The following is a 57,671-nucleotide window of genomic DNA, read 5'->3' on the forward strand; positions in this document are numbered from 1 at the left end:
TGAACCGCGCCGGGTTTGCCGGAGGCTGGTTTGTCTTAGTTACGCGGCCATGTCTGATCTTTCCAGAGCGGCGTAGAAGTTTGCCTCGGCCTCTGCTGGTGGGATATTCCCGATGGGCTCCAGCAGGCGGCGGTCGTTGAACCAATCGACCCATTCGAGTGTGGCGTATTCCACGGCGTCGAAACTGCGCCATGGCCCTCGGCGATGAATGACCTCTGCTTTGAAAAGACCGTTGATTGTCTCGGCCAAAGCATTGTCGTAGCTGTCACCGACACTGCCGACCGACGGTTCGATTTCGGCCTCCGCCAGGCGCTCGGTGTATTTTATCGACAGGTATTGCGATCCGCGATCCGAGTGATGCACCAGTCCAGAGCCTGGTCGCCGCTGATGAACGGCCTGTTCCAGCGCATCGAGCACGAACCCGGCATTCGCTGTGCGGCTGACCCGCCAACCGACGATGCGGCGGGCAAAGGCATCGATGACAAATGCCACGTAGACGAAGCCCTGCCATGTGGCCACGTAGGTGAAGTCGCTGACCCAGAGCATGTCTGGCGCAGGCGTCTTGAACTGGCGGTTCACCTTGTCAAGCGGACAGGGTTGAGACCTGTCCGGGATCGTCGTCCTGTGTTTCTTGCCACGGATGGCGCCTTCGAACCCCAGATCCTTCATCAGCCGCGCCACCGTGCAGCGGGCCACATCGAAGCCTTCCCGGCGCATCTGATGCCAGACCTTGCGAACGCCATAGACCTTGTAGTTCTGCTCCCAAACGCGTTCGATCTCGGGCTTCAAGGCAATATCCCGCTTCGCCCGATCCGACAGCAGGTCGGGGTTCGCCCGCTTGGCCATGTGATCGTAGAACGTGGATGGGGCAATCGGCAGGTGCTTGCAGATCGGCTCGACCCCGATGGCGTCACGATGTTCCTCGATGAAGGCGATCATGTCCTGGACCGGCGGTCGAGCTCCGCCTGGGCAAAATATGCCGATGCCTTCCGCAGGATCTCGTTGGCCTGCTTCAGTTCGCGGTTCTCGCGTTCCAGCGCTTTCATCTTCTCGGCCATCTCGGTCGAGACACCGGCGCGATCACCGCGATCGACCTCCGCCTTCTTGACCCACTCGTTCAGCGTCTGAGGCGCACACCCGATCTTCGACGAAATCGACAGGATCGCAGACCAGCGGCTCTCATGCTGCCCTGCGTTGTCCAGAACCATGCGAACGGCTCGTTCGCGCACTTCGGGGGAATACTTGTTCGTCGTCTTGCTCATAATGCTCCATCCTACTCAAGAGTTGGAGCCTCCGGCAAACCCGGCGCGGTTCATGATCCCATGTGATGAGTGTGGGCGTCTTTCGTTGTAGTAGCTGATCCAATCACCAATCCCGTCCCGAGCTTCGGAACCGGTTTCGAAGGCGTTCAGGTAGACGCATTCGTATTTGAGGGATCGCCAGAGCCGCTCGATCATCCGATTGTCGATCCAGCGGCCACGACCGTCCATCGAGATTCTGATCTTCGCATCGCGCAGCACGTCGGTGAAATCGGTGCTGGTGAATTGCGAACCTTGATCCGTGTTGAAAATCTCGGGGGTGCCGTATCCGGCCAACGCTTCTTTCAAAGCCTCGACGCAGAATCCCGCGTCCATGCTGTTCGACAGCCGCCAACTCAGCACTTTCCGGCTGTGCCAGTCCATGATGGCAACGAGGTAGAGAAAGCCCCGGCGCATAGGGATGTAGCTGATGTCCGCGCACCAGACCTGGTTGGGCCGGGTGATGGGCAAGTCCTTCAGAAGATATGGGTATATCTTGTGCTCCGGGTGCTTCTTGCTGGTCTTCGGCTCCTGGTAAATCGGCACCAAACGCATGAGTTTCATCAGCCGCCGCACACGATGTCGCCCACATCTGTGGCCCTCCCGCTGCATGTGGCGGGCCATTTGTCGGGCCCCATACCACGGCGTCTCCAGGAACTGCCGGTCGATGATTTCCATGAACTTCAGGTTCTCGGCGCTTTCCCCGCGCGGCTGGTAGTAGAGGGTCGAACGTGCCAGTGACAGCAGGCTGCATTGCCGCCGGAGGCTAAGATCAGGATGGTTTTTCTTCACCGCTTTTTGCCTCCAGTGCCGAGGACGAGACTGGAGGCTTCCGACAAAAAATCCCGTTCCACGACCAGCTGCCCGATTTTGGCGTGCAGCTTTTCGACCTCTGCCGTCGATATCGCCGGCTCGGCGGTCGACTGGCCACTGAAGGCCTGTGCCATGTTCTCAATCGCTGTCCGTTTCCAACCGCTGATCATGGTAGGGTGGATGTCATACTTCTTGGCCAGCTCGGCCGTCGTCAGTTCCTCGCGGATGGCCTCCAAAGCCACCTTCGCCTTGAACTCTGCCGAATAGCGTTTCCGTTTGGTCATTTCTGTGCGTTCTTCCTCAGGCGCTACAGCTTAACACCCGGTCCGAAATCCCGCGACCACCTCTATGCAGGCTGACCGGCCGGTTCGCAAAGCTGGCAGGCACGGAGTAGCGATTGCGATCAAACGTGATGAGGCAAGTCGGTGACACACGCTTGCTTTGCTCGACATAGCCGTCGAATGCGGTGGCCAACGGCATCAGCGAGGCCTTCTCGGCTTCCCAGACGTCCACTGCCCGGCAGTGTTTTGCGCAGCATAACCACGAGAGGGGGCGATGCTGCCGGGCAAGCCGCCATGTGCGGTCTCGACCCACAGCGCCTTGCACCGTTCTTCCAGCCAGCGGTTCAGCGCATCGAGATCAGGGAAGGTGGGCATCACCTGCCACATTCGCCGTGCCGGAGGCGCGCTTCCAGCACGACGCGCATCGCGGACGTTCTTTTCGACCTGCCCGCTCGCCATTGGGCTTGAACCAATGGCGCCACAATGGCTCGCCCCATCCGGCGGCCGGGTTGCACAAGTCCGGCTCGAACACGTAGTGGCTTGTCATCGCCATGAAGCGCGCATTTACGTCGCGCTTCTTGCCAACGCCCACACGGTCCACCGCCGTGCGCGCGCTCATTGTGCTTGAACCAATGGCGCACAAATCGCGCTGTCGTAGATCCCGCGGCCCGGTACGCCTTCGAAGATCCTGAACGCGTGCCAATGCGCGTCGAACAGCATCTCATGCGTCTGCAACAAATAGGCCCTGACCAGGAACGCGCGGCTGTGCGACAGCTTGATGTGTGCGACCTGCAGCTTGGTCCGTTCACACCCGATGATCGCGTAATCTTCGCTCCAATCGAATTGGAAGGCCTCGCCCGGCTTGAACACCAGAGGCACGAATGTCCCGCGGTCCGTCGTGTTCTGCGCGCGCACTCGGTCCGATTTCCAGGCTCGGACAAAAGCTGAGACCCGCTCGTAGGACCCGTCGAACCCCAGCTGAACCAGATCCGCGTGCATCTGCTTCGCCGCCCGCCGCTCCTTGCGCGATTTTGCGCTGTTCGGCCAGCAGCCAGCCCGACAGCTTCTCCGCATACGGGTCGAGCTTGCTCGGCCTCGATGGTGCCTTGAACTTGGGCTCGATGATCCCGGCCCGCAGGTAACGCCTGATAGTATTGCGCGACAGACCAGTCCGCCGCGAAATCTCACGGATGGGCAACTTATCCCGAAGTGCCCAACGTCGAATGACGCTCAAAATATCCATGTCGATCACTCCAATGACCCCCGACAAATCCCGTCAGGCGAAGGGTTCCACATGGGTCAGTTCTCAGTGACATCCAACAGGGTATCCACCCTATCAGTTCTCAGCTCTAAGTTCTCATTAACATCCAACAATTTCTTGATGGTGTTCCGCGACAGGCCGGTTCGGCGTGCGATCTCTCGGATCGGTAGCTTTTCCCGCAAGGCCATGCGGCGGATGACGTTCAAAAGTCCCATGTGGATCACTCCGAAATCCCCCGCTGCAAGCTGCGTCGCGGGAGGGTCACATGGATCAATTCTCAATGGAAATTACCCGCTCTACCGGGTCAGTTCTGGGTGGAAATCAACAGCTGTAGGTCCTTGGCGGCCGAGCCTGCCTGTCGGCGCGGCGTCCCAAGTCATGGTTGGATCGAACCAGATGGATAGCGAGCCCCGGCGCTTGAGCGCTTCAATATCGGCTGACTAGTTTTTGGTCCGATAGGTCGGGGGTGTGGGTCTGCTCATGCATCCCAGCTACCACCTTGGATTCACGAGATGAATCGCTCAAAGGATTTGTGTAACAGAATCCTTCGGAAGGCGGTCGGAGCGAAAAGCGCTTGCCCAGCAGGCAGAATTCGGCAGTGTGCGCGTCAGCCGGCTCGCCACTTTGGGAATGTCGGAATATATCCGTATTTCGGTTAACAGGATACGTAGCATGAATCAGTTTTCAGCCCAAATGGATCAAGGCTTCGATATTGAACGCGAACGCTATTTCGTGGACATTTCCGGGACCTTGGAACATTCCAAGCAAAACGATTTTCTGACTGGAATCCAGCGTGTCGTGGTGACGGTTGTTGCGCAGCTTGCTGCCAGGCTCGCCCCGGATCAGCTGTACCTGTCCTGGTGCGACAAGAGTACACGAAGCTACAAGTGCGTCCCTTATGCTTCGGTGGCCCAAGGCGCGGGTATCTTGACCGCACCGGCGCTGCGCAGCTACTTTTTCCAGGAGCTGTCTGCCAAAGGGCCCGAAGCCCTGCTGCGGAAATACAAGGACCGCCCTCTCAAGAAAAAGTGGCACACCATGCGCCTAGACCTAGCCGCGCATATGGGGCGCAAGCGGCCCTTCAGGCGGAAAGGGACAACGCTCGAGTCCTGGCAGGAAATGCGCGACGCGGAAAAACTGGTCAGGGAAACGCCCAGAGCGGGCCGGCCGTTCGAACAGGTCTGCGCGCCTGGCGATCACCTGCTGCAACTGGATTTGGCCGTGCAGCAATGGCAGATGCAGATCCTGGCAGAAATCGGAAAAATGGATGTGGTGAAGCATCTTCTGATCTACGACCTGATCCCGCTGCATGCGCCCCAGCTGGTCAGCCACGATACGGCCTGGAGCTTCCTGGCCTGGCTGGACGAAGCGGTGAACCACGTCGATGCATTCCTCGCCATTTCCGAGTTTTCCCACGAGAAGTTCCGGACGTACCTGGACAAGACCGAACGGAGCGGACGCATCACGACCTTGCCGCTTGCTCAGGACCGCCTGCCCTTGCCAGACAAGCCGCAAGACAGGGTCGAGGATCGTGTCGGGCGTCAGATGACGGAACTCTATCCCCTAGCCAAGCGTCTGCGTAAAATCGGACGCGAAGAGACAGAGATATTCTGTCGGCCCTTCGTGATCTGCGTTGGCACCATCGAGGCGCGCAAGAACATCTGGCGTGTCGCCATGGCCTGGAAGAAGCTGGTCGAAGAAAGCGAGCGCGAGGGACGCGGCGAGTTGCCCACGCTGGTTTTTGTCGGGTCCGCTTCGCATATGCCGCAGGATTTCCAGCAGTTCATGCAGGGCACCGGCGGGTGCAACGGATACATCCGCATCGTGTCCGGCCCTTCTGACGCGTTTCTGGAACTGCTGTACGAGCACTGTCTCTTCAGCATCCAGGTTAGCCTGGCCGAAGGCTGGGGCCTGCCCGTCGGGGAATCCCTAGCCTACAGGCGAACGGCGCTGGTGGGGCGTGGGTCCTCGCTGCCCGAAGTTGGCGGAGACCTCGTGGAATATTGCGACCCCGAAGAAATCGACAGCATCGCGGATGCGGCCAGGCGACTGCTTGATGCCGATCATCGCGCGGCGCTCGAAGCGCGGATTTCGCAAGCAAAGCTGCGCAGTTGGGGCGATGTAGCCGATGATCTTCTGCGAATTGTCCAGATCGACAAGACCTGGATCGCGCAGCGTCGCCCGGAACAACAACTCGAAAACCAGGATACCTGAACATGTTCGGATCAGATAAGAAAAAGAAAGCTGTCGTCCAAAAAACGATCGACGCAAGCCTGAAGTCCGATCGGCTCGGCGCTGGGATACAGAAAGCGGTTGACGAACGCCTGCAACCCGACAGGCTCAGCGCTGCGCTCCATGACCTTGTGGCCATGCTGAAGCCAGACGGCCAACCCAACATCAATTCCCTGTGGCTCGAGCTCAAGGAGCTCAACGCCATCAAGTGGTCGGTCAAACAGCAGGGTTACGCGATCGGGCGCCAGGTTTTCGAACACACGAAAACCCTGCCCGTGCCGGACAAGCCCGAGGCCTTCCTTCTGGATTGCAAACCTTCCACCCAAGCGGACGTGCAGGCACCTTGGTTCGTGTACTGGATGGACCAGTTGCGGTCCGCGCCGCTGCCGCATCGCAAGCTGTGGGAATACGCCTGGATTCTCCAGAACCTGCATGGCCATGGCAAGTTGGCCGCTGGACAACGCGGACTGGGGTTCGGCTGCGGCACGGAGCCGCTGCCCTCCTACTTTGCCAATCTGGGGATCGACGTCGTTGCGACCGATCTCGCACCCGAAAAGGTCCATGGCCGTGGCTGGGCCGAGACCGGACAGCACAGCGCAAGCCTTGACGCCATCTTCGAGGAGAAGCTGGCATCGCGCGAAGCCTTCGATAGACATGTCTCGCTGCATTACGTGGACATGAACGACATCCCGGCAGAATACGATGGGCAATTCGATTTCTGCTGGTCCATCTGCGCTCTGGAGCACCTTGGCTCGATCAAGAACGGCCTGGACTTCATCGAGGCGTCCCTCAAGACACTGAAGCCCGGCGGGGTCGCCCTGCACACGACGGAATTCAACTATACCGAAACCGATCGTACCACGGACAACTGGCAGACCGTTCTGTTCCTGAGGCGGCATTTCGAAGACCTCGCCAAGCGCCTGACGGAGGCTGGGCACCAGGTGGCCCCGCTTGATTTCGATGTCGGTCACGAGCCGTTGGATTGTTTCGTGGACCTGCCGCCTTTCGAGTTCGACAAGTTCCTGACCCACGTGCCGGATGATCTCAGCTATCGCGAAGGGCACCTGAAAATGAGCGTGGACGGTTTTCCGTCGACCTGTTTTGGCATCGCGGTCCAGAAGAAGGCGTAAGGCGGCGTCCGCCCGGCGATCAGGCATCGTGTCGTGACGGTTCCCGGACAGGTATGCGGCCTCGCCGCGCCTGTCCTCCGATCCTGCCCGGTCCAAAGGTCTTGGCCCCAAAGGGCCTCGACCTGTATCCTGCGCCACCCGGCACCGAACACGGGCAGGGGCCATCAATGTCCCGGGCTTGTCGACAGGATAGGCCGTGGCATGACGGTCCTCTGCGACTGGCCTCCTCGGCCCGTTGATGCGCAGGCGGCCCGTCGTCACCGCAGTCCTCATTGGAGGCAAAATTTAATTTTGGGCTTCATTTCGCATCGGTATTCGCAGAAAGAGCCTTCAGGATTCGACTTGCCCTTATAGGATGATACGTGGATAAGCGCAGGCCTAAGCTGATTTCGGAACATGCAAATGGCTCTTTCCCAACCCTCTGTCACGCCTGTGTCAAGAAGTTGGCGGGCCAGACTTTATCTTGCCGACCGCGTGCTGTTCTTCCCCGGTCTCCTTTCGTTCATTGCCAAGCAACCACGCGCCGTCCTCGAGACTTGGGACGATCCTTCCGTGCCCGTGTCGCAAGCCATTGCAATGTTAAGGAAAACTCCCGGCCGCTGGCCGCGTGCGCTGAGCGCCGGAACCAAGGGGGATTTCGCCCGGCATCTTGAAACACTTGGCTGGACACCGGACGACGTGGCGACCGCTCTGGCCGGTGGATATGAACAACATGTCGCGCTGGCGATCCAGACGGTGGGACTGGACAAGATCGACGCCGGGCAGATTTTCCGACCCGGCCACCGGGGCTACCTCGTGCGCCATCTGTTTGCCATGGTGGCCCGGGGCCAGCTGTCTCTGGACGCGGCGTGGTGGACGCTTCTGGCACTTCGAGAGACACCGGCACGCGGCTGGATCTGGGGGTGGTTGCTGTCCGATCAACTGCAGACGGCGTTCCCGCTCGGCGTGACGTGTTTCGGGCGGAAGGCCTATCTTGCCGCGACCGGTGCGCCGAAGGCGGATGTGGCATTGCTGCCCGACGTTCTGCCTCCCGAAGATCACATCCGCCTGCTTTGGCTGCACGATGCCGAGATCCGGACCGCCCATCCTCAGGCGCTTTCCGACCCGGACGCAGCCCGGACCCTGATCGCCGACCTAGACCGACGGTTTCCCGATCCGGAGGTGCGCGGCTGGCTTGCCTCCATCGACCACGAACAGACCGCGCAGGGCCTTGCGCGGCCCGGTGTGAACGTGCTCGGGCACTTTTCCTATCCCTCCGGTCTGCGCGTTTCGACGCTGGCCCTGGCACAAGCAGCACAGGACGCTGGTCTCGCGGTTGCCTGCCGCAACGTGCCAGGCAACCGAAAGCTGGACCGGCCGGAGGGCGCAAGTCCGCTGCTGTCGCCGGAGATACATCCGATCACCATCATGCACGTCCAGCCCGGACACCAGTTCGAGACACTGCACAGGCAGACTGGATTGGCAGAGCGTAGTCCGCGCAGTTACCGTATCGGCTTCTGGTACTGGGAATTCGCAACCATCCCCGACAGCTTCGTAGATGCAGCGCGCCAGTGTGACGAGGTCTGGACCGCCACGGATTTCGTGGCGCAAGCCCTCAGGGCGCGGCTTGATGTGCCTGTGCGTGCCATCCTGCCCAGCCTCGAACTGCCCGACCTGCCAAAGCGTACGAAGGAAGACTTCGGCCTCTCGTCCGAGCGGTTCGTGTTTCTCTTCACCTTCAGCATGATGAGCGTATCCGAACGCAAGAATCCGTTGGGATTGATCCAGGCGTTTCGCAGCGCCTTTCCCCCCGACGCCGCGGTGGAAATGGTCATCAAGACGAGCTTCGGGTCGAAGTTCCCGGAACAGATCGCCGCGCTGCACGAGGCTGCAAAGGGCCACCGGATCAGGATCGTGGATGAGCTGTGGTCCTACGACAAGGTTCTGGAACTGACACAGGTTGCGGATGCCTATGTGTCGCTCCATCGCAGCGAAGGTCTGGGGCTGACCATGGCCGAGGCCATGCTGTCGGGAATCCCGGTCATCGCGACAGCCTATTCAGGGAACATGTCCTTCATGGATGCGCAGACCGCGCTTCTCGTGCCGGCAAGCCAGGTCGAAGTTGGCGAATGGCGCGGCCCCTACGCACCCGATTCCCTTTGGGGCGAGCCGGATCTCGAGGCCGCCGCGGCGGCCATGCGCGACCTCGTGGAGCAAGAGGGCCTGGCGCGCGATCTGGGTGCCCGCGGGCAGGCCGCAGCCCGCAACATCTTTGCCCCTGCGCGCATGATGCAGGATGTCGACCGGCGGATCAGGGAAATCACTGCGCGGTAAATCCGTGGCACTTGCGCCGCAAACCGTGCTTCAATGGTTGTGACGACTTGCTAAATCGCGATGCACAATCCAATCAAAACCAACTTCGTGCCACGGCACACAGACGACATTACAGATAGTGGGTTCCATGAAAAAGACAGCCATCATCACGGGTATCACGGGCCAGGACGGCGCATATCTGGCGGAGCTTCTCCTGGAAAAGGGCTACTCCATCATCGGGACCTTCAGACGTGTTGCCTCGACCAACTTCTGGCGTATCGACAGCCTGGGTATTCGCAATCACCCTAACCTTGAGCTGGTCGAGTATGATCTGACCGACATGGGGTCGATGATCCGCCTGATCCAGTCCTGCGAGCCGGACGAGATCTACAACCTTGCGGCACAAAGCTTTGTTGGTGTCTCCTTCGACCAGCCGCAGACGACCGCCCAGATCACCGGCGTGGGGCCGCTGAACATCCTCGAAGCGATCCGGATCGTGAACCCGAAAATCCGCTTCTACCAGGCCTCCACCTCCGAGATGTTCGGCAAGGTACAGGAAATCCCGCAGCGCGAGACGACCCCTTTCTGGCCGCGCTCGCCCTATGGTGTGGCCAAGCTGTATGCCCATTGGGCGACGGTGAACTACCGCGAAAGCTATGACATCTTCGGGGCCTCGGGCATCCTGTTCAACCACGAGAGCCCGCTCCGGGGGCTGGAGTTCGTGACCCGCAAGGTCACCAACGGCGTGGCCAAGATCAGGCTGGGAAAACTCGACTGCCTGGAACTTGGCAATCTCGATGCCAAGCGCGACTGGGGCTTTGCCAAGGAATACGTCGAGGGCATGTGGCGGATGCTGCAGGCTGACACGCCCGACACCTATGTGCTGAGCACGGGCCGCACGGAAACGGTTCGGGACTTCGTCGCGATGGCCTTCAAGGGGGCCGACATCGCGCTGCGCTTCGAAGGAGAGGGCGAGAACGAAGTGGGGATCGATGCGGAAACGGGCCGGACGCTGGTGCGCATCAGTCCGAAGTTCTACCGCCCGGCCGAGGTCGAGTTGCTGATCGGTGATGCCTCGAAGGCGCGGGCGGAACTGGGTTGGGTCCCGCAGACTACCCTCGAGGAACTCTGCGCGATGATGGTCCAGGCCGATCTGGTGCGCAACGAAACGGGCATGTCCTTCTGATGGCCGCCCGGCGCGTCCTGATTACCGGTTACTCCGGGTTTACCGGGCGCTACGTGGCCACCGAGCTGCGTCAGGCGGGCTGGGAGGTCTGGGGAATCGGGTCAGGTGCATCGGACCAGGGGGACCTGGCATACCGGCAGGTGGACCTGGGTGATCTGCCCGGGCTCACGTCCGTTCTGGATGACATCCGGCCCGACGCGGTGGTTCACCTTGCTGCCGTGGCCTTCGTGGCCCATGGCGAGGCGACGGATTTCTACCGCGTCAACGTGATCGGCACGCACAACCTGCTGACGGTCCTCGACAAGGGTGGGTACGGCGCGCAGGGCGTGGTCTTGGCCAGCAGTGCCAATATCTACGGCAACACCACGGTCAGCCCGATCCCTGAGACCGCCGACCCGGCGCCGGAAAACGACTACGCTGTCTCGAAACTGGCGATGGAACACATGGCGCGGCTGTTTGCGGGAAAGCTCCCCGTGACCATCGCACGTCCGTTCAACTATACCGGCCGCGGTCAGGAACTCAGGTATCTGGTTCCCAAGATCGTCGATCATTTCCGCCGCCGGGCGCCGCTCATCGAGTTGGGCAATCTCGACGTGGCCCGCGACTTTTCCGATGTCCGCGATGTGGCGCTTGCCTATCGCGCCCTGCTCGAGGCCGGCCCGCAACCGGGTGCGGTGAACATCTGCTCCGGGCGGGCGACTTCGCTGTTCGATCTGATCGAGATGTGCCGGAACATCACCGGACACGACATCGAGGTCGTCGTGAACCCGGCGTTCCAGCGCGCCAATGAAATCAAGATGTTGTGCGGCAGCCGCGACAGGCTGAATGCATTGACCGGGGCACAGCCCCGGAACGACCTTCGAGACACGCTGCACTGGATGTTGCAGGACTGACCGCCCGGCGCGGTCGGACCAGTGAGACAAGAGTTTTTTGACGAGGAGCCCCCGATGATATTTCCAGTTCTGCTGTGTGGTGGTTCCGGCACCCGCCTTTGGCCGCTGTCGCGCAAATCCTACCCCAAACAGTTCACCGATGTCGTGGGGGACGAGAGCCTCTTCCAGGCCTCCGCACGGCGTTTTACAGGGCCGGATTTTGCCGCGCCGCTGGTGGTGACGGGCGATCCCTTCCGTTTCATCGTGACCGAGCAGCTCGAAGAGATCGGTATGACACCCTCGGTCATCCTGATCGAGCCCGAAGGGCGCAACACCGCGCCCGCCGCCGCCGCTGCCGCTCTCTTTGCCCTGTCGCAGAACCCGGAGGCGGTGATCCTGCTGGTCCCCTCCGACCACGCTGTCTCTCAGCCGGATCAGTTTCGCGACGCTGTGCGGACCGGGGCCGAGGCCGCCCGGACCGGACAGATCGTCACCTTCGGCATCGCGCCCACCCGGGCGGAAACCGGATATGGCTGGTTGGAAACCGGGGCCGAACAGACCCCCGGCGTGATGACGTTGAAGCGTTTCGTGGAAAAGCCCGACGCGGCCACGGCGCAGACACTGTTTGCCGACAAGAGCTACCTGTGGAATGCCGGGGTCTTCCTAGCCCGGGCGGATGTGCTGATCCAGGCCTTTCGCGATCATGCGCCGGGGATCCTCGACGGCGTGAGCGCGGCCATGGCAGCGGCACAGGGCGATCTGGGCTTCACCCGCATCGACCCCGCCCTTTGGGCAGGCGTCGAAGACCAGTCCATTGATTACGCAGTGATGGAGAAGGCCGGCAACCTGTCCGCAGTCCGTTTCGACGGACACTGGACCGACCTGGGCGGCTGGGAATCCGTCTGGCTCGAGTCGGAGCGCGACGAACAGGGCAATGCCGTGTCCGATCATGCTGTCGCCCTCGACTGCGAGGACACGCTGCTGCGCGCCGAGAGCCCGGATCAGGAACTTGTCGGCATCGGCCTGAAGAACGTGGTCGCCGTGGCGATGCGCGACGCCGTCATGGTGGCAGACCTGTCGGATGCGCAGAACGTCAAGAAGGCCGTCACGGTGCTCAAGGAGCGCGGTGCCAAGCAGGCCACGGCCTTCCCGGTGGATCACCGTCCTTGGGGCTGGTTCGAGACGCTGGTGCTGGGCACGCGCTTTCAGGTCAAGCGCATCCATGTCCACCCGGGCGCGGCCCTCAGCCTGCAAAGCCACCACCACCGCTCGGAGCACTGGATCGTCGTGCAGGGCACGGCCAAGGTCACGGTGGACGACGAGGTGAAGCTGGTGACAGAGAACCAGTCGGTCTACATTCCCCTGGGGGCCGTGCACCGCATGGAGAACCCCGGCAAGGTGCCGATGGTCCTGATCGAGGTGCAGACCGGCTCCTATCTGGGAGAGGACGACATCATTCGCTACGAGGACATCTACGCGCGGACCTGACCGTCCTCCCTGTGACCACGAGGAGACCTGCAAGGCGGGGAATGGCCCCGCCAGCCGGACCACCGCTCCCCCGGCGAACACATGCCTCTTACGGAGAATAGCCCTGCCCAGAGTAGCCGTCAGTTCAGCCCCGTCGCTTGGGACCCCCTTGGTGTCCCTTGTGGTCATGGCATACAATCAGGCCGAGTTCATCGCGGACACGATCCGGGGGGTCCTGGCGCAGGACTTCCCCCGGTTGGAAATCATCCTCTCCGACGATGGCTCCACCGACGGCACCTACGAGGTAATGGCGCGGATGACGGCCGACTATAAAGGCCCGCACGAGATACGCCTGTTTCGCAACAGCCCCAACATGGGGTTCGTCGGCCACCTCAACCATGTTTTCACGCTCTGCCGCGGGGCGTTGATCGTCTACAACCCCGGCGACGACATCTCGCTGCCCGAACGCACGTCAAAGCTGGTTGCTGCTGCCGAGGCCAGCGACGCGCTGCTCGTGCATTCCGAGGCTTACGAAATCGACGCTAGGGGGCAGCGCACGGGCACGATCAACTCCCGGCAGGCCATCCTAGATGGCATGACGCTGGAAAGAGCCGCCACGTCGATGAGCCTGTGCACCGGGGCGACCTGCGCCTGGCGACCCGAACTCATGACGCGCTTTGGCCCGATCGTCGAAGAACCGACCTATGACGATCTGATCTTGTGTTTCCGTGCCATGCTGCTGGACCGGGTCGCCTTTGTGGCCGAACCGCTGATGGAATATCGCGTGGGCGTCGGGATTTCGCATTTACCCGACATCGATCAGACCGCGAATGATCCCTTCGCTGCCCAAAAAGCGAAATTTCACAAGAAACTCGCTGTCCGCATTGCCACGCTGAGCCAGAGGATTCGCGACTGCCAAGCGGTCGGCGAGGATAACTTGGCCGAGGTGATGCAGGCAGAGCTGCACGGGGCCCGCTACATGAGCAACCTGATACGCGATCCCGGCTTTGACCGCTGGTCGCGGCTGCGCTCGTGGAAGGCATTGAAATATTCCATGAAGATCCGCAATCGCCTGAAGATGAAGATGAAGGAACCGACCGCTTAGGGCAATAAAAGTCCTGCGCCGTATCGGCCCAAGCGTGCATGCCAGTCTGAGGTCGAGGTGGTTTCCGGAGGGCCGGAATGAGTGATCGTCGCGATCATGTGTCAGGCACGCCGTGCTGAGCTGTCAAAGGACCGCCTGCCAATTCTCCGATGGCGGCCCTGTAAAACGCAAGGCGAGCGACCTTTCCGGGGTCATGGGTTTCTTTGAGGCCACACATGATTGGTTCAACAGCTTGGCATACGGTGGCTGTCGTCTCCCATGTATGGATCGGATTGTGCAGAACACTCTGCATTCCATCTGTTTAGTTGCACATATCGGAGAGTGGGATTCGGCTCGGAAAACCGCAGGGTAGGTAATCCGCCCCGATCTTCCGCGAGAACAAATCGATGGCGACAGCGAAGTGCAGCCAGCCTCGGGCGGTCCAGATGTACGAGACATCCACTGCCCGGCAGGGCATCACGAAGTGATGTCCAGAGGGGCGCCCCATTTCTGGTCCGGGCTCTCGGCCGCAAAGTCTTGGTCGAACAGTTTGGGCGCTATGGGCCACGCCAGCGGCTTGGCAATCGAACCGGCGCTCGCTGGCAAACGTCCGGCGGCGGCGATCAGCACCGCCGCCGGAGGAGATATCAGATGCCGTCGTCGGTCCAGGAGACGGTAAAGACCATGTCCTGAAAGTCCTGGTCGCCGCCGCCGGTGAGGTCCTCGATCCCGACGCGCAGGCTGCCGCCGCCGTCGACAGCGCCAGAGAGGAAGTGCTCTGTCCCGTCGCGGTTGAGGCTTGCTTCGGAGAAGTAGCTGGTCAGGCCGGTATTCAACCCGTCCTCCGCCAATAGTCCATCCGCAGAGATGGACAGGTTCGCGCCCAGACCCCCGGCTGCCGAGGCGCCGTTCTGGATGAAGAAGAACTCCAGCACGGCATCGTCGGCGATGTTGGTCAGCGTGGCACTGGCGCCCGGACCTGCCGCATTTGTATTGGCAAAGAGGACCTGAACGTCGCTGATGCTGCCGTCGGGGTTGCGGACGTAGGTCCCGACCGCGTTGTTGTAGCCAGACCGCGCGGCATCCAGCGTGACGGTGAAATCGCGGGTGCCGTTGCCGGTAAAGAAGCTTTCCGGGCCGACGCCGTTCACCTCGCTGGCGGCGACGCGGCTGCCTTCGGACAGGTCGGCACCGTCACCCAGAAGTTCGTCGAGCAGGACCAGATCGTAGCCACCACCCGCTGCCTCGGCGACAACGAAGCTGCGCGATTGCAGGTCGCCTGCGACATGGAACTGAACGCCTCCGAAGGTGACGGTGCCGGTCGCGGGATCAACTTCGAGATCGGCAGCGCTGAGATTTCTGGCGTCGGTGATCGTGATGCGGCCTCCGTTGGCGAGGCTCTGGAAGGAGGCCCCGGCCAGGTCGGCCAGGGTGGTGACCGTGGATGCTGGCGGTTCCGCAGCGTCCACGGTGACGGACACCGTCCCGGTGTCGCTGTCGGTGCCGTCGCTCACGCGGAAGACAAAGCTGTCGCTGCCAGAGAAACCGGCGTCGGCGATATAGGTGGCGGTGCCATCCTCGGCGATGGTGACCTCGCCATGGGCCGCGCCGCTTTCGAGGGCGAAGACCAGCGTATCGCCATCCGCGTCGAAGGCTTCGAGCGCGGCGGTGAGCGTGTTGACGGAGATGACCGTCTCGGTGGCGTCCTGCGCCACGGGGGCGTCCTGCACACCCGCGACGTTGACCGTGACCATGGCTGTCACCGGCGCGTTGGTGCCGTCGCTGACGGTGATCTCGAAACTGTCGCTGCCGAAGAAATCCGCGTCAGGGACGTAGCTGATCGCGCCGCTGTCGCTGATCGACGCTGTCCCATGGGCTGCCGCTGCGCCGCCAAGCGCATAGGTCAACGCATCGTGGTCCGCGTCGGAGGCATTGGCCTGCCCCGTGATGGTCCTGTCCTCGGTGCCGCCGAGGGTGATCGCGGCGAGCGTGGGCGGCGTGTTCGTGGGGGCAGGGGCCTCGGTCACGGTGAAGATGGCGGTGCCAGTGATGCCAGAGTTGATCCCGTCCGACACCGTGTATTGAAACCGCGCCGTGCCGAGCGGGCTGATGCCGGGAAAGCCCGGGGTGAAGGTGAAGGAGCCGTCCGCACGGATGACCGCGCTACCGACGATGGCGCCATTGTCGTTGACCGCGGGGGCCAGTGTCTCGACAAAGGTCAGGGGATCGCCATCGGCGTCCGTTGCGATGAGCTGGCCGCTGAAGGGCGTGCCCTGCACGGCGGTTCCGGTATAGCCCTCGGTGACGGGCGGTGTGTTGCCCGCGACGATTCCGTCACCGATCTGGATGACGGTCGAGCCGCCCATGATGTCGATGACCAGCCCGCTGCCGTCCGGCAGGATGATGGACTGCTGTTGCCCGCGCGCCTCGGGGCCGGAGAGGGTGTAGGCTTCGGGATGGTAGGAGGGACCAACCGGGGTCCCGGTGCTGTCGAACAGCTGGATGCGGTATTGCGTCGTCAGGTTATCGACGATGTCATCGCTTTCGAAGCTGATGGCAAAGCCCCCGTCGGCCAGCGCAAAGACATTCGGTTCGAACTGCGCCAGAGACTGTGCGTCGGGGTTTCCAAGGAACGGCCCCTTGGCCAGCGTGCCGTCTGAATTCAGGATGAGGACGTGGATACCACTCTGGCTGTTGGGGGTGTCGCCCTCCAACGGCGAACCCTCTTCGCCATAGGCGACGACGATACGCCCATCGGTCAGCTGGGCGGCAGAGGCCCCGGCACTGACGTACCAGTTATAGGTCGGGGTCTCGGGGGGACCGGCGATGTCGAATTCCTCGCCCAGCGGGCTGGCATTTAGATCGAAGAACTGGCCCTTGATGTTGGTGACCCCGCTGGCCGTTGCGCCATAGGAGGTGACCACCAGCAGGCGCCCATCGGCGGTTTCCACCAGGGACCAGTCGTCGGTGTTGCCGTAGCCACCGCTGGTGCCGACGATGGCCCCGGTCTGGTCGATGACGGTCAGCCCTGCGGTCGAAACCATGGCGGCATTGCCGTTCGACAAGACGAGGTTCTCGGTCGCCGTGATGTATTGCGTATTGGAGGGCACACCGACGGCGGGCTGCGCGTCACCCTGTGCGGTGATGGTCGTGGCATAGTGGGTCATGACCGCCGGATAGAGCGACTCCCTTACGCCATAGTGGACCACGATGCCGCCGTTGCCGTCCGGCGTGACCGCATGGATAAGCTGCGGCCCGTTGGCCGGGAAGGCGCGCGGCGTGAAGTCGGGATCTAGCAGCGCGGGACCTGCGAGCGGATTGCCCTCCAGATCATGGATCATGAAGTAGACGGAATCGTAGGTGTCGTCGAAATTCGGGTCGGGGAAATACGGGTTCTGGCCCCAGGCCCATGTCGTCAGAACGCGCCCGTCCCCCAGATCGAAGGCGCGGGCCTGCGGGTTCGAATTCCCGTAGTTGTCGAACAGCGGTTGGGTAGAGCCGAGCGCAATCGTATCGGAGGCAGTGGGCATGGCAATCCATTTCAAAATCAGTTGCTCGGCAGAGGGACATTCCATAGTCGCCGTGACATCTGTTCCCCCGCGCGCCACAGGGCCGGGTCATAGGTCCGATTGCTCGGAGTCATCGACAATGGGTGGACTGCCCGGTCCTGCCATTGAGCCAAGCACTAACCAAACGGCAAAAAGCGCTCATCACCCTTAAGGGTGAAAATGGTGATTCAGCCTGCTTTTTCCGTGGCTTTCAAGAGGTGGGACAAGGTTGACTGGACTTGCCCGGATTTGGTGGAGAGCATTTAGCTCACTTCTTGGGCCTTTCGCTCGAAGACAATGGGGCTCAAGTAGCCGAGTGACGAATGCCCTCTGACGGGGTTATAGAATCCGTCGATGTATCTGGCGATGGCATTGTCAGCCTGCCATCGGGTTTGCCACGCGGTCGTCCAGATCAGCTCGGACTTGATGGTCTTGAAGAACGTCTCGACCATGGAATTGTCGTAACAGTTGCCACGACCGCTCATCGATATCAGGAACTCACGCTTTCGAAGCTCCGCCTGATAGTCCACGGAACAGTATTGGCCGGATTCAACCGGTCGTCGCAACACCCTCGATCATATCCTGTTTGAGCAGCTGGTCGAGGGCTTCCGCCGGTGTTTGCCAGCCGAGTGTTTTCCGGGGGCGCGTGTTCAGCGCGTGGGCAACAGCGCTCAGTTCTTCAGCGCCGTGTTGGCTTAGGTCCGTACCCTTGGGGAAGTATTGGCGGAGCAGGCCGTTGGTGTTCTCGTTGCTGCTCCGTTGCCAGGGGCTTTGAGGGTCGCAGAAGTAGACCTCGAGACCGGTATCAATCCGCAGCTGCGCGTGTTGGGCCATCTCGGCCCCTTGGTCCCAGGTCAACGAGCGGCGTAGGTTTGCAGGCAGGCTGCTGATCGTCCCTGCGATGGCATCCCGGACGGCCTCGGCGCCGTGCCCGGCAAGGGCTGGCCCATTCTTGACGGATTTGCCCGTCCCGTGCCCCTCCATGCGCGGCATGTGCAGGAGCATGGTGAAGCGGGTTGTTCGCTCGACCAGCGTGCCAATCGCCGAACTTCCAAGGCCGAGAATGAGGTCACCTTCCCAATTACCAGGGACAGCCCGGTCATTGATCTCCGTCGGGCGGTTGCTGATCATCAAAGCGTCGGCGATGAACGTCTTGCCGCGGTTCCGGGATCGTTCGCGTGGCAGTCGGAGTGCGCGTCCAGAGCGCAGACAGGCGAAGAGTTCTCGCCTCAGTGCTCCGCGCCCCTGAACGAATAGCGCTTGATAGATGGCTTCATGGCTGATGCGCATGGTTGGGTCCTCGGGGAAGTGAGGTGGCCCCCATTGCCCGGACAGTTTTGCGGCGCTGCGAAGCTTGCCTGTTGATCATGCCGCCGCCTGGAGGTCAGGGCCCTGATGGGCCTCGACCGGTGTTCTGCCCCCGAGAGCTGAATGCGGGCGCTCGGTGTTGTAGAAGTCGATCCACCTGCCGATGCCATCCCGGGCTGCAGACCCGGTTTCGAAGGCATGGAGGTAGACGCATTCATACTTCAGGGACCGCCATAACCGCTCGATCATGACGTTGTCCATCCAGCGACCGCGCCCGTCCATGGACACTTTCACCGTGGCGTCGAGCAGGATCTGCGTGAAGCGCGGGCTGGTGAACTGGCTACCCTGGTCGGTGTTGAATATCTCGGGCAGCCCATGCAGCCGCAGTGCATCTTCCAGCGCCTCGATGCAGAACTCGGTATCCATCGTGTTCGACAGGCGCCAGGACAAGACCCGGCGCGCGCCCCAGTCCATGATCGCGACGAGATACAGGAAGCCGCGCCGCATCGGAATGTAGGTAATGTCGGCACACCAGACGTGGTTCGGGCGGGCAATCACCAGGTCTCTGAGCAGATACGGATACTTGCGGTGCTCCGGGTGGGGCACCGTCGTCTTTGGTTTCTGATAGACCGCGCGCAGACCCATACGCGCCATCAGCCGCCGGATACGCTTGCGTCCCACGCAATAGCCCTGTTTGCGCAGGTGCCTCGCCATCTACCGGCTGCCGTAAAACGGCGTTTCCATGAACTGCGCATCGATCAGCTTCATCAGCGCCAGGTTCAGCGGTGTCTCGGTCCTGCCGGGGCCATACCACGCCGACCGGCTGATCCCGATCAGCGCGCATTGCCGTGTGATCGACAGCACAGAGTGCCGCGGCTCGATCATTTCTCGCCTCCGGGCCATGCTCACCGTCCGGAGGCTTTCGCTAAAAAATCGCGTTCCACCACGAGCTGGCCGATCTTGGCGTGCAGCTTTTCGATCTCGCCTTCCTTCTCGGCGGCCTTCGCCTCGGCCTTGCCGGAGAAGATCCCGGACATGCCGTCGAGCGCTTGCCGCTTCCAGCTGTTGATCAGGGTTTGATGCACCCCGTGCTTCGCCACCAGCTCGGCGACCGTCAGCTCGCCACGGATCGCCTCGAGCGCCACCTTCGCCTTGAAATCGGCGCCGTAATTCTTTCGTTTGCCAGCCACGCTGTTCTTCCTCGTCATCGTTGGCGGCAAGCTTAGGCTCAGGCCCCATTAAGATTTGACGGACAAGGTGATGCTGGGGCGTCTTGGAGACCTGCATCATGAGCGATCTGTTCTGGCTGACAGAGGCACAAATGGCGCGTCTGCGCCCATTTTTCCCGAAGAGCCGTGGTCGCCCGAGAGTGGACGACAGGCGCGTCCTCAGCGGGATTATCTTCATCAATCGTAATGGCTTGCGGTGGCGAGACGCCCCCAAGGAGTATGGCCCGCACAAGACGCTGTACAACCGCTGGCGCCGGTGGAGCGAGATGGGCGTCTTCGCGAGGATCCTCGTCGAACTCGCCGACCAAGGTACCGACACGGGCACGGTCATGATCGACGCAACCTACCTCAAAGCGCATCGCACGGCCTCCAGCCTGCGGGCAAAAAAGGGGGGCGCGGGCGCGCGATTGGCCGAACCAAGGGCGGCATGAATACCAAGCTGCACGCGATCTGCGACGCCATGGGCCGCCCGTTGCGCATGTTCCTCACCGCCGGACAGGTTAGCGATTATCGCGGTGCTCAGGCCATGTCGGACGCATTGCCTTCGGCCGACTGGCTGCTCGCAGACCGTGGCTATGATGCCGACTGGTTCAGAGAAGCGTTACAGGACAAGAAGATACGCGCCTGCATTCCTGGCAGGAAAAGTCGGAAGGTTCCGGTCAAATATGACAAGCGCCGCTACCGACGACGAAACCGGATCGAGATCATGTTCGGCCGACTGAAGGACTGGCGACGGGTCGCGACGCGTTATGACCGAAACCCGGTCATCTTCCTTTCGGCCATCGCCCTCGCCGCCATAGTCATCTTCTGGCTATGAATAGCAATGAGATGCCGTAACGGGGCTGCGTCGCGACCCGCCCGTTATCGTTGCAAGATCGAGGGCAAGCTGGCGCCATTCCCGTATTGGATCCACATGGAGGACTGCGGGATGAAGCTGTTTATTGGTCTGGATGTGTCGCTTGAGAAGACCGCAGTTTGCGTGATCAGCGAGCATGGGAAGATTGTGAGAGAGGCGCAGGTGGCCAGCGAGCCCGAGGCGCTGTTGCGCTGGATCGGCGATCAGGACGGAGAAGCTGCGGCCATCGGGCTTGAAGCTGGCCCCCTGTCGCAATGGCTGCATCGCGGGTTGTCCGCGGCTGAACTACCTGTCGTGTTGATGGAAACCCGGCAGGTGAAAGGCGCCTTGAAGGCCATGCCGATCAAGACGGACCGCCGGGATGCCGAAGGGATCGCGCGCCTGCTGCACCTCGGCTGGTTCCGACCGGTTCACTGCAAATCAGTCTCCGCACAAGAGGTTCGCGCTGTGCTCAGCGCCCGGAAGGCCGTGCAGCAAGGGTTCATCACGCTGGAAATGTCCCTGCGCGGGCTGCTGCGGAACTTCGGCCTTAAGGTCGGCACCATATCGCGGGGCCGGTTCGAACAGAGGATCCGCGAACTGGCGGCGGACAATCCGATGCTGGAGGCGGCCACCGAACCCATGCTGCGCGCGCGGGCAGCGCTGCGGCGAGAGCTGGCGGGTCTTGAACGCCATGTCCGCCAACTCGCTCAGGAAGATCCGGTCTGTCGTCGATTGATGTCGATGCCCGGGATCGGCGCTGTCGTTTCGCTAACCTATCGATCTGCGATCGATGATCCTGGTCGCTTCACATCCTCGAAAAAGGTCGGGCCGTGGGTCGGTCTGACGCCGTCTCGCAACCAGTCTGGCGAGCGCGACATCTCGGGCGGGATCACCAAGGCGGGCGACGTCAACCTGCGTCGTGCCCTGTGCCAGGCTGCCACCGTCATGATGCATCGCGGGCGGGCAACATGGCTGCGAACCTGGGCGGCGAAACTCGCGCGCCGCCGGGGCACCAAGCGCGCAATGGTTGCGCTGGCCCGACGTATCGCAGTGATCCTGCACCGTATGTGGAAGGATGACACCGACTTCCACTTCGATACGCCGGTGCTTCATGCCGGTTGACGACACAGGTTCCAGACTGCTGCCCGCCTAATCGCGGGCCTTCGAGGTCCCCACGGGACGCGGTTCCGGTGATGCCGTGCTCAGGACTGATGCCGACCATGTCGAGCACGCCAATGAGATGGGCACACCGGAATTGCATTGAACCAGCATCATGTTGGCGGCCACCGCGCCGACCACGGACCGAAGCATGTACCCGGGTTGATCTCAAAAGAAGGCCGCCGAATAGGGAAGCGGATCAACGGTTCAAAGGACAAGACCGCGGTTAAGCGGGACATTCGACATGCGCGAAAACCCTTGACTGGGACGCCCCCGTTACCGAAGTCCTGACCCTAGCTTTCGGCGGTCCAGCGTCGGGAGCAGAGCAAGTTGGCGCAGACTCTACATTGCGGTGAGGGATTTCGCTGGGGGCAGGTCAAGCGGCCTGTTAGGGAAGTCGGAAATGAAAAACGCAGGCCGTAGCCCGCGTTTAAATGTGGTGCAATCGAATACTTGTTAACGTCTCGACCGCGCATTTCTAAAAAAAACGCCAAACTACTGAGTTATGTTCAGTGTCAAGCAGCATTTAAAACTTGCGGCCCAAACGCAACTCACCATCGGATACAAACGTCCGTATAGCTCCTTTAATCTGTTCAAAATTCGCTGTCTAGGTGTCACATCCCGTGTGATTGTAGACCCGCTTCCTGAAGAGGTCGGGTCTCTAGCGTTGCCAGTCCTTTAGCGCGGCGATGGGAGATCGCCTGTGAACAGGCATGCAAAATTGGGTCCGACTCAATTTCTGTGACGTCTCCATGCCGAATGCTGAAGGCGCGCCAGGAGCAGATCGATACCTGCGGCGCCATACATCTGCCGTTTCAGCACTTTCAGCCGGTTGATCTGACCCTTTGTCTGGCCGTCGGACCAAGGCTCACGAAGCGCCGCCGTAACCGCGTCGAGATCGGCAGAGAGACCGCGCGAAAGTGCCGCCAGTCCAGACGCCTTCGCCTGATTTATCCATTCAGCCAACCCGTCTTCCTCGCCGTTGCGGACCATGGAGGTAAAGGCATCAAGTAGTCGACGATCTTGCGCCAGCTGCGGCAGAGCGTGTTCAACCTGAGCGACGAATATGCTGTCGGCTTTCGAGAGGTGATGCCGACCAGAGGTCATCATGCGGGCGATCTTGCGGCTCGGAGGGCATTTGCCTGTGCCCTGCGGGATGGCGGCCTCGGCTCGGCGCTGGCGTGTGGCCCATTCCCCGACCACGCGGAGACTTCCTTGGAAACCGTCCGCTCGCAGCTGGCGCCAGAGTTCAGCGCCATTGCGACATCCGTCCTGCCAATACTGTTCAAGCTGCGGGAACCAAGGGGTCAGGCTGCTTTGGCGCAGCCTGAAGACGTCTTCCCGTTCGCCGCGCAGGATGCGCCGAACCAAGCCTCGGCTTAGACCAGTGACCCGAACGATCCGCTTGATAGGCACGCTGTCGGCACCCATCCGCTGGATCAGCACGTTGGTGTTCTGGCGCCGTTGAAAGCCATCGAATTGCAGGCGTTCCGCCGACGTCAGAATACTGGGATCCAGCTCGGCGCCGCAAACAGTTCTTCGTATGGCCGGCATTGCGCGACGAACTGCGGCCAGAAACGCATCTCGAAGTACGGCAATGCCCGGCTCCGGCGCACGCTCTGGATGGCAGGACAGACCGCCGTGCTGAAGCGGACCAACAGCTTCCGGGACAAGTTCGAACGCTACATCGCGAAGGACCGACACAATGCCCATCTGCGTCGCAAGGCCTACACCGCAATCGCGGCCAAGATGGCACGCGCCGTACACGCCCTGGTCAAACACCGCGAACCCTATCGCCCCTTCTTCGAGGGGGTGAGCCCAGGCGGAAGGACCTCTCTCTGACAGGAGCCGTGGAGGCAGGTATCTGACCTCGTAGATAATGTTTGGGCCTTCTGCTTGGGATTTGGGATCTCGTATTGAGGACGGTGAGGGCCGCCAACTCACGTCCCCTGTGTTTGCTATGGAAGAGATCATTTCTTGACGGCAGAGCCCGTCTGGGCAACCTTAACAGGGTATCCGGACAGCCGGATGCCCCATGACCTGCTGACCTAAGCAGCCAGAGCTTCCCGACATAGGACGTTATCGGACCGTATGAACTCCGGCGGACCGCGAAGGATGAACAGATCGGTCAGCGCGTCGATGACGTCGACCGAGTTCAGCTGGCTGTTTGACGCGTATCACCAGAACCTCCCGGGTGAATTCATCAACGATGTTCAGCATACGGTAGGCCCGCCCGTCCGCCGTCCGGTCCTGGACGAAGTCATAGGACCAGACATGGTTCGGCCGTGACGCAAGAGCCATCCGCCGGCCAGAGCCGCCCGCGTTTCTTTTGCTTTTGCGGCACTTTAAGCCCCTCGCGTCGCCAAATCCGCTCGACCCGCTTGTGGTTCACGCACCATCCAGCTTGGTGCAACAAACCGGTGATCTGACGATAACCATAGCGTCCGTATCTGCGCGCCAGTTCGGTGATGTCGGCCGTCAGTAAAGCCTCATCCTGACGACCGAGCGGGATTTTGCGTTGGGTCGATCTGTGCTGCCCAAGCGCCCGACAGGCACGGCGTTCGGAAACGCCAAGTTCCTGCCGAACGTGGTCGATGCACTGACGACGACGCGAAGGGCTCAGTAGTTTCCCCGGGCTGCCTCGGTCAGGATCAGCTTGTCGAGCGTTAGATCCGATACGGCCCGTCGAAGCCGTGTGTTCTCCTGCTCAAGCTCCTTCAGCCGCTTGAGCTGATCGCGGTTCATCCCGCCAAACTCACGTCGCCAGCGGTAATAGGTCTGTTGGGTCACGCCAATCTGGCGCACCGCATCCGCCAGCTTCGCGCCTTGCCCCTGCAAGACCTCCACCTGACGCAGCTTTATGACAATATCTTCCGGCTTCTCGCGCTTGCCTGCCATCTAGGTAGTCCTCCATCGTACGGGATGAACTATCCCTAAAAGTGGACCAATTCAGTGGGCCAAGACCAATGGCATGCCCGCAAGCATGGCTGCCCCAAACGGCGTGTGTGGCGCAAGATCTATCTCGGGATCGACGAAGAAACACTGGAGGTCCGCCCTGTCGAGATCACCTGGAGCCACATCGGTGATGCCCCGGTGCTACCCGACCTGCTCGACCAGATCGCAGCGGACGAGCGGATCGGCAGCGTCATCGCCGAGGGTGCCTACGACATACGTAAATGCCACGACACCATTGTCGACCGTGGCGCCCATGCCATTATCCCGCCCTGCAAGAACGCGAAGCCCTGGAAGACCATCACCGCCGGTGCGCTCGCCATTGCCCTCGGACCATGTATGGATGGCTCCCGCGGGGCAAGGGCGTGTCGGTTGAAGCTGGCATGATTTCGGTTGCGGCCATGTATACGGCGTCTCGATTGCAGCATGGTGGCTGCGCGCCCTGATGAAAGTCCGCGGTCGCTTCGGTCCCAATCAATGGCACGCGCTCTCTGGCGCTCCGGTCCGAACAGGGTGTCCTCGGCGATGTGTCCGTCATTTACCATCATCTCACGATGCACTTGCCTTTCTGGAGGGGCGTGTGGCCCCTGATCGTGTTCAGGCGGCGGTGGCCGCCCGGAATTCCGTCTTGTTCTTCATCAGCGCGTAGGCCGTGCGCGCCATGCGGTTGGCCAGGGCGATCGCGGCCTGTTTCGGTTTCTTGCGCTGAATGATCTTCCACAGCCAGTCTTCGCCGGGCTCGCCACGGCGCCGGGCGCTGACCTGCGCGATGGCGCCAAGATAGAGCAGTCGGCGCAGATACCTGTTTCCCATCTTGGAGATGCGCCCCAGCCTTTCCTTGCCACCGGTGGAATGCGGTCGCGGAGTAAGGCCCAACCAGGCAGAGATATCCCGTCCCGACTTGAAGTCGGCGATGTCGGGCAGCGCCGAGACCAGCGCACTGGCGGTGATCGGGCCGATCCCGGGGATCGTTTGCAGACGTTGCGCATCTTCATTGCCACGGGCATCTGCACGGATGTCGGCGGTGAGGCCCTCGATCTTCTTCTGCGTGTCGACCAGTTGATCGGCGAGCAGGTTCAGGGCCTTGCGCGCTGGCGCCGGCAGATCGGCCCTGTCACATGCCGCGATCAGACGCTCGACGTTGTGAATCCCCTTCGGGACGACGATCCCGAACTCGCCCAGATGCGCACGCATGGCGTTCACGACCTGGGTCTGCTGGCGCACCAGAAACTCCCGCGCCTTATGGGTCATGAGCCGGGCCTGCGTGTCCTCGCTCTTCACGGGGACAAACCGCATCGAGGGGCGGGATACTGCCTCGCAAATCGCTTCCGCGTCGGCCGCATCGGTCTTGCCCCGTTTCACATAGCCCTTCACGTAGCTGGGCTGCATCAGCCGAACCTCATGCCCGAGCTTGATCAATTCCCGGGCCCAGTAATGCGCGCTGGCGCAGGCTTCCATGCCGATCAGACACGCTGGCTGGCGCTGAAAGAACTCGAGCATCTGGCTGCGTCTGAGTTGACGGCGCAACGAGGGACGACCCTCGGCGTCAACACCGTGCAGCTGGAAAACGGTCTTCGCCAGATCGATCCCGATCGTGATAACCTCGTTCATGGATGGCTCCCTTTGTTGGCCGTGACAACAGCACCCAACATGGCACATTGCGATGCCGGAAGCGGGAGCCATCCACTTCATCAATGGCAGACAAAGGCTCGCCGCGAAACGAGGCCCTGCACGCGGCGAAATAGCTGGGCCGCGCGCTTTGGCGACTCCTCTCGGGCCATCGCGTTGCGATGCCCTGCCAGGCGATGGATGGAGCGGATACACCGCGTTCGGCATACCCGTCACGCTAGCCATGGGATAAGTCCGTTCGGAGAAAGGGGGACCTCAGCCATCACACGATTTGTGGAACAGAGCCGCGCGGCATCGCTTCGTAGCACTGTGGGAATTCCTGACTTGACTCCTCCGGAGGCTCATTTGGATAGGTTAACGAAAAACTTAGAATTTAACTTTTTTTTATCGAATCGGTCGCTATAAGATCGTGCCGAGGAGCCACGCAAAAGGCTTCGGGCAGGGGACGTGGTTGGGTTTGTGGGTGTTCCGCACGGTTTGTTGTTTCAGCCGTATCCCCTTGGGTATTAGATGGGACATTCTAATGAAACAGATGTTGATCTACGAGCGTGCTAAGCCACTTAGGGTGTCTGAGCATGGCGAGACATCGATCAAACCGCTTTCCGATTTCGGGTTTGCTGCCGATCTCAACTCCGTTCCGATCGTGGCGGCAGAGTTCTCGGCCGCCGCGCAGAACATGGCGGTCGTCTTTGCCGGAACCGAAGAGGAAATCCTGCCTGCCGTTCTGCTGGGTGTCGACGAGGGAGTTAACCTGTTCATCGATGACGCGGGCCGCTGGTCGGGTCGTTACATCCCCGCCTTCCTGCGTCGCTACCCCTTTGTCTTTGCGCAGAACGACGCGGGCGACCAGCTGAGCCTGTGCATCGACGAGGCCTGCCAGGCGCTGAACACCGAGGGCAAGGGCGAACGCCTGTTCGACACCGAGGGCGCGCGCACCGGCTATCTGACCCAGATGCTGGAATTCGCCGCGCAGTACCAGGCGCAATTCCTGCGCACGCGGGTGTTCTGCCAGCGGCTTAAGGCGCTGGACCTGCTGGAACCCGCCGCCCTGTCGGTGCGTGACGGCGAGGTGACCAAGGGTTTGGCGGGGTTCTTCCGCATCAACCGCGAACGTCTGAAGGCCATCCCGCGCGAGGCCCTGGCCGAGATGTTTGACACCGACGAGCTGGAACTTTGCTTCGTGCACCTGCAGTCGCTGGCGAATGTCGACGGGCTGTCGCGGCGCCGCGCGGAACGCCAGCTGACAAGCGCCGATACACGCACCGTGCAATGAGATGAGCCGCCTCGGCCTTACCCTCACACTGCTTGCCGCCGCCGCGGGTCTCTCCGGAGCCGCGGCGCAAACCGTTCTGATGCAGCAGGATCCGGTCGACGCGTTCGGCCCGGAATTCGGACCCGACGAAGCCACGCCCGGCACCATGCTGGGCGGCGGCGGTGAATTGGCCTTTGGCATCTCCTACGGCAATGCCGAGGGCGTCATGGGCGTGATCGAGATCACGCAGGACGGGCTGTTCGGCAGTGACGAGGACCTGCGGTTCCATCTCGAGGGGTCGCGTTACACGCAATCGCTGGGGCTGTCGCTTACCGACCAGGATTTCCTCGAACGGCCCTTGTCGCGCACCATCCGTCTGAGCGGCTACAACGTCGATCCCAACGACGAGCATGGCCAGCAATACGGCTATTCTGGGCTGGACCTGGCGATGGCCTTCACCCGGCAGGTGGACGGCGGCATGGCGCAGCGGCTGGGCATTGGCGTCGCGCAATACAGCATCGAGATGACCCCGGTCATGCCGCTGGCGGTGACGACCCATGCGGCGACCTATGGCGCCACGACGGACGTGATCTATGCCTTTGGCGGATTGGACGTGAACCGGGTCGAGGCGGGCTGGATGCCCGGCAGCGGCTGGCGCGCCACCGCGAACCTGGAGGTCGGGCAGGCGAAGGACACGGGCTATGCCAAGCTGACCTTCGGCGGCGAGGCCTTTGGACGGCTGGCAACGAACACCGTGGTGCGCGGTCACGCGGGCATGGGTCTCAGCGCCGTGGCCGGGAACAAGGGCCTGCCGCTGTTCAAGACCTATCACGGCGGCGGCATCGGGTCGGTCCGGGGCTACGTGCCGGGGACCATGGGGCCGGTATCCACCGTTCCGGGGTCGAGCGACCTGGCCTACCCGGGTGGCGAAAGCGCCTGGTCGGCGGGGATCGAGCTGTTGCAGGCGGTGCCTGCCGTCGACGGTCTGAAGGCGTTGGCCTTCTACGACATGGGCGGCATTTCCGGCACCCGCAGTCCCTTCGACGACAAGCGGTCCTCGGTGGGTGTCGGCCTGTCCTGGGACAGCCCGATCGGCCCCCTGTCGGTCTTTGCCGCGAAACCGCTGGACGACAAGCCCACGGATGAAACCGAGACCCTGCAGGTATCCTACGGGGTCCGGTTCTGAATACACCGTTGCGCGCCCTGCGCCGGGGCACGTGACCGTTCGAAGACTCTATCAAGGAGAGCGTCGTGAGCCATTCCAGCGACGACCGTCTGAATCAAACCCGCGGTGACGAGATCGACTTCGGTCTCGATCAGCTCGAGGAGAGGATCGTCCTTTCCGGTGACGTGGGGATTGTCGACGAAACCTTGGTGGACGGAGGGCAGGCCGATCACCTGCCGGTCGGGCAAACCACCGGCGATGGGGCAGAAGAGCCGCTGCCCCCGGCCCAGCTGACGCTGGCGCGGCCTGCGGGTGGGGTGTCGACCTTTACCGCGCAGGCTGATGCCGTTTCGACGCTGACGGTCGGGTCGGGAGAGGTGCTGTTGGGGTCCGGCGCGGTGTACCAGCCGCTGGTGAACAACGGCACTTTGGCGCCGGGCAACTCGCCCGATATCCTGTCGGTGGCGTCCTTCACGCAGGCCGACACGGCGACGCTGAAGATCGAGATCGGCGGCGAGACGGCGGGTGCGGGGGCGGTCGACCCGCTGGACGGCTATGACCGGCTGGTTGTCAGCGGTGCGGCGCAGCTGGACGGGACGCTGTCGCTGGTGCTGCTGAACGATTTCCACCCGGTGGCGGGCCAGGTCTACGACGTGATGAAATGGGGCTCGCGCACCGGGACGTTTGACCGGATCGACGGGCTGTTTACCGGCAATGGCGTGCTGCTGGTGCCGGAATACCGCGCCGACGGGCTGCGGCTGACGGCGGTGCAGATGCCGCTGATCGAGGTGATCGTGGCGCAGGGCGTGGACGCGGCCGTGGCCCTGGGTCGCTGGGCCGAGGCCGTGGCGACCAAGACCGCCGCGACGGGCATTCGACTGGCCGCGCAGCTGGGCCTGGGGGGCGTGCAGGTCGGCGGTGACCTGACGGTGGAGGTGGATGCGACGGGGCGGTCCTCGGTCGCGGTGGCGCAGGGCACGGCGCAATGGGGCGTCGCCGGGCTGGCGGGCGGGCTGACCGGGGTCAGCGGCACGTTGGCCTTTGGCGGCACGGGCGCGGCTGCGGTGGCGCTGTCGGGGAACGGATCCGTGCAGGCCTTTGGCGGGCCGTCGCTGGCGGGGGCGTTCACACTCGCCAAAAGCACGGATGGTTTGCAGGTCACGGCTTCGGGCGTGTCGGCATCGCTGGGCGAGCAGTCGCGCGGCGGGGCGCTGACCCTGACGGGCGGCGCGCTGGCGCTGTCCCTGGCGGATGGCGAGATGGACCTTGCGGTTTCGGGCACCGGCGGGTTCAGCGGCATCGCGGGCGCGGCGTTCAGCGGTACGCTGGCGTTGAAGGCCAGCTCCGCCAGCGGCGTGGCGCGGTTCGGTGCCGAAGGTGCCACCGTGACGCTGCCGGGACTTGCGGCGGTTACCGGCGATTTTGCCTTCGGCGTCGCGCGCGAGACGGTCGAGAGCGTCGTGACCCAGACCATGGTGATCGGCGCGGCCAACGCGGCGGGGACGGTCACCCTGGGTGAGCTGGTGGCCAACGTGTCGAACGGGTCGCTGGGGCTGGTGATGAAGTCGGTCTCGGATGCTTCGGGCATCGGGACGATCACGCGGACCACGGCGATCACCGCGCAGGCCGACCTGTCGCTGACGGTGGACAACGCGTTCTCGCTGACGGGGCGGCAGGTGTCCCTGCGCTACAACGGTACGGGCGCTGTGGTCAGCACGCAGGCGGTGCTGCCCTCGGGCGCGGCGCTGTACATCGAGATGGCCTCGGGCGAGAGCCGGATTGCCGGGGACATCACCGCCGAGGTGGTCGGGCAGGGGTCCTTCAGCGGGCAACTGGTGCTGGAGATCAGCGACGCCCTGCGCATCCTGTCGGACGCGGCGCATACGCAGGTTGCGGTAAAGGAATACCTCCTGAGCGGCGCGGGGCTGAGCGCACGCCTGGGCGGCGACTCCGGTCTGCGGGTCGAGGATGGCGCGGGGGCGCTGGTCTATTCCAAGGCCAAGGACGGCTCGGGGTCGTGGCTGGCGACCAAGGGCACGCTGTCGCTGGCTTCGCTGGGCGGCTTTGCCCTGCAAGGGGCGGCGGGCGATGCCTGGTCGGTGAACACGGTCGTCAGTGGCACCGGCGCGGCGCTGGACTGGACGGCGGTGAAGTCGGTCACGCTGCCCTCGGGCGCGTCGGTGACCTTTGACCAGGTGGGCGAGATCTTCTCTGTCGCGGCCTCGGGACAGTTCGCCCTGGGCGGGGCCTCACTGTCGGGTGACGTAGCGGCAACCTATGCTAAGGCGACGGGCGCCTGGGCGGTGAGCTTTGCCAATATGTCGGTGGTGCTGGCGGCGGGTCCGGCGATGCTGCGCCTTACGGGGGCCAGCGGCACGGTGGCGGTGGATTCGAACGGCCGTCGCAGCGGCACGCTTTCGGGTGCCCTGTCGCTGTCGGGCATTCCCGGGCTGATCGCGCAGGCCACCGGCACGCTGACGCTGGACGGGCTGAACGACGCGCTGTCGGTGCAGGCGGCAGGTGTGCTGGGGCTGGATGGCTTTGCCCGCGTGGCGGGCGATTTCAGCATCACGCGCGAGATTTCCGTCGACGGGCCGCAGCTGGTGGTCGCTGCGACGAATGCGGCGTTGCAGGTCGGCGCGGGGGTGAAGGCCACGGGGACCACTGTCGCCGTGACCGGTGCGGTGGCAAGGGTCACGGGCGCGAACCTTGGGCTGGTGCTGCGTGGCGACGCGCTGGGGCAGGGGGGCTTTGCCCTTGCCGCCAACGGTGCGCTGGCGTTGGAGGGCGTCGCGGGCGCGTCGCTGACGGCAGCAGACGTGAAGGTCGAGGTCAACCGGCTGGGGCAGGCGGTCACGCGGACGATTGGCGCGGTGGCGCTGGAGTTTGCCGACGGGCGTGACGTGGCGCGGCTGGCGGCGCAGGGCGCGTCGATGAGCCTTGGCGGCGTGACGCTGTCGGGCAATGTCGCGCTCTCGCCCGAGGTGGTGACGGTCGGCACGACGCAGCGCCACGAGATGCGCATCGGGTTCTCGGACGTGACGGCGAGCGGGCTGTCTCTGGGCGCGGCATCGGCGACCCTGACGGGCGCAAGCGGCGCGGTAGTGCTGGTGACGGATGCGGCGTTCACGGCGACGGACGCGGCGCGTTACGCGATCCAGCTGACCGGTTCGGCCTCGCTGTCGGGCGGCGACGCGCTGGCGCTGTCGGCCAACGAAATGGTGTTCAGCCTGAACCGCGTCGGCGCGGCATTCAAGACCACGGTGAACACCGGCGACGGCTATGTCGTGATCGACCAGTTGAAGGATGAGCTGCGCCTTGCCGGGCAGGGCGAGGTGCGCATCGACGGCGTGGCGCGCCTGTCTGGCAACCTGTTCTTTGAAACCCGCTTGGCGCAGTCGGTGACGCTGTCCGATGCCAGCACGCTGACGGCGGACATGCTGATCGTCGGCGGGCAGGACCTTGAGATGGCCTTGCTGGCGGGGGACAATTCGATTGCCCTGCAGGACGGCAAGGTCGCGCTGGTGCTGACCAAGGAGCAGGGTGGCACGCGCCGCTGGCTGACCACCCTGTCGCAGTTCGAAGGGCTGGAATTCGACCTGCTGGCAGAGGCCAACCTGAACGGCGGCTTGCTGGAGATCAACCGCGCGGTGGATGTGAACGGCGCGCTGATGGCGGGCACGGTCGCGGCGCCGGTCTACACCACCGCCGCGCCGCTGCTGGTGGCGCTGGGGCAGGACACGAAACTGTCGGTCGGTCAGGATGGCGAAAGCCTCGAGGCCACGATCAACGGCACGCTGACCCTTGGCGGTGCGGAGATTTCCGGCGTCATGACACTGCGCCAGACGGTGGACGGCGCGGGGGCGACGGTTTGGGAACTGGGTTTCGTCAACGCGCAGATCGCCCTGGAAGCAGGCGGCGCGCGGGCGGTGGTGTCCTCGCTGACGGGTGCGTTCCAGATCACCGATACGGCGGTGACGGGCACGGTGTCGGGCGTGGGCCAGGTGACGGGTGTCGATGGGCTGACCGCCTCGGGCACGCTGGCGGCGACCTTCGAGCAGGGCAGCCTGAGGCTGGCCGGTGACCTGTCGCTGGCGGTCGAGGGGATCGGCGCGCTGGCGGGGTCCTTTGCCGTGGTCAAGCAGGACGAACAGCTGTCCGTCCCGGTGGAGGTCGAGGCGGCGGGTGTCTCGGGCGGCGATGCGACGGTGGTGGAAACCGTGGCGGGCGGCGTGCGGACCAACGCGGTGTTCCTGCTGACGGTCGGCAATGCGCAGATGACGCGCGAGGGCATCTATACGCTGGGCTACGCCGGCGCGCAGGCGACGGTGTCGACGCTGGGCGCGGATGGTGCGCCGGTGACCGATGCGGCGTTGCGCACGCGCCTGTCGGAGGCCTTGCAGGGCCTGTCGTCGATCGGGCGCAACAACGTGCTGGTGACGGGCACCCGCGCGGATGGGTTCCGGATCGAGTTCACGGGCGCGCTGGCGGGTGTGTCGATTGCGCAGGGCACGACGCTGGCCAGCGGCGGCTTCTTCATGGTCGCGCCGGTGGATGCGCCGGATGCGCCCGATTGGGGGCTTGTCAGCCTCGACGCGGCGGCGGTGTCGGCGCGCAACGAAGTGCAGGACATCGCGATTGCCCATACCGGGACGGTGGCTTCAGGCGATACGTTCACCTTGACGGTGGACGGCGTGACCACGGGCGCAATCCCGCTATTGCCGGTGGGGCAGGCGCAAAACCAGCGCATGACCTTGTCGGTGACCGTGAACCCGAACGACACGCGGTCGTCGTTCTATTTCGAGGCCAACGGGCTACGGTCGAGCGCCATTGCCACGGGCAAGGGCCCGCTGGTCACGGCGCGGCTGATCGACCTCGCGCTGGAGGAGATCTACGGGTCCGATACCGTGGTCGTGACCTACGAAAAGGGCTTTGTCGGCAACAACCAGATCGACTATTACGTCGAGTTCCGCGGGGCCATGGCGGGCAAGCCGGTGACGGGGATCACGGCGGGCGTGTCCTCGTCCAAGGTGGCCGTGTCCTGGGCGACGAATGCGGTCGGCGGGCCGGGCTACTCGGTCAAACAGCAGGCGGCCGAGATCCAGAAGGCCCTGGTGGCGACCTTCGGGACGGGTGCTGCGAGCGTGAGTTTTGCCAGCGGAGACAGCGTGGCGGATGCGCGCTATCGCGTGGCCTTTGGCGGGGCGCTGAAGGGGCGGGATGTCGCTTTGATGACGGCCAGCACCACGGCTGCCGCGACGGTGACGGCGCGGGCGGTGACGGATGGCGTGACGAAGGGGGCGGAGGTTCGTTCCATCCACCTGAGCGACGCTAACCGGCAGGGCAATTTCGCGGTGACGCTGACGTGGCGCGGGGTGTCCTACACTTCGGCGCCCATCGCGTTTGGCGCCAGCGCCGGGCAGGTGCAGGCGGCGCTGATGGCGGCGCAGGATGGCAGCAGCGCGCGGCTGGCGGCTGCGGGCGCGGCGATCGGCGTGACGCAAGGGACGGGCGCGTGGTCCGTGTCCTTTGGCGGAGCCATGGCGGGCGAGAGCCTGACGGCCGTGCGCGCGCAGGTGCTGCAATCGGTCAGCGCCCCGCAGGCGGTGTTGGCGCAGCAGGTGGCGGGTTCGACGACGAGCGCGGTTCAGACGCTGGACCTGACGGGTGCCACGCGCGTGGTGCTGACGCTGCCGGGTGGCGGGTCGACCGGCGTGCTGGATGTGGCGACGCTGGACGCAGACGGCTTGGCGGCGGCGCTGGCGGCGCTGTCCGGTGTCGGTGGCGCGGGCAACGTGTCGGTGACCGGGACGGCGGGGGCGTTCGAAGTGCGCTTTACCGGCGGGCTTGCGCGGCGGGACGTGGCACCGCTGGTGGCGGTGCCGGTGCAGCGGCTGGACTTGACGCTGTCGAATGGCAAGCGCCCCACGGAGATCGCGGTGCGGCTGGGCGATGGCGAGGATATCTCGGTCGCAATCGACGTCGACGGCATGGACGATGCCGCGCTGGCCGGGGCGCTGAAGGCCGCGCTGGCGGCGCAGGGTATCCTGGACGCCGCCGACGTGATCGTGACGGCGCAGGGCGGGCTGATCTTTGACGTTGCCTTTGGCGGCGCTCTGGCGGGGCTGGACCTTGGCACCGTGACGGTCTTTGCGGCGCAGCAGGAGGTTGCCGCGCAGGCGCAGCTGATGGTTGGCGCGGCGGGTGTCTCCATGGCGGCGAGCGGGCTGAATGCCGTGCTGTCGGGTGGGGAACTGGCGCTGCTGGTGCGGGAACGCGCGGACGGCACCATGGGTTACGCGCTGGAAGCGGCGGGCACCGTGGGCCTGTCCTCGGGCGCGGTCAGCCTGTCGGCAAGCGGGCAGGTGCGGGTCAACGCGCTGGGAGAGGCTGTGTCGCTGGAGATCCCCACCGGGATCGCGACGACAAAGGCGCTGAGCTTTGCCGATGGCGTCTCGCGGCAGGAGATCACCATCGACAGCGGCACCGTGGCGGTTCAGGGCCTTGGCTCTGTCACCGGCGCGCTGAAGGTGGTGCGGACCTCGCAGGTGGTGAACGGCATGACGGTCACCGATGTGACCATCGGCATGGAGGGCCTTGCGGGCACGCTGACCATGGGTCCGGCGCAGGCGGCACTGAGCGACGGGCGCGGCGCGGTCATCCTGCGCGAGACGGTGCAGGGCGATGGCTCGCGCGATGTGCAGGTGGCGGTCGAGGTCGCGGGCGACGTGGGCGTCACCGGCATCCCGGCGCTGACGCTGACGGCGACCGACCTGAACGTCACCTACAACCGTTGGGGCAACGATATCGCCCGCGAGGTGGAGACGCCGAGCGGGCTGTTCGCGCTGGACCTCGCCGATGGCGAGACGCGGATCACCGGGCAGGCGAGCGTGGCGCTGGATGGCGTGGCGAGCGTGTCGGGGCGAGTCTTCATCGAGAGCCGACAGGCGCAGGCGGTCACGCTTGCGGGCGGCGCGCAGGTCACGGTGGACCAGCTGGTGTTCGGCGGGGCCGGGATCGAGGCGTCCTTGTTGCATGGCGCGCCCTTGCTGGCGATCGGTGCTGCGGACGTGGCGTTTGTCTATTCCAAGGCGGCGGATGGCCGCGCGTGGATCAGCGCGGCGGCGGATGTGGACGACCTGACCATCGGCGGCAATGCGCTGCTGGAGGCGCAGACCGGGCTGGTGTTCAACGCGGCGCTGGATGCGCAGGGGCGCGTCGATGCCACAAATGACACGGTCATCGACTGGTCGGCGCTGCCGCTGGCCTTGCCGCTGGATGGCGTGACGAGCGTCACGCTGGACGAAAGCGGCCATGTCTACGCGGTCGAGGTCGCGGGCGGGATGAACCTTGGCGGCGGCACGCTGTCGGGGGCGTTCACCCTGACGGCGGATCGCAGCGGGGCGGTGGATGTCTGGACGCTGACGGCGGATGGTGCGTCTGTCGGGTTCGGGGCAGGCGGGGCCTACGCGGGCCTCGAGGATGTGACCGGGGCGGTGACCTTCCAACAGGGCCAGCGGCCCGCAGGGGCGCTGACGGGCACACTGCGGGTCGACGGGGTCGAGGGGCTGTCGCTGGGCGGCACCTTTGGCACCGAGTTCGACGCCACGGGTGCGCTGTCGCTGACCGGGACGGGCGTGACCGCCGAGATCGCGGACCTTGTCGGCCTGTCGGGGAATTTCACCGTGACCAAGGCGGGAGGGCAGGTGATGGTGTCCGCCTCCAACGTGACCAGCAACGTCGCGGGCGGGCTGAGCCTGACGAATGGCACGCTGGGGCTGGTGCTGGAGGAAGTGACCGAGGGCGTCGGTGGTTTCGCGCTGGTGGCCGGGGCCACGGCGCAGATCGGCGCAGGCGGGCTGGCGGTGAACGCTTCGGCGCAGGTGCGGGTCAACACGCTGGGCCGCGCGGTGTCGCAGACCGTGGGCGGCGTGGCGGTGGACTTTGCCGACGCCGCGCAGGTGCGCGAGATCGTGGTTTCGAATGGCTCCATCTCGCTGGGTGAACTGGGATCGGTGACGGGCAGCGTCGCCGTGTCCACGCGCAGCTTCGAGGAAGCCGGGCAGACGGTCACGGAAACGCGGATCGGGCTGGACGAGGTCAATGGCCTGCTGACGCTGGGCGCGCTGTCGGCGGACATGACGGACGGGCGCGGCGCGGTGCTGATGCGCACCGTCGCGGGTGTCACGAAATACGCGGTGCAGGTCGAGGGCGGCGTGTCGGTCAATGGCGCGGGTCACGTGTCGCTGAATGCGTCCACCATGACCGTCTCTCTGAACCAGTTCGACACGGCGGTCAGCGGCGAGGTGATCAACACCGGGGCAGGGGACTACACGCTGGACCTGATCGCCGGGGCGCGGCGCCTCGAAGGCGTGGCGACCGCGACGGTGGGCGATGTCACCGTATCGGGCGAGCTGTTCGTCGAGGTGCGTTCGGGCGTGACCCGCGACGTGGTGGGCGAGGGCCCGGTGGCGATGACCGAAACCATCATCGGCGGGGCAAACCTGTCGGCGGTGGTCAGCGCGGGCGGGACCGAGCTGGTCCGGCTGGACGACGCCGACGTGGCGCTGATCCTGTCGGACGAGGACGCAGGCTCGCGGCAGTGGATGGCGCTGGCAGGCGGCCTGTCGGGGCTGACCCTGCTGGGCGACGATTTCGCTAATGTCGAGACGGGTTCGGTGATGGTGAACCGCCAGCTGGGCAATGCGGCGGGCGCGGTAATCGACTGGAACGGCGCGTCGGATGACCAGTCGTTCGAGGTCGCGCTCTCGGCCACCGATACGACCGCTGTTGCGCGGTTCGATGCCGGGACCGAAGGCTTTGCCGTCGAGGTCACCGGTTCGGTGGACCTGGAGGCGGCGCGGGTGTCGGGCACGTTTACCGTGGCGCGAAGCGGGTCCGACCTGACGATCACCGCGGCCAATGCCAATGCGGCGTTGCAAGCGGGTGGCGCGGCGGTGTCGGTGTCCAATGCCTCGGGCTCCCTGGTGAAATCCGGCAGCACGACCACCGGCACGATCACCGGCGACGCGGCGGTCACGGGTGTGGACGGGCTGGTGCTGGAAGGCACGCTGTCGGCCACTTACGACGCCTCTGGCCTGCGGGTGAGCGGCACGGATGTGACGGTGGCGATGGCGGGCTTCGGCTCTGTCACCGGGGATTTCGCGGTCGAGAAGACCGGCGATGCGCTGCTGGTGGGCCTCAGCGAGGTGACGGCGGGGATTTCCGGCCTGACGCTGGACGATGGCACGCTGGGGCTGGTGATCGCGCGGAACGCGGCGGGGCGCGATGGCTTTGCGCTGATCGCCTCGGGCGATGCGGCGCTGACCGGGGTGCCGGGGCTGAGCCTGAGCGCCGAGGCGGCGCTGGCGGTCAATACCCTGCGCGAGACGGTGGATCGTTCGATCACCGTGGATGGCACACCGGTGGCGGTGCGCTTTGATACCAGCGCGCTGACGCGGCAGCTGGTGGTGACCAACGCGGCGCTGACCATCGACGGGCTGGCGACGCTGAGCGGTGATTTCACCTTTGCGTCGGAAATCTGGACCGAAGGCGGCGTGGTGCATGAGCGCCTGCTGGTGACGGTGGCGCGGGGCGCGGGCACGCTGGACGTGGATGGCGTCGATGCGGTGCTGTCGAACGGCGCGGGGACGCTGATGGTCGAACGCACGCTGAACGCGACGGGCGGCGTTGCGACCTCGGGCTATGCGCTGGACATGGGCGGTGATTTCGCCGTCGACCTGGGCGGCGCGGTGGCGCTGAGCGCCGATGACCTGCGGGTGCAGGTCAACACGCTGGGCCGCGCGCTGGACAACGACGCCGTGACGGTCGCGGGTGTCGAGACGCTGCTGACCATGCCGGACAATGCGCGCCGCCTTGCCGGGCGGTTCGGGCTGGATGTGGCCGGGCTGGTGGATGTCAGCGGCTTGATGGCGATGGAACTGCGCACCGGGGCCAATGCCCAGACGGTGCGCCTGAGTGATGGCACCAGCGTGTCGGTCGAGCAGGTGGTGATCGCGGGGCAGGGGCTGGCGGGTCAGCTGGGCTCGGGGTCGCTGATGGCGACGGTGGACGATACCGACCTGGTGCTGGTGGTGTCGACCGAGGTGGGCGGTGCGGGCCGTCGCTGGCTGTCGCTGGAGTCCACCGTGGACGGGCTGACGCTGGATGCCTTTGCGCTGGGGTCGGTACAGGATGCCTCGCTGGTGCTGAACAGCGAGATCCACGGCGGCGCGTTGCTGCTGGACGGCACGCGGGCGGTCATCGACTGGAACGGCGCGGCGGATGATACCACCACCGATATCGTCGAGATCGGCGGCGAGATGGTGGCCTTTGACGCCGGTGAGCGGGTGTTCGAGGTCGCGGTGGCCAATGCCTCCTTCGACATGGGCAACGCGGTGCTGCAAGGTGCCTTTGCGCTGGAGATGGTCAGCGGTCCGGCGGGCCAGCAGGGCTGGCATGTCACCGCCACGGATGTGTCGGTGGAGCTGAAGGCCGCCGGGGCGACGGCGGCGATCCGCAATGGCGCGGGCGAGCTGTGGATCGGCGTCAATGGCACGACCTGGGGCGCGACTGAGCGCGCCGGGACGATCAGCGGCACCGCCGAGATCACCGGCGTCGAGGGGCTGACCGCGACGGGCACGCTGGCGACGACCTTCGACAGCAGCGGCAACCTGGTGATTGCCGGGACGCTGGATCTGAACGTGGGCGATGTGGCGCAGCTTTCGGGCGAGTTCGCCTTTGAGCAGGGCGCTGTGGTGACGGCGGACCCGGTGATCGAGACCGGCGGCGTCACGGGGGGCGCGACGGTCGTGGCGACCGAGGCGACCCAAGGCGGCGTGACCAGCGCCAGCAGCTTTGCACTGGTGGTCGGCGCGGCGCGCGATGGCGGGTTCGACCTGCGCACAGGCGTCTATTCCTTTACCCGTGGCAGCGTGACCGTGACGGCGGAACTGCTGGCCTCGCAGGCGAACGCGGTCTGGGCGGATCGCCTGCAAGCGGCGATGGATGCGCTGTTCGGCTTTGGCAACGTGTCGGTCACGGGCGACCGTGAGGCCGGGTATGTCATCACGCTGGAAGGGCAGCTGGCCGGGCAGGCCATCACCGGCCTGAGCATGACCGCGCCCGCCGATCCGTCAGATCGCGACGACTGGGGCAAGAACTATGTCCTGTCGCGCGGCGATGCCGACACGCCCGCGGTGCACCTGTCCGACCTGATCCCGGCGGGCACGCGCGGTGCGCAGGATTTCGAGTTCGATTACACGGCGTCGCAGGATGCGGCCTTCCGCGTGGCGATGGGCACGGCGGGGGCGTATCGCGAAGGGCGGTATGCATTTGCATACAATGGCAAGGCGGCCACGGTGCTGACCGACGGCCTGACGGACGCGCAGGTTCTGGCGGCGATGAAGACCGCCATGGCCACGCTGTTCGGCGCGGGCAATGTCACCGTGACCGGAACGCGCGCCGGGTTCGATATCGTGCTGGGCGGCGCGCTGGCCGGGCAGGATATCCGCGCGGGGCAGGGCTTTACCATGGTTGCGCCGGGCGACGCGCCGGTGCTGGCGGATGACACGGCGAGCGTGGTGCAGCAGGCGCAGGCGGGGACGACCTCGACCCGCTACACGCTGGAACTGAAGCTGCCCACGGCGGCCAGCTACACGTGGAAGAACTCGGACGAGTTCACGTTCGGTTTCGTTGGCTCGATGCGGAGCGAGGCGGTCAAGGTCACCTCGATCGAGAGCAGCCAGGCGCGGCAGATCCATGACGAGCTGTTGCAGCTTCTGGGCTATCGCGACGGGACGAATTCGACGACCACGAGCTTCCCGTCGACCGCCCATGCGGTGGTAAAGAGCAGCGTCCTGAGTGTGACCGTGCGGCAGGAGTCCGTGCTGCGGCACCAGGTCTACGAGATCGCCTTCAGCGGGGATGCGGCGGCGCGGCTGGCCGCGAAGGGCGCGCTGACCGTGGCCAATACCGGCGCGAACGCCGGGATCGACTACATCCTGACGCCGGTTTCGGGCAGTGCCGGGACGGCGACGGGCGCGGTGCAGGTGCTTTCGGGCTATGCGGCGGGGACGAAGGGCAGCTTCACGCTGGGCTTCCAGTATGGCGGTTCGGCCTTGCAGACAGGCGCGCTGGACCTGCACGCCGATGCGGCCGCGGTGAAGGCGGCGCTGATGGCGGTGCTGCCCTCGGGTGTCGATCTGACCGTGACGGGCCAGCAGGACGGCGGCTGGCGGATCGCCTTTGGCGGCGATGCCTTGGGCGTGTCGGTCAGTGCCATGGCGCGCGACGTGACGCAGGCGTTGCCGGGGTCGGCGGCGCTGACGCAGGTGACGACCGGGACGACGGGCGAGACCCTGACCTTCCGCTCGGACCGGATCGGGTTCGACGTGTTCAACAGCGATGCAGAGGCCATTCGCGCCGCGCTGCTGGGGGCAGAGACGAGCGACGGCGTGTCCGTGGCCGATACTGGCATCACCGTGGACGTCGAGATGGACGCCGCGCGCGGCAAGTGGAAGATCACCTTTGGCGGAGCGGCGCAGGGGCAATCCCTGTCGGTCCTGCGCAGCCAGGTCTTTGCTGTTCCGGCCCCGGATGCGGTGCTGACGCAAGAGGCAACCGGCGGCACCACGGACGAGGTGCAGCGGCTGGTGCTGCCGACCTCGGGGCAGGTGCGGCTGGCGCTGGGTGGCGCGGTCAGCGGGGTTGTCGCGCTCGACGGTCTGGATGCCGCCGGGCTGACGGCCGCGTTGGAGAGCCTGCCGCAGGTGGGCGCGGGTGACGTGACCGTGACGCAGGAGGCGGGTGGCTTCCTTGTCGCCTTTGGCGGAGCGATGGCGGATCGTGATGTGGCGGTGCTGAAGGCGTTGGCGGTCACGCGCCTGTCGCTGGCGGTGCCTTCGGATGGCTTGTTGGCGGACGTGGTGACGCTGCGGACGGCTGGGGCGTCGAACTGGGCCACGACGATCGAGGTGCCTGCGGGTGCCGATGACGCCGCGCGCATGGCGGCGCTGAAACCGCTGCTGGAACGCGCGATTGGCCGGATGGACGGGGTCGGCGTCGGCAACGTGACGTTGCAGGCCGTGGACGGCGATCCGCTGGCCTTTGACGTGGTGCTGACCGGGACGGCGGCGCAGGTGGCGCTGACGCTGGAGATGGGCGTGGCGCGGGCCGTCGAACAGCCCGAGAACTTCATCAAGATCGGCGCGTCGGATGTGGACGCCTTTGTCGGCACCTCTGCGGCGGGTCTGCGGATCACCGATGGCGGGCTGGCGCTGGTGATCTCGCGCGCGGTGGACACCGGCGTGGGGCAGGTCGCACAGCGCGCGGGCTATGCATTGCAGATGAGCGGCGTGGCCGAGCTGAACGGCTTTGGCAACGCGGTGGTGTTGCAGGCCGACGCGGTGCTGGCGGTGAACACGCTGGGCCGCGCGGTGGACCAGACCGTCCGCGTGGGCTTTGACGCGACCGACACTGAGCAGGTGACGTTCGCGGACGGCACCGAGCGCTATGAACTGCTGATCAACCACGGTTCGGTCACGGTGCAGGAGATCGGCACCGTCACGGGCCGCCTGCGGATCGAAGTGTCCAAGACCACCGATGGCAGCGCCGAGGTGCTGCGGCTGGAGGTCGGCGTCGACCATGCGGATGGCTCGCTGGCGCCGGGTGGCGTGGGCGTGACCCTGTCGAACGGCACCGGCGCGCTGGTGATGGAGCGCCGCGTGGATGGCGCCACCACCACGGTGAAGCAGGCCTTTGTCGCCGAGGGTGACGTGGCGCTGGCCGGTGTGCCGGGCGTGACGCTGACGGCGGATGACTTGGCAGTGGCGTGGAACCGCTGGGGGTCTGACCTGGAGCTGGACGTCAAGACGGTAGACGGCACCTATGCCGCCAGCCTGATCGATGACGAGACCCGCATTCGCGGCCACATGACCGTCGAGATCGGCGGCGTGGTGCAGGCCGAGGGGGACATGTTCCTCGAAAGCCGCAAGAACCAGACGGTGCGCCTGTCGGATGGCTCCAGCGTGGCGGTCGATCACCTGCTGATCGGCGGCGCGGGGCTGGAGGGTCGGCTGGGCGCGGCTTCGGTCGCGGCGCAACTGGGCGAGGCGGCGGTGGCCATCGCCCTGTCCACCGAACGCGGTGGCGCGGGGCGGCGCTGGCTGGCGGTGCAGGGCGCGGTCGAGGAGCTGACGCTGTCGGCGGGGATCGACGCGCAGGTGACGGACGCGAAGGTCGCGATCAACCGATTGATGAGCGCCACGGGCGGCATCATGGCGCCGGGTGGCGTGGTGATCGACTGGAACGGCGCGGCGGATGATCTGTCGACCGACCTTGTCGTGTCGGAGACGACGACGCTGTCGCTGGCCTATGGCGAGCATGCGCTGGAACTGGACCTGACCGCGCGGCTGGGCTTTGGCACAGCGCTGGTCGCGGGCGAGGTGACGGTGGCGCTGACCGAAACCGAGGCGGGCCAGCAATGGACCGTGACGGTGGACGATGGCCGGGTCGAGATGGTCGCGGGCGACGCGGGCGTGGTGATCGAGAATGTCATCGGCGCGCTGGTGATTGCGCCCGATGGTTCGAAATCCGGCGCGTTGCAGGGCGACGGGCGGATCGTCGGCATCGACGGGCTGGATTTCAGCGGCACCTTGCAGACGCGATTTGACTCGGCGGGGAACCTGCAGGTGGCCGGTACGGCGGCGCTGTCGGTGGACGGCGTGGGCAGCATCAGCGGCGATTTCGCCGTGACGCGCGACGTGATGCAGACACCCGAGGCGGCGGTGCTGGCGGTCCGGGCCGAGGTCGGCAGCGGCGCCACGGTGACCGAGGTCACCGCCGGCGGGCAGATGAGCGCGACGGTCTACACGCTGACGGCTGCGGCCGATGGTCGGTTCCGCGAGGGGGCTTATGTCTTTGCCCGCGCCGGGGCGATCGTGACCGTTTCGACGCTGAACGCGGACGGGTCGGCGCGGACCGATGCGGCCTTTGCCTCTGCGTTGCAGACCGGGTTGGAGCTGGTTTTCGGCGCGGGCAACGTGACGGTCGCGGGCACGCGCGCGGCGGGCTTTGCCATTACGTTGGGCGGTGCACTGAACGGGCGCGATATCGCGGGCCTGACCATGACCCCGCCCGCCGATCCGGCGGACAAGGACGACTGGGGCACGACCTCGATCCTGCGCCACGCGACGGCGGGGCAGGTCGGCGCGCAATACCTGAAGCTGACGCCGGTGTCGGTGTCGTCCATCTCGGGGGCGAAATTCACGCTGACGCTGGCGGACGGCCGTACCACGGACGCAGTCCGCTACATCGCGGATCACACCCGCCAGGCCGCCGCCATCAAGGAGGCGCTGGAGGCGCTGACCGGGCGTGGCACCGCGTCGGTGGTCTTTGACCAGAACTCGCCCGGGGTGACGGCGCAGGGTTACACTGTGCGCTTCACCGGGACGCAGGCGCTGGCCTCGGTCACGGCCTTCACCACCGCGTCGAACGGGTCCACCATCCCCGGCACGGTGCGGGTGAATGCCGCGCTGACCACGCTGGGCACGTCGCGTGCGGCGACCGGCATGGTGCAGCAGATCGACCTTTATGACGAGGGTCTCGAAGGGTCGTTCGACTTGGATATCCCGGCCTTCGGCACGGTGTTCAAGACGGGCGACATTGCCTTTGACGCCTCGCCCGAGGCGGTGAAGGCGGCGATCCTCGCGGCGCAGACCGTGGGCGGCGTGTCGCTGGCCTCGAAAGGCGTGACGGTGAGCGTCGCGTTGGTCGAGGTCTCGGCGGGCAAGCACCTGTGGGAAGTGACCTTCGAAGGCACGCTGCTGGGGCGTGATCTGGACGGCGTCATGAAGGGCCAGATCACGCGGCTGGTGCATGCACCGGATGCGGCGCTGGCCAAGACAGCCACGGGCGCGACCACCTCGGCGGTGCAGCATGTGTCGATGGCGGCGCTGGAGGGCGCGGTGGCGCTGTCCTTCGGCTCGGCCATCACCGGGCCGCTGACGGCGGCGTCGACGGCGGCGGACGTGCAGGCGGCGCTGTCGGCGTTGGCGACCGTGGGCAGGGGCAACGTGTCGGTTGTCGCCAATGGCGACGGGTTCGACGTGACCTTTACCGGCGCGCTTGCGGGCAGCCAGGTGGCGAACCTGAAGGTCAACGCGGTACAGGCGCTGGACCTGAGGCTGGTCGACGGGCTGGCGGACAAGGTGCAACTGCGCGGGCAGGGGGCGACCGAATGGTCGGTCTCGCTGGACGTGCGCAAGCTGGAACCGGGGACGCTGCGCGCGGCGCTTCAGACGGCACTGTCGCGGGTGACGGATTCGAACGGGGCCCTCGTGTGGGGCACCGATGTGAAGGTGATCGAGACCACGACGCAGGGACTGTTCCAGTTCGTGGCGCAGGGTGGTTTCGTCGGGCGGACCGTGCCGACCGTGGTGGCTGGCCTGTCGCGCTTTGTCGCTCCGGTGCCGGATCGCCTGATGATCGGCGCGCAGAATGTCACCGCCGATATCGGCACGGCCAGCAACGGGCTGAGCCTGTCCAACGGCGCGCTGGCGCTGCTGGTGATGCAGAACAAGGACGACAGCGGCGCCTACACGGCAGCGACCTTCGCGCTTGAGGCAGCGGGCGACGTCGCTGTGCGCGGCTTTGACGGTGCGGTGAGCATGTCCGCCGAAGGCACGCTGCGCATCAACCGGCTGGGGCAGGCGGTGGACCTGTCCATCCCCACGGGCATGAATGGTGCGGCGCGTCAGCTGACCTTTGCGGACGGGCTGAACCGGACCGAGGTGGTGGTCAAGAACGCGGCCTTTGCCATCCGCGATTTCGGCACGGTGACGGGCGATGCCGCCATCGGCATCGTCAACCACAAGGTCGATGGTATCGACACCACGGATATTCGGATCGGCCTGTCGAACCTTGCCGGGTCGATCAGCGACTTTGGCGGGATCACCGCGACGCTGGACAATGGCGGCGGCGCGATCCTGCTGCGGGATCAGCAATACATCGCCTCGCGCTATGCGCTGCAACTCGAGGGCGACGTGACCTTTGGCCTTGGCTCGACCGTGACGGTCGAGGCCGAGACGCTGGAATTCGCCATGAACCGCTGGGGGTCCGACCTGGCCGAAGGCGTGGCCACGGCGGATGGGGTCTATGACGTCGACCTGCTGAACGGCGAAACCCGCCTGCGTGGTGACATGACCCTGACCGTGGCCGATGTGCTGCGGGCCGAGGGCGAGTTGTCCATCGAGGTGAAGAAAGCGCAGACCGTGGCGCTGGTGGGTGGCGGGACCGCCACCGTGGACCAGATCCTGATCGCGGGCGGCGATTTGCAGGCGACGGCACTGCCGGGGCAAAGCTTTGGCGTGTCGTTGCGCGATACGCAGCTGCTGGCGGCGGTCTCACTGGAACAGACCGGTGCGCAGCGGCGCTGGGTTACTGCGCTGGCCGAGGTCGGCGAGGCGGGCTTCAACGGGTTGACGCTGGCCGAGGTGACCGACGCGCGCTTTGAACTGAACCGCGCGCTGGGGACGGGTGTTCCGGCGATCAACTGGCAGGGCAGCAGCCTGACGCGCGAGGTTGCGCGCGATGGTGCCGTGCTGGTGCTGGACGACGCGGGCGAACGCTTTGCCTTCGAGGCGAACGCGGAGCTGAACCTCGGCGGGGCCTTCCTGTCCGGCGATTTCAGCGTCGAGCGGGACGCAACGGAAGCGGCATGGTCCGTGACCGCCAGCGATGCCGAGATGGGCCTGCGCGTGGGCGGTGTCGCCCTGGCGCTGGAGGACGTGGCGGGCACGCTGGTGCTGCGTGACGATGGCACGCGGTCCGGGTCGGTCAGCGGTGCGGTCAGCCTGACCGGCGTGCCGGGCGTGACGCTGGATGGCACGCTTGCGGCCTCGTTTGACGGGGCGGGCAACCTGACGGTCAGCGGTCATGCCACTATCGACGTGCTGGACGTGGCCGAGTTCGAAGGCGACATCCTGATCAGCCGCGAGACGGTGGACGGGCGCAGCATGCTGTTGCTCGGGGTGACGAACTTCACCACGGAATTCGACCTGCCTGCCGGGTCGGAGGTGTCGCTGACGGCTGGGCGCTTTGCCCTGCTGGCGGGGACGGGTGCGAACGGCACGCCGGGTTACGCGATCTCGGGTCAGGCGACGGCGGTGGTGAACACGCCGGTGATGGGCCTGACCGGGACCGTCTATGTCGAAGGCAACTCGCTGGGGCGCATGGTCGACCGCAGCCTGACGCTGGCGGATGGCGCGCTGGCGCTGAAGACGGCGGCGGCGACGCAGGACACGCGCATCGACTTTGGCAGCCTCGACGTGCTACTGACCGGGGTGCTGGGCGACGCGACCGAGAGCATCGGCGAAACCATCAGCGACCTGAAGGCGGATATCTCGCCGGAATACGTCAATGGCGAGAACGTCAATACAAACCCGCTGGCGGTGACGCTGCCGTTGCTGGGCACCTCGCTGACGCAACTGGTGGGCGCGGATGTGCTGCTGTCCTTCGGCGACTACGTGCAGCGCTACATGGGCGAGATGACGGGCACCATCGGCGCGCTGCCCGCGCCGACCTATGGCGGCACCGGGGACCCCAGCCTTGCCGGGCTGGTGAATTACCTCAGTGCCAACTGGCTGCCGCTCCTGGGCTTTGCCGATGACGCGCTGCAACTGGTCACCGACCGCAACGGCCTGCGGGTGGTGTTCGACGACACGCTGACCATCAACCGCTCCTTGCGCCTGACGCTGGGCGAGGCGATCGCGGCGGGGCTGGACCACCTGCCCTTCGACGTGCCGCTGGAACTGGACGCGGACGTGACGCTGAACCTGTCGGGCCGGGTGTCCTCTGGCTTTACCCTGTCGTTCGACTGGACCACGGGGGATGCGGATTTCACGCTGGACCGGCTGGAATATGACCTGAGCGCATCGGTCGATGACGTGGTGATCGGGGCGAGCTTTGGCCCGCTGGGCGCCTCCATCGGGGACCGCGCGCGGGAGACCGGGCGCATTGCGCTGTCGCTGGCGGGTCACGTGCAGGAAACCACCGCAGGTTACCGCAACGTGCTGGAACGCTCCAACCTCGAGGTGGATCTGCCGGTCTACGCGGCTGTCGGCTCGCTGGACCTGGCCAGCGGGACGGTGCCGCGCATTCTCGCCTCGGGCGATTTCATCGCCAACGGGCTGCCGCAGTTCGAGCTGCGCGACTTCGACTCGCTTCTGGATTTCCGCAACGTGTCGGTGGTGGACATCATCCAGATGTTCCCGGACTTCCTCGATACGCTGGAACAGATCCGCTACAGCGACATGTTCGCGACCGAGCTGCCCTTCATCGGCACGGGGCTGGATACGGTCCTGCAATTCGGCGAGGCCTTCGAGACCAACGTCTACGACCGGATCGATTTCTACCGCCCGATGGAGGTGGTCAGCACCTTCGACGGGCTGACCGTGGCCCCCACGGTGATCACCAGCGGCACGACGCAAACGGTCGAAGTGCGCCTGACCTCGGCCTTTGGCGGGTTCGACGAAAGCCTGTTCGACGGGCGCGAGGTGACGCTGTACCAGACGGTGAACGGCGTGCGGTCTGCTGTGGGCACCTACACCGTGTCGTCGGTGACGGATGCGCGCACGGCGGTCCTGCCTGCCACGGTGACGGCGGTCGGGACCTTCGAGGTCGTGGTGCACGAGCGGCGCGAGAAGATCCGCACGCTTCAGGAATTCATGACGGCGGTGAACAACTCCGGCATCCTGCCGCCGGGGATTTCCATCAGCTACGACCCGCTGGAACGCGCCTTTGTCGTGCCGATGCAGTTCGCGCATACCTTCGAGCCGTTGGAAGTGCCGCTGAGCCTCGATATCGGCGACGATACGCTGAGCCTGTCCACCAACGCGGTGGGTGGCATGACGGTGAATGTCGCGGGGCAGCTGGGCTTCTTCATCGACCTTGACGGCAAGACATACTCGGGCGCGGCGGGACGGACCACCGCCGGGTCGGAGCTGTTCGCGGATGACACCTTCATCTTCGACTCGACCATGGTCGGTTACGGGCTGGAACTGGGCGGCGAGAAATACACCGTCGTGGGCTACCGCAACGACCACCTCGTGGTGCTGGACCGCGCCGTGGCCGAAAGCGACGTGGACCTCGGGTTTGTGCTGCGCGAGGGCGAGACCTCCCTGGGTATCCAGGACGTGGCGGTCAGCGCCGGAGTCTCGCTGGATGTGCGCGACCTGGACGTGACGCTGGGCATCGGGTCGATGAGCGCCACGGCGGGGGGCGCGGGCAGTGGCTCGGGCGTGCATATCGGCGCGCAGGTGTCGGCGCGGCTGGACCGCAATGCCGACGCGGTGGTGGCGGGCGATACCCGTTTCGGCCTGACCGAAGTGGGCTTTGGCGACATCGTCATCGAGGCGACCGGCAGCGCCAATGCGACGCTGCGCGGGCTGACGGTGAACCCGGGCTTTGGCGGGGATATCCCGCTTGCGCCCAATGCCGAGGTGTCGATCACCGCGCTGGACCTGTTCAACCCCGGTGATTTCGTCACCGTGGCGCAGGACCCGAACTATGCCGCCAACCTCGACCTTTTGGTCGAACAGGGGCGCTTGGGCGCGAATGACATCGTCGTCATCTACCCGGAATTGAGCAACCTGTTCAACTTCCGCGACATGTCGCTGGCCGATATCGTCGGCGCGGTGCGTGACGGGCTGGACCTGCTGCGCGGCGTGATCGAGGATCAGCCCTTCTATGACCAGGTGCTGCCGGGGATCGGCGAAAGCCTCGCGGATGCCTTCCCGTTTGTCGACGAGATCCTGGCGCAGGTAGAGGCGGCGGCGGAGAACCCGCAGACCGCGTTTGACGCCATCGAGGCGCTGTTCGAGAACGCGCTGGGGATCAACGACGACAACACACTGGCCGCCGAGGACCAGATATTCGCGCTGCGGATGAACGGCGATGTGCTGGACATCCACATGAACATCCAGAAGTCCTTCCGCGAGACCTATGGCCTGGCGCTGGATATCCAGCAGCTGGCGGCCATCGTCGGCGCGGACGGGCTGGCGGGGTTCGACTTTGCCAATGACCTCGTCAGCGGCTCGGGCGATATCGAACTGGACGTGCTGGCAAAGCTGCGCCTGCACGCCGGCGTGATCCTGTCGGCGGACGGGATCGAGACGTTCCTTTACGACTATGACCCGACGCGCGTGGCCAAGACCACGGCGGCGGCCTTTGGCACGGTGAGTTTCGCGCGCGGGTCTTCGACCCTGGCCGAGGACCAGCGGCAGGCGATCCTTGCCCAGATGCGGCGGATGATCGGCGAGACCGGGCGCGACGTGACCCGCGTCTGGGCCGAGGTGAACACCGGCTGGCTGACCTCGACCGAAGGGGCGAACACCGACACGGCGCATGGCAAGGGCCAGCTGGCCGGGCGGCGCATGAGCGCCATCCAGGACGTGCAGGACTGGCTGTCGGAACAGCTGGGCGTCGACGTGCAGCTGCTGTCGGGGTCGCAGACGGCGGATTACACCGGCCGCACCTTTACCAACGTGGAGATCGAGTACCGCCAGGCGGTGGACCCGACGCGGGCGCGCGGCACCTATGCCTCGCTCAACCTCGCGGCGCGCGGCACGGGCCTCGACCTGCAACTGGACGCGGGCGTGGCGCAGATCGGCATCACCGACGGCTGGATCGCCATCGACGGCGACGGGCTGGCGTCCACCACCGGGGATTATGCGTCCTTGATGGTCAGGCTCGACCAGCAGGCGGGCAGCACGCCCGATGACGGGCGGTTCTACCTGTTCGACGAACGCCTGTCCGACAATTACAGCGTGACGCTGAGCGGCAACCTGCAGGCCAACCTGCCGATGCGCCTGCAAGGGTCGAGCATCCCGGATATCGCGCTGGGATCGTTCACCATGAACACGCCGCAGGGCTTTGGCGTGCTGATGGACATGGCGTCGGGCAAGCTGGTCGACGGCGAGGTGCTGACCCTGACCGTGCCGGATGCGCAGTCAGTGATGGACCAGTACCTGGGCGAATTCTCCCTGCTGGGCATGATCAACGACCCGAGCCGCCTGCTGGATGGTGTCGATTTCGCGCTGGGGATGGTGCAGGACACGCTGCAGGATGAAATCAGCCGTGACATCCCGCTGATCGGGGACAAGCTGGGACAGGCGGGCAACTTCGTGCAGGACGTGCGCGTGGGCTTCCTGGGTGACCTGCGAGCAAAGCTGTCCTCCGAAGGCGGCACCACCGGCATCGTGCGCAACTCGCTGTGGTCACTGTTCGGCGTCGACGGGCTGAACATCGTGCGCGACATGAACAATGACGGCACGGTCAACATCGAGGATATCGCAGTCGGCTGGTATGATCGCGCCGGGGTGAAGCTGGGCAACTGGGCGGCGGGCGACCTGCCGCCTGAGAACGCCGATGCGTTGCAGATCGAGATGGAGCTGGGTCAGGACCTGCTGTCCACGGGCTTTGACATCCCGCTCGACTTCGACCTGCCGGGCTTCTCGATGGATATCGACGGCGGCTTCCAGTTCGAGGCGGGCTGGACCTGGGAATTCGGTTTCGGCATCTCGGTTTCCGACGGGTTCTACCTGGTCACGCAGGACGACGAGACCGGCAGCGCGCCCGAAATCCGGGTCGAGGCCTCGGCCCGCCTGCGTGGCGACGACGAGGACACGCCCTTCACCGCCACCGGGTCGTTGCTGTTCTTCGACGCCGAGGTGGTGGACGCCAAGCCGAACGGCGAGGCCTCGGGTGCACAGGCCACGCTGGGGATCGACGTCAAGGGCGACGGCCGTGGCCGCCTCTCCGCGTCGAAACTGCTGTCGCAATCCTTCAGCCAGTCCTTTGGCATCGCCTTCGAGGTGGACAGCGACGTCGACCTGCAACTGACCCTGTCGGTGGATGCGGGCGGGTCCATCGCCCTGCCGAAGCTGCGTGCCAACCTCGTGATGGATTGGGACTGGCAGATCGGCCAGAAGCTGCGCGCGCCGGATATCTCGCTGGAGCGGCTGCGCGTCGACGTGGGCAGCTTTGTCAATGACTTCCTGCTGCCGCTGACCGAGGACGTGTCGGACGCCGTCGACCCGATCTACGACTTTGCCAAGTTCATGATCACCGAGCTGAGCGAGCTGGACTTCCTGAAAAACGTGGGCATCACGCCCTCGCCCCTGGGCTTCGTCAACGGCATGTTGAAGCTGAAGGGCAAGCCGCAGATCCCCGAGGCGTTCTTCAAGGCCATCGTCTACGTGCACGACCTGCCCGATACCATTCGCGGCTGGGGCGACACGGGCGAAATCCTGCTGGGCGACATTGCCGGGCTGGGATCGGGCGTGCTGACCGGCACGGCGGCCACGGGCAACACCGGCGACAGCGCCGCGCTGGACGCGAAACTGCGCGCGATGGAGGCGGCGTCTTCGGGCTCGTCCTCCTCGTCTTCCTCCGGCACGACCGTGAAGAAGGGCACATCGTCCACGCCGCGTTCGGGGTTCAAGACCTTCGAATACCTCAAGGACCTCGACAACTGGATGTCGATCCTGTCGGGCGGCGACGCGATCCTGTTCACCTACGAATTGCCGCTGCTCGAGGCACGCGCGGAATTCGAGGCTCTGCTGGGCGTGATCCCGATCATCCCGGGGCTGATCAACTTCAAGATCTCCGCCTTTGGCGGGGTCTCGGCCGAGGCCGACCTGGCGTTCGGCTATGACACCTACGGCATCCGCAAGGCGCTGGAATCCGAGGACCCGCTGGATGCGCTGGACGGCTTCTTCCTTGCCGACTGGACCCTGCCGGAGTTCCGCAACGGGTCCATCGTCGCGGGCACCGGTGGTGTCGAGAAGGACGAATTCACCCTCGATGCCTGGATCGGGCTCAAGCTGGGCGTGAACGTCGGCCCCATCGCGGGCGGCGGCAAGGGCCGCGTCGAATTCGGCGCCGGGCTGGACGTGCAGGACATCGCGCGCCCGCTGCTGGTGAAGGACGACTGGGGCTACGTGATCCCGTCGCAGACCACCTGGATCAGCGATGGCCGCATCCGGGGTTCGGAAATCTGGACGATGCTCAACTACCAGAGCAGCACGCCCAACCCGCTGAACCTGTTCAACCTGTCGCTGCACGCGGACCTGGTGCTGGGCGCCTTCGTGGAGCTGGACCTTTGGGTGAAGACGATCACCCTGTACGACCAGGACCTGTTCCGCCTGCGCCTGTTCGAAACCACCTTCGAGGCACCGCGCGTCCAGCCGGTGCTGGCCGAGAAACAGGGCGACACGCTGTACCTGAACTTCGGCACGCGCGCCCAGATGCGCAAGTACTTCGGCACCACCGATGCGGGCGAAAGCGTGATCCTGTCGGGGTCGGGCGGCACGGTGAACGTCGAGTGGGACAACTGGTACCAGTCCTTCAGCGGCGTGCGGAAGGTCGTGGCGAACTTCGGCGAGGGCGATGACTCGATGGACGCGACGCGCCTGTCGGGGGTGACCTTCGACATCGACGGCGGCGCGGGCAAGGACACGCTGCTGGTCAACACCGGTGGCGGCGAGCTGCGCGGGGGCGCGGGCAAGGACACCATCAGGGTCGGGCAATACGAGAGAGGTGAGTTCACCCCTTCCACCGAGAAGGGGGTCGCGGGCGAATACACTCCGGGTGATTTCGTGACCACGACGGCGCAGTCGGACGGCTTTGCCATCCATGGCGGCGAAGGCGACGACGTCCTGGCGGGCGGCTTTGGCGACGACTCGATCTACGGTGACGCGGGCAATGACCGGATCACCGGCCTTGCGGGCAACGACTGGTTGCAGGGCGGCGAGGGCGACGACCGGCTGGCGGGCGGCGCGGGGGCGGATACCTACGCCTTTGCCGAGGCCTATGGCAATGATCGCATCCAGGATGACCGGGATGAAAGCACGGGCCTCGACTTCTCGGGCATGGCGAATGGCGTGACCGCGACCATCACCAAGTCGGGCGTGACGGTGACGGACAACGGGTCCGACGGGGAGGTGCGCGTGTCGCGCCTGACCGTGGACCGCATTACCCTGTCGGGCTTTGCCGATACGCTCTACACTACCGCCTTCCCGGCGTGGGAGACGGTCGTCACCGATACGGGTGGCGAGGACGATTACAACTTCCGCATGGGCCGTGCCTCGGCGCAGGGCGATACGGGCACCTTCCGCATCGTGGAAACCGGCAGCGACTTCGACGAGATCATCCTCGAACAGACGGCGGCGCGCACGCAGGCGGACGCGATCCGGCTGGGCAATGGCGTAATCTCCAACGGGCGCGAACAGATCCGCTATACCAGCGGCGACGTCGACCGGTTGACCCTGACCGGCAAGGGCGCGCGCACCGAGGACACCGCCGTGCGGTCCTTTGGTGGCAACGTGGGCTTTGTCGCGCTGGACGGGCAGACCGTCATCGACCTTGGCGCGACCGAGCTGCGGGCGATTGCCCACACCATCACGCAGTTCTCTGCGCTGATGGCGCAGGGCGTGATCCTCGAACAGGAAACCACCCTGACCATCGCGCATGACGTGACGCTGCTGAACAGCGGCGCGATGGACCTGCGGGTGGTGGGCGACAATGCCTCGATCCGGATCAATGCGAACGTGTCGTCCTCGGCCGACTTGGCGGCGGGCACGGATGGCGCCAGCTGGATGCGTGTCACCGCCGCCGATGGCAGCGTGACCAATGCGGCGGGCGTGACCATTGCCGCCGAAGATGGCTACCTGATGATCAAGGCGCGCGACGCCATCGGCACCAAGGACACGCCGATCCACACCCGCGTGAAGGAGATGACGCTTGCGACATCCTCCACCGGGACGGGGGACGTGGCGATCCGCGAGGATGACGACCTGACCCTGATCGAGGAGAAGGTGCTCGACCGGTACGAAAATGCCGGGTTGCAGATCGAGGCGACCCCCGCCGAGGACGACTGGGAGAGCGGCGCGACCTGGGTCACGCGCGCCGGGGCGGCGGCTGCGGAATGGCGGGACATCCTGCGCAAGAACCGCGCCAACATCCGCGCCGACGTGGCGATCGAGGTGGCCAACGGCGACCTGGTGATCGACCTGTCCGGCACGAACGCACTGCTGACGCTGGCTTCGGGCCACGTGCTGGCGCACAAGTCTGACGCGCAGATTGAGTTCAACGCCGACGACATGGATTTCAGCTCGGGTGCGAACCGGATTGTCGGCACCGGCGGGTTGACGCTGCGTTCGCAACGCGACGTGTGGCACACCGTGCTGGGCACCGCCGCCGAGGATATCCGCGGCGTTGAAATCGCGCGCGCCAACCGTGATACGGTGGCGGACGGCGAACCGGGCGACGACCAGTCGAAGCCCGAGCGCGGGTTGTTCATGGGCTCGCGCGATATTGCCGCGATCAAGGACGGCTTCGCGCAGATCGTCATCGGGCGGCGCGACGTGGGCAACACGATGCTGATCGGCGACCTGAAGGACGCCGAATTCGTCAAGATGCCGGACAATGCCGGGCCGGTGGCCCGCCCTGCCGGGTCCGAGAACGCCAGTCTGCGCGACGACACTCGCCTGTTGTCCGACGTGATGACGGTGATGGGCGACGTGACCGCCCCCGCCGACCTGGTCGAGCTTCAGACCCGCCTCTTGCGCATCAATTCGCAGAACATCCAGGACCTGATGGGTGCGCGGGATTCCGGCGTGTCGGGCATGGATGTGAAGATCACCGCCGAGGAGCAGATCTCGGTCGGGGGCTGGGTGCGCGGCACGCGCAGCGTCGATATCGACGTGACCTCGCAGCAGGACCCCTCGGTCCGCACCGATGCCTACCTGACGCCGATCTACCTGCACCAGGCCGGGCATCTGAGCCTGACCATGGACGTGGGTTCCGTGATCGAGACCACGGGTGACAACAGTACCATCGACATAACGACTGCCGCGGCGGTCGAGGTGGGCGCGAGCGTCCTGCTGAACGGCACCGGGTCGGTCATGACGGTGGACGCGGGCGGGCCGCTGTTCCTGCTCGAAGGCGGCGTGATCCAGTCGACCGGGGCGAATTCCTCGATGGACCTGTCCTCGGATGACCTCGTGTCGATCAACAAGGGCTCGGCGCTGCTGGCAGGCACGGATTACGTCACCGTGCCGAACCCGGCCGACCCGTCGCAGACGATCCAGCAACTGGTGACGCTGGCCAGCGGGGCTGACGTGAAGGTCACCGCCGGGGCCGAGATGCTGCTGGCGGGGTCGATCGCCGGTGCAGGTGCCATGGAATTCGCTGGCGGCAACCAGCGTTATGACGGGCTGGTCTACGGCATGCCGAAGCTTGCGGGCAACGTCGAGAACCCGGATTACCAGGCGAAGTACTCGATCTTCGGCAAGACCTCGACGCTGGAACTGATCGGGGTGACGAACGAACTGAGCTACATTGCCGAGCATACCGGCGGCTACGGCCTGTGGATGTCGGGCGACATGGTCAGCCTTTCGGCGCGGCCCGTGGTGCTGTCGGCGGCGCAGGAGGTGATCGTCACCGGCTATGTCACCGCCCCGGCGGCGGGGGCCGACGTGACCCTGCATTCCGATGAATTCCTCTATGTTGATGGCAAGGTCACCACCGACCGCGCCGTGACGATGCTCGGCGGCCTGACCCTGACCGGCGAGGCGCACAGCGGCACCAGCGCCGATACGCGCGGCTCGTCCGTGTACCTTGACCACCTGGCGTGGATCCAGACAAACGCGGCGGGGTCCTCCATCGCCGCGAAGGGCGCGCAGGACGTCGACATCTTTGGCACACTGATCGCGGGTGGCCGGTCCACCGAGAACGGCGTGGTCTTTACCCTGGATGCGCAGGGCAACGGCGGCGCTTCGGTCGACCTGGAGGCCGGGCAGCAGCTGCTGATCGGCAAGGGCATCCTGACCAGCGGCGACATCACCGTCACGGGCGGGATCGCGGGTGCGGATGACCATTGGGATGGCGAGAAGATGTATTCCGCGCTGTCCTCGGATTTCGAGAACCCGTTGTCGCTGTACATCAACAGCGCCGGTGGCCTGACCGCCGGGGGCCTTGGCGCCAATGGCGCGGGGTCGGTGATCACGATCAACTCGACGGGCCGGGCGGAACTGCTGGGCAACATCATCTCTGGCGGGCGGCTGGTGCAGACCTACGAGGACCGTGTCCAGCCGGATGGCTCGACCGAGACCTTCCTGGTGGACAAGTATGTCGCCTGGACCGGGCGCGAAAGCGACGTTTTGGTGCGGTCCGACAGCCGGGTGATCTTTGGCGGCCTGGTCAAGACCGAGGACGGGCGCATCGTCGATGCGGGCGGCTACGTGCGGGCAAGCCGCGCGGTGGATGCCATCGGTGGCGCCGACGCGGTGACGGGCACCGGGCTGGTGGTCAACGCGGCCTCGGAAATCGTGGTCGAGGGCACCTGGGATTACGCGGCCGATGGCACGCGGTCGCGCACGGCGGGCGGGTCCTATGTCGACGGGTCGATCTCGCTGAAGGGCGCGGGGGACGTGGACGTCTACGGCTTGCTCTTGTCCGGTGGCCGGGTGATCGAGAAACGCGACACCGTGGCGGGCAAGTACCAGGGCCGGACCCTGGATGCCTATGACGTGGATTCCGTGATCCTGATCGAGGCCGACCGGCAGGTCGTCCTGGGCACCGACATCACGGCGGGCAAGCGCATCGACGTGATCGGC

Annotated in this window: 18 protein-coding genes, 8 pseudogenes and 1 other annotated feature (1 of these 27 running past the window's edge); of the genes and pseudogenes, 14 read left to right on the forward strand and 12 right to left on the reverse strand. The window is 65.1% G+C overall.

Annotation, left to right across the window (positions count from 1 at the left end):
- Positions 1-39: 39 nt before the first annotated feature.
- The 5 genes and pseudogenes from ACP16H_RS18570 to ACP16H_RS18590 all read right to left on the reverse strand — a co-directional run.
- Positions 40-1,262 (reverse strand): IS3 family transposase gene (locus tag ACP16H_RS18570; protein ID WP_425073750.1). Its coding sequence is split into 2 segments (ribosomal slippage): positions 40-974 and positions 974-1,262, totalling 1,224 coding nucleotides; the frame shifts between segments, so codons are not numbered across the junction.
- Positions 865-981 (reverse strand) — a sequence feature (AL1L pseudoknot). It overlaps the preceding gene by 117 nt.
- A 15-nt stretch (positions 1,263-1,277) precedes the next feature.
- Positions 1,278-2,395 (reverse strand): IS3 family transposase gene (locus tag ACP16H_RS18575; protein ID WP_425073751.1). Its coding sequence is split into 2 segments (ribosomal slippage): positions 1,278-2,128 and positions 2,128-2,395, totalling 1,119 coding nucleotides; the frame shifts between segments, so codons are not numbered across the junction.
- Positions 2,396-2,462: 67 nt separating this feature from the next.
- Positions 2,463-3,635, reverse strand: a pseudogene (gene istA / locus ACP16H_RS18580) (IS21 family transposase); the annotation flags it as partial.
- A gap of 56 nt (positions 3,636-3,691) precedes the next feature.
- Entirely contained in the window at positions 3,692-3,868 is a 177-nt protein-coding gene (locus ACP16H_RS18585) for a hypothetical protein (RefSeq protein WP_425073795.1), read from the reverse strand.
- Positions 3,869-3,991: 123 nt separating this feature from the next.
- Positions 3,992-4,135, reverse strand: a pseudogene (locus tag ACP16H_RS18590) (IS5/IS1182 family transposase); the annotation flags it as partial.
- Between the two features lie 190 nt (positions 4,136-4,325).
- Between ACP16H_RS18590 and ACP16H_RS18595 the strand changes: the two are divergent.
- The 7 genes from ACP16H_RS18595 to ACP16H_RS18625 all read left to right on the forward strand — a co-directional run bounded on the left by ACP16H_RS18595 (position 4,326) and on the right by ACP16H_RS18625 (position 13,937).
- Complete coding sequence (locus ACP16H_RS18595; RefSeq protein ID WP_425073752.1) at positions 4,326-5,867, forward strand: glycosyltransferase; 1,542 nt, start codon at positions 4,326-4,328, stop codon at positions 5,865-5,867.
- 2 nt (positions 5,868-5,869) lie between these two features.
- Positions 5,870-7,015: an SAM-dependent methyltransferase gene (locus ACP16H_RS18600; RefSeq protein ID WP_425073753.1), complete on the forward strand. Its 1,146-nt coding sequence runs from the start codon at positions 5,870-5,872 to the stop codon at positions 7,013-7,015.
- 576 nt (positions 7,016-7,591) lie between these two features.
- Entirely contained in the window at positions 7,592-9,328 is a 1,737-nt protein-coding gene (locus tag ACP16H_RS18605) for a glycosyltransferase family 4 protein (RefSeq protein ID WP_425073754.1), read from the forward strand.
- Positions 9,329-9,455: 127 nt separating this feature from the next.
- Positions 9,456-10,493 (forward strand): GDP-mannose 4,6-dehydratase, encoded by a 1,038-nt coding sequence (gene gmd / locus ACP16H_RS18610; protein ID WP_425073755.1) that lies wholly within the window; start codon positions 9,456-9,458, stop codon positions 10,491-10,493.
- On the forward strand, positions 10,493-11,386 hold the full coding sequence (locus tag ACP16H_RS18615) for an NAD-dependent epimerase/dehydratase family protein (RefSeq protein ID WP_425073756.1): 894 nt from the start codon (positions 10,493-10,495) through the stop codon (positions 11,384-11,386). Before gmd ends, ACP16H_RS18615 begins: the two co-directional genes overlap by 1 nt.
- Positions 11,387-11,440: 54 nt before the next feature.
- Complete coding sequence (locus ACP16H_RS18620) at positions 11,441-12,853, forward strand: mannose-1-phosphate guanylyltransferase/mannose-6-phosphate isomerase (RefSeq protein WP_425073757.1); 1,413 nt, start codon at positions 11,441-11,443, stop codon at positions 12,851-12,853.
- A gap of 151 nt (positions 12,854-13,004) precedes the next feature.
- Positions 13,005-13,937, forward strand: a complete 933-nt coding sequence (locus tag ACP16H_RS18625) for a glycosyltransferase (RefSeq protein ID WP_425073758.1) — start codon at positions 13,005-13,007, stop codon at positions 13,935-13,937.
- A 626-nt stretch (positions 13,938-14,563) separates the two neighbouring features.
- On the opposite strand, the gene ACP16H_RS18630 is transcribed toward ACP16H_RS18625, so the two are convergent.
- From ACP16H_RS18630 to ACP16H_RS18645, 4 genes and pseudogenes are all read right to left on the reverse strand, one after another.
- On the reverse strand, positions 14,564-17,446 hold the full coding sequence (locus ACP16H_RS18630) for an Ig-like domain-containing protein (protein ID WP_425073759.1): 2,883 nt from the start codon (positions 17,444-17,446) through the stop codon (positions 14,564-14,566).
- 281 nt (positions 17,447-17,727) lie between these two features.
- A pseudogene (locus ACP16H_RS18635) lies at positions 17,728-18,006 on the reverse strand (transposase); the annotation flags it as partial.
- Positions 18,007-18,013: 7 nt separating this feature from the next.
- Positions 18,014-18,781: pseudogene (locus tag ACP16H_RS18640) on the reverse strand (IS30 family transposase); the annotation flags it as partial.
- Between the two features lie 48 nt (positions 18,782-18,829).
- Positions 18,830-19,962, reverse strand: a pseudogene (locus ACP16H_RS18645) (IS3 family transposase).
- Positions 19,963-20,060: 98 nt separating this feature from the next.
- Between ACP16H_RS18645 and ACP16H_RS18650 the strand changes: the two are divergent.
- Positions 20,061-20,818, forward strand: a protein-coding gene (locus ACP16H_RS18650; RefSeq protein WP_425073760.1) for an IS5 family transposase whose coding sequence is annotated in 2 segments (ribosomal slippage) — positions 20,061-20,382 and positions 20,382-20,818 — 759 coding nt in all. Because the reading frame shifts where the segments join, the coding sequence is not laid out codon by codon here.
- Positions 20,819-20,929: 111 nt separating this feature from the next.
- A complete protein-coding gene (locus ACP16H_RS18655; RefSeq protein ID WP_425073761.1) occupies positions 20,930-21,961 on the forward strand; it encodes an IS110 family transposase in 1,032 nt (343 codons plus the stop codon).
- Positions 21,962-22,729: 768 nt separating this feature from the next.
- Here ACP16H_RS18655 and ACP16H_RS18660 read toward each other — a convergent pair.
- The gene (locus tag ACP16H_RS18660; RefSeq protein WP_425073796.1) at positions 22,730-23,551 is read right to left on the reverse strand and encodes a hypothetical protein; all 822 of its coding nucleotides are present in this window, start codon (positions 23,549-23,551) and stop codon (positions 22,730-22,732) included.
- Between the two features lie 15 nt (positions 23,552-23,566).
- Between ACP16H_RS18660 and ACP16H_RS18665 the strand changes: the two are divergent.
- Positions 23,567-23,839, forward strand: a pseudogene (locus tag ACP16H_RS18665) (transposase); the annotation flags it as partial.
- 236 nt (positions 23,840-24,075) lie between these two features.
- Here ACP16H_RS18665 and ACP16H_RS18670 read toward each other — a convergent pair.
- A pseudogene (locus tag ACP16H_RS18670) lies at positions 24,076-24,895 on the reverse strand (IS3 family transposase); the annotation flags it as partial.
- Between the two features lie 57 nt (positions 24,896-24,952).
- Between ACP16H_RS18670 and ACP16H_RS18675 the strand changes: the two are divergent.
- A pseudogene (locus tag ACP16H_RS18675) lies at positions 24,953-25,270 on the forward strand (transposase); the annotation flags it as partial.
- A gap of 276 nt (positions 25,271-25,546) precedes the next feature.
- On the opposite strand, the gene ACP16H_RS18680 reads toward ACP16H_RS18675, so the two are convergent.
- Complete coding sequence (locus ACP16H_RS18680; RefSeq protein WP_425073762.1) at positions 25,547-26,560, reverse strand: IS110 family transposase; 1,014 nt, start codon at positions 26,558-26,560, stop codon at positions 25,547-25,549.
- A 541-nt stretch (positions 26,561-27,101) separates the two neighbouring features.
- Between ACP16H_RS18680 and ACP16H_RS18685 the strand changes: the two genes are divergently transcribed.
- The 3 genes from ACP16H_RS18685 to ACP16H_RS18695 all read left to right on the forward strand — a co-directional run.
- On the forward strand, positions 27,102-27,851 hold the full coding sequence (locus tag ACP16H_RS18685; protein WP_425073763.1) for a SapC family protein: 750 nt from the start codon (positions 27,102-27,104) through the stop codon (positions 27,849-27,851).
- Between the two features lies 1 nt (position 27,852).
- Positions 27,853-29,016 carry a BamA/TamA family outer membrane protein gene (locus ACP16H_RS18690; RefSeq protein WP_425073764.1) on the forward strand — a complete coding sequence of 388 codons (1,164 nt, stop codon included), beginning with the start codon at positions 27,853-27,855 and terminating at the stop codon, positions 29,014-29,016.
- Between the two features lie 65 nt (positions 29,017-29,081).
- Positions 29,082-57,671, forward strand: the 5' portion of a protein-coding gene (locus tag ACP16H_RS18695; protein ID WP_425073765.1) for a hypothetical protein. Its footprint extends 19,497 nt past the window's final position; 28,590 of the gene's 48,087 nt are visible here — the first part of the coding sequence; it begins with the start codon at positions 29,082-29,084; its stop codon lies beyond the right edge, outside the window.

This window comes from Sagittula sp. S175 (genome assembly GCF_049800975.1).
In the GTDB taxonomy this organism is placed as follows: Bacteria; Pseudomonadota; Alphaproteobacteria; order Rhodobacterales; family Rhodobacteraceae; genus Sagittula.

Bases quoted from the DNA above. Each gene is read 5' to 3' on its own strand.
- ACP16H_RS18585 (WP_425073795.1), bottom strand. From the start codon at position 3,868: ATGGGACTTTTGAACGTCATCCGCCGCATGGCCTTGCGGGAAAAGCTA.
- ACP16H_RS18595 (WP_425073752.1), top strand. From the start codon at position 4,326: ATGAATCAGTTTTCAGCCCAAATGGATCAAGGCTTCGATATTGAACGC.
- ACP16H_RS18600 (WP_425073753.1), top strand. From the start codon at position 5,870: ATGTTCGGATCAGATAAGAAAAAGAAAGCTGTCGTCCAAAAAACGATC.
- ACP16H_RS18605 (WP_425073754.1), top strand. From the start codon at position 7,592: ATGTTAAGGAAAACTCCCGGCCGCTGGCCGCGTGCGCTGAGCGCCGGA.
- gmd (WP_425073755.1), top strand. From the start codon at position 9,456: ATGAAAAAGACAGCCATCATCACGGGTATCACGGGCCAGGACGGCGCA.
- ACP16H_RS18615 (WP_425073756.1), top strand. From the start codon at position 10,493: ATGGCCGCCCGGCGCGTCCTGATTACCGGTTACTCCGGGTTTACCGGG.
- ACP16H_RS18620 (WP_425073757.1), top strand. From the start codon at position 11,441: ATGATATTTCCAGTTCTGCTGTGTGGTGGTTCCGGCACCCGCCTTTGG.
- ACP16H_RS18630 (WP_425073759.1), bottom strand. From the start codon at position 17,446: ATGCCCACTGCCTCCGATACGATTGCGCTCGGCTCTACCCAACCGCTG.
- ACP16H_RS18655 (WP_425073761.1), top strand. From the start codon at position 20,930: ATGAAGCTGTTTATTGGTCTGGATGTGTCGCTTGAGAAGACCGCAGTT.
- ACP16H_RS18660 (WP_425073796.1), bottom strand. From the start codon at position 23,551: ATGCCGGCCATACGAAGAACTGTTTGCGGCGCCGAGCTGGATCCCAGT.
- ACP16H_RS18680 (WP_425073762.1), bottom strand. From the start codon at position 26,560: ATGAACGAGGTTATCACGATCGGGATCGATCTGGCGAAGACCGTTTTC.
- ACP16H_RS18685 (WP_425073763.1), top strand. From the start codon at position 27,102: ATGAAACAGATGTTGATCTACGAGCGTGCTAAGCCACTTAGGGTGTCT.
- ACP16H_RS18690 (WP_425073764.1), top strand. From the start codon at position 27,853: ATGAGCCGCCTCGGCCTTACCCTCACACTGCTTGCCGCCGCCGCGGGT.